The 56,142-nt window shown below is 71.0% G+C and carries 53 protein-coding genes and 1 pseudogene (2 of these 54 running past the window's edge); 18 read left to right on the top strand and 36 right to left on the bottom strand.

The window, feature by feature from the left end:
- Window positions 1-562, bottom strand: partial view of a LuxR C-terminal-related transcriptional regulator gene (locus ACFVXC_RS04565; protein WP_383268565.1) — the 5' portion only. The gene continues 101 nt to the left of window position 1, outside the view; the window shows 562 of its 663 coding nt (coding positions 1-562); the start codon lies at window positions 560-562; its stop codon lies beyond the left edge, outside the window.
- Window positions 563-910: 348 nt separating this feature from the next.
- The gene (locus ACFVXC_RS04560; RefSeq protein ID WP_389901334.1) at window positions 911-1,582 is read right to left on the bottom strand and encodes a DUF3000 domain-containing protein; all 672 of its coding nucleotides are present in this window, start codon (window positions 1,580-1,582) and stop codon (window positions 911-913) included.
- A 120-nt stretch (window positions 1,583-1,702) separates the two neighbouring features.
- Here ACFVXC_RS04560 and hemE point away from each other — a divergent pair, with 120 nt between their 5' ends.
- Entirely contained in the window at window positions 1,703-2,800 is a 1,098-nt protein-coding gene (gene hemE, locus ACFVXC_RS04555; RefSeq protein WP_389901332.1) for a uroporphyrinogen decarboxylase, read from the top strand.
- Window positions 2,801-2,964: 164 nt separating this feature from the next.
- On the opposite strand, the gene ACFVXC_RS04550 is transcribed toward hemE, so the two are convergent.
- Complete coding sequence (locus ACFVXC_RS04550) at window positions 2,965-4,347, bottom strand: FAD-dependent oxidoreductase (RefSeq protein ID WP_389901330.1); 1,383 nt, start codon at window positions 4,345-4,347, stop codon at window positions 2,965-2,967.
- 37 nt (window positions 4,348-4,384) lie between these two features.
- A complete protein-coding gene (locus ACFVXC_RS04545) occupies window positions 4,385-5,320 on the bottom strand; it encodes a DUF4349 domain-containing protein (protein ID WP_389901328.1) in 936 nt (311 codons plus the stop codon).
- A gap of 141 nt (window positions 5,321-5,461) precedes the next feature.
- Here ACFVXC_RS04545 and hemG point away from each other — a divergent pair, with 141 nt between their 5' ends.
- The 3 genes from hemG (at window position 5,462) to ACFVXC_RS04530 (ending at window position 8,229) form a co-directional block, all read left to right on the top strand.
- A complete protein-coding gene (hemG, locus tag ACFVXC_RS04540; RefSeq protein WP_389901326.1) occupies window positions 5,462-6,913 on the top strand; it encodes a protoporphyrinogen oxidase in 1,452 nt (483 codons plus the stop codon).
- A gap of 4 nt (window positions 6,914-6,917) precedes the next feature.
- A complete protein-coding gene (gene hemQ, locus ACFVXC_RS04535) occupies window positions 6,918-7,637 on the top strand; it encodes a hydrogen peroxide-dependent heme synthase (protein WP_351158322.1) in 720 nt (239 codons plus the stop codon).
- Window positions 7,638-7,854: 217 nt separating this feature from the next.
- Window positions 7,855-8,229, top strand: coding sequence for an RNHCP domain-containing protein (locus ACFVXC_RS04530; protein WP_389901324.1), 375 nt, complete (start codon window positions 7,855-7,857; stop codon window positions 8,227-8,229).
- Between the two features lie 3 nt (window positions 8,230-8,232).
- Here the strand turns inward: ACFVXC_RS04530 and ACFVXC_RS04525 are convergent, their stop codons facing one another.
- The 10 genes and pseudogenes from ACFVXC_RS04525 to ACFVXC_RS04480 all read right to left on the bottom strand — a co-directional run bounded on the left by ACFVXC_RS04525 (window position 8,233) and on the right by ACFVXC_RS04480 (window position 18,125).
- On the bottom strand, window positions 8,233-9,852 hold the full coding sequence (locus ACFVXC_RS04525; protein WP_389901323.1) for an alpha/beta hydrolase: 1,620 nt from the start codon (window positions 9,850-9,852) through the stop codon (window positions 8,233-8,235).
- 97 nt (window positions 9,853-9,949) lie between these two features.
- Window positions 9,950-10,711, bottom strand: a complete 762-nt coding sequence (locus ACFVXC_RS04520; protein ID WP_389901322.1) for a TIGR04222 domain-containing membrane protein — start codon at window positions 10,709-10,711, stop codon at window positions 9,950-9,952.
- Between the two features lie 172 nt (window positions 10,712-10,883).
- Window positions 10,884-11,618 (bottom strand): annotated as a pseudogene (locus tag ACFVXC_RS04515) (DUF4142 domain-containing protein); the annotation flags it as partial.
- 134 nt (window positions 11,619-11,752) lie between these two features.
- Window positions 11,753-12,730 carry a TIGR04222 domain-containing membrane protein gene (locus tag ACFVXC_RS04510; protein WP_389901321.1) on the bottom strand — a complete coding sequence of 326 codons (978 nt, stop codon included), beginning with the start codon at window positions 12,728-12,730 and terminating at the stop codon, window positions 11,753-11,755.
- Between the two features lie 9 nt (window positions 12,731-12,739).
- Window positions 12,740-14,041 (bottom strand): DUF692 domain-containing protein, encoded by a 1,302-nt coding sequence (locus ACFVXC_RS04505; protein WP_389901319.1) that lies wholly within the window; start codon window positions 14,039-14,041, stop codon window positions 12,740-12,742.
- A gap of 123 nt (window positions 14,042-14,164) precedes the next feature.
- Window positions 14,165-14,932 carry a DUF4142 domain-containing protein gene (locus tag ACFVXC_RS04500; protein WP_389901318.1) on the bottom strand — a complete coding sequence of 256 codons (768 nt, stop codon included), beginning with the start codon at window positions 14,930-14,932 and terminating at the stop codon, window positions 14,165-14,167.
- An 86-nt stretch (window positions 14,933-15,018) separates the two neighbouring features.
- Complete coding sequence (locus ACFVXC_RS04495) at window positions 15,019-15,663, bottom strand: TIGR03086 family metal-binding protein (protein ID WP_389901316.1); 645 nt, start codon at window positions 15,661-15,663, stop codon at window positions 15,019-15,021.
- A gap of 7 nt (window positions 15,664-15,670) precedes the next feature.
- Entirely contained in the window at window positions 15,671-16,114 is a 444-nt protein-coding gene (locus ACFVXC_RS04490; RefSeq protein ID WP_389901314.1) for a hypothetical protein, read from the bottom strand.
- A 144-nt stretch (window positions 16,115-16,258) separates the two neighbouring features.
- On the bottom strand, window positions 16,259-17,041 hold the full coding sequence (locus tag ACFVXC_RS04485; protein WP_389901313.1) for a TetR/AcrR family transcriptional regulator: 783 nt from the start codon (window positions 17,039-17,041) through the stop codon (window positions 16,259-16,261).
- 109 nt (window positions 17,042-17,150) lie between these two features.
- Window positions 17,151-18,125, bottom strand: coding sequence for a LysR family transcriptional regulator (locus tag ACFVXC_RS04480; protein WP_389901581.1), 975 nt, complete (start codon window positions 18,123-18,125; stop codon window positions 17,151-17,153).
- Window positions 18,126-18,405: 280 nt separating this feature from the next.
- Between ACFVXC_RS04480 and ACFVXC_RS04475 the strand changes: the two genes are divergently transcribed.
- Window positions 18,406-18,771 carry a darcynin family protein gene (locus tag ACFVXC_RS04475; RefSeq protein WP_389901311.1) on the top strand — a complete coding sequence of 122 codons (366 nt, stop codon included), beginning with the start codon at window positions 18,406-18,408 and terminating at the stop codon, window positions 18,769-18,771.
- Window positions 18,772-18,788: 17 nt separating this feature from the next.
- Here ACFVXC_RS04475 and ACFVXC_RS04470 read toward each other — a convergent pair whose 3' ends face one another.
- The 4 genes from ACFVXC_RS04470 to ACFVXC_RS04455 form a co-directional block, all read right to left on the bottom strand.
- On the bottom strand, window positions 18,789-19,538 hold the full coding sequence (locus ACFVXC_RS04470; RefSeq protein ID WP_389901310.1) for an aminoacyl-tRNA hydrolase: 750 nt from the start codon (window positions 19,536-19,538) through the stop codon (window positions 18,789-18,791).
- 344 nt (window positions 19,539-19,882) lie between these two features.
- The gene (locus ACFVXC_RS04465; protein ID WP_389901309.1) at window positions 19,883-20,068 is read right to left on the bottom strand and encodes a hypothetical protein; all 186 of its coding nucleotides are present in this window, start codon (window positions 20,066-20,068) and stop codon (window positions 19,883-19,885) included.
- Between the two features lie 10 nt (window positions 20,069-20,078).
- Window positions 20,079-21,044 carry a polysaccharide deacetylase family protein gene (locus ACFVXC_RS04460; protein WP_389901307.1) on the bottom strand — a complete coding sequence of 322 codons (966 nt, stop codon included), beginning with the start codon at window positions 21,042-21,044 and terminating at the stop codon, window positions 20,079-20,081.
- 199 nt (window positions 21,045-21,243) lie between these two features.
- The gene (locus tag ACFVXC_RS04455) at window positions 21,244-21,681 is read right to left on the bottom strand and encodes a hypothetical protein (RefSeq protein ID WP_389901305.1); all 438 of its coding nucleotides are present in this window, start codon (window positions 21,679-21,681) and stop codon (window positions 21,244-21,246) included.
- Window positions 21,682-21,837: 156 nt separating this feature from the next.
- Between ACFVXC_RS04455 and ACFVXC_RS04450 the strand changes: the two genes are divergently transcribed.
- The 3 genes from ACFVXC_RS04450 to sph all read left to right on the top strand — a co-directional run bounded on the left by ACFVXC_RS04450 (window position 21,838) and on the right by sph (window position 24,860).
- Window positions 21,838-23,028 carry a Cmx/CmrA family chloramphenicol efflux MFS transporter gene (locus ACFVXC_RS04450; RefSeq protein ID WP_389901303.1) on the top strand — a complete coding sequence of 397 codons (1,191 nt, stop codon included), beginning with the start codon at window positions 21,838-21,840 and terminating at the stop codon, window positions 23,026-23,028.
- Window positions 23,029-23,033: 5 nt separating this feature from the next.
- Window positions 23,034-23,648: a TetR/AcrR family transcriptional regulator gene (locus tag ACFVXC_RS04445; RefSeq protein WP_389901301.1), complete on the top strand. Its 615-nt coding sequence runs from the start codon at window positions 23,034-23,036 to the stop codon at window positions 23,646-23,648.
- A 189-nt stretch (window positions 23,649-23,837) separates the two neighbouring features.
- On the top strand, window positions 23,838-24,860 hold the full coding sequence (gene sph, locus ACFVXC_RS04440; protein ID WP_389901299.1) for a sphingomyelin phosphodiesterase: 1,023 nt from the start codon (window positions 23,838-23,840) through the stop codon (window positions 24,858-24,860).
- Window positions 24,861-24,917: 57 nt separating this feature from the next.
- On the opposite strand, the gene ACFVXC_RS04435 is transcribed toward sph, so the two are convergent.
- Window positions 24,918-26,282 (bottom strand): alkaline phosphatase PhoX, encoded by a 1,365-nt coding sequence (locus ACFVXC_RS04435; RefSeq protein WP_389901297.1) that lies wholly within the window; start codon window positions 26,280-26,282, stop codon window positions 24,918-24,920.
- Window positions 26,283-26,376: 94 nt separating this feature from the next.
- On the bottom strand, window positions 26,377-27,468 hold the full coding sequence (gene zapE / locus ACFVXC_RS04430; protein ID WP_389901296.1) for a cell division protein ZapE: 1,092 nt from the start codon (window positions 27,466-27,468) through the stop codon (window positions 26,377-26,379).
- 37 nt (window positions 27,469-27,505) lie between these two features.
- Between zapE and ACFVXC_RS04425 the strand changes: the two genes are divergently transcribed.
- The 4 genes from ACFVXC_RS04425 (at window position 27,506) to msrB (ending at window position 30,898) form a co-directional block, all read left to right on the top strand.
- The gene (locus ACFVXC_RS04425; RefSeq protein ID WP_389901294.1) at window positions 27,506-28,336 is read left to right on the top strand and encodes a pyrimidine reductase family protein; all 831 of its coding nucleotides are present in this window, start codon (window positions 27,506-27,508) and stop codon (window positions 28,334-28,336) included.
- A 145-nt stretch (window positions 28,337-28,481) separates the two neighbouring features.
- Window positions 28,482-28,955, top strand: coding sequence for an indole-3-glycerol phosphate synthase (locus tag ACFVXC_RS04420; RefSeq protein ID WP_389901292.1), 474 nt, complete (start codon window positions 28,482-28,484; stop codon window positions 28,953-28,955).
- 111 nt (window positions 28,956-29,066) lie between these two features.
- Window positions 29,067-30,461 (top strand): UDP-N-acetylmuramate--L-alanine ligase, encoded by a 1,395-nt coding sequence (gene murC, locus ACFVXC_RS04415; RefSeq protein WP_389901290.1) that lies wholly within the window; start codon window positions 29,067-29,069, stop codon window positions 30,459-30,461.
- 29 nt (window positions 30,462-30,490) lie between these two features.
- Window positions 30,491-30,898, top strand: a complete 408-nt coding sequence (gene msrB, locus ACFVXC_RS04410; RefSeq protein ID WP_389901289.1) for a peptide-methionine (R)-S-oxide reductase MsrB — start codon at window positions 30,491-30,493, stop codon at window positions 30,896-30,898.
- 75 nt (window positions 30,899-30,973) lie between these two features.
- Here msrB and ACFVXC_RS04405 read toward each other — a convergent pair whose 3' ends face one another.
- The 3 genes from ACFVXC_RS04405 to ACFVXC_RS04395 all read right to left on the bottom strand — a co-directional run bounded on the left by ACFVXC_RS04405 (window position 30,974) and on the right by ACFVXC_RS04395 (window position 33,799).
- Window positions 30,974-32,302: a M28 family metallopeptidase gene (locus ACFVXC_RS04405; protein WP_389901287.1), complete on the bottom strand. Its 1,329-nt coding sequence runs from the start codon at window positions 32,300-32,302 to the stop codon at window positions 30,974-30,976.
- A gap of 520 nt (window positions 32,303-32,822) precedes the next feature.
- Window positions 32,823-33,287 carry a hypothetical protein gene (locus ACFVXC_RS04400; RefSeq protein WP_389901286.1) on the bottom strand — a complete coding sequence of 155 codons (465 nt, stop codon included), beginning with the start codon at window positions 33,285-33,287 and terminating at the stop codon, window positions 32,823-32,825.
- Between the two features lie 101 nt (window positions 33,288-33,388).
- A complete protein-coding gene (locus ACFVXC_RS04395) occupies window positions 33,389-33,799 on the bottom strand; it encodes an organic hydroperoxide resistance protein (RefSeq protein WP_389901285.1) in 411 nt (136 codons plus the stop codon).
- Window positions 33,800-33,919: 120 nt separating this feature from the next.
- Between ACFVXC_RS04395 and ACFVXC_RS04390 the strand changes: the two genes are divergently transcribed.
- Complete coding sequence (locus ACFVXC_RS04390; RefSeq protein WP_389901283.1) at window positions 33,920-34,417, top strand: MarR family winged helix-turn-helix transcriptional regulator; 498 nt, start codon at window positions 33,920-33,922, stop codon at window positions 34,415-34,417.
- Window positions 34,418-34,435: 18 nt separating this feature from the next.
- Here ACFVXC_RS04390 and ACFVXC_RS04385 read toward each other — a convergent pair whose 3' ends face one another.
- From ACFVXC_RS04385 to ACFVXC_RS04360, 6 genes are all read right to left on the bottom strand, one after another.
- Window positions 34,436-35,431, bottom strand: a complete 996-nt coding sequence (locus tag ACFVXC_RS04385) for an ABC transporter substrate-binding protein (RefSeq protein ID WP_389901281.1) — start codon at window positions 35,429-35,431, stop codon at window positions 34,436-34,438.
- Window positions 35,432-35,459: 28 nt separating this feature from the next.
- The gene (locus ACFVXC_RS04380; RefSeq protein WP_389901279.1) at window positions 35,460-36,239 is read right to left on the bottom strand and encodes an ABC transporter ATP-binding protein; all 780 of its coding nucleotides are present in this window, start codon (window positions 36,237-36,239) and stop codon (window positions 35,460-35,462) included.
- 1 nt (window position 36,240) lies between these two features.
- On the bottom strand, window positions 36,241-37,371 hold the full coding sequence (locus tag ACFVXC_RS04375) for a FecCD family ABC transporter permease (RefSeq protein WP_389901278.1): 1,131 nt from the start codon (window positions 37,369-37,371) through the stop codon (window positions 36,241-36,243).
- A gap of 74 nt (window positions 37,372-37,445) precedes the next feature.
- Window positions 37,446-38,753 (bottom strand): MFS transporter, encoded by a 1,308-nt coding sequence (locus ACFVXC_RS04370; RefSeq protein WP_389901277.1) that lies wholly within the window; start codon window positions 38,751-38,753, stop codon window positions 37,446-37,448.
- Window positions 38,750-39,577 (bottom strand): Rossmann-like domain-containing protein, encoded by an 828-nt coding sequence (locus tag ACFVXC_RS04365; protein ID WP_389901275.1) that lies wholly within the window; start codon window positions 39,575-39,577, stop codon window positions 38,750-38,752. The genes ACFVXC_RS04370 and ACFVXC_RS04365 overlap by 4 nt, the downstream gene beginning before the upstream one ends.
- Window positions 39,578-39,635: 58 nt before the next feature.
- Window positions 39,636-40,625, bottom strand: coding sequence for a pyridoxal-phosphate dependent enzyme (locus tag ACFVXC_RS04360; RefSeq protein ID WP_389901274.1), 990 nt, complete (start codon window positions 40,623-40,625; stop codon window positions 39,636-39,638).
- Window positions 40,626-40,854: 229 nt separating this feature from the next.
- On the opposite strand from ACFVXC_RS04360, the gene ACFVXC_RS04355 reads away from it, so the two are divergent.
- Window positions 40,855-41,727 carry a kinase gene (locus ACFVXC_RS04355; protein WP_389901272.1) on the top strand — a complete coding sequence of 291 codons (873 nt, stop codon included), beginning with the start codon at window positions 40,855-40,857 and terminating at the stop codon, window positions 41,725-41,727.
- A 57-nt stretch (window positions 41,728-41,784) separates the two neighbouring features.
- Here the strand turns inward: ACFVXC_RS04355 and rbsD are convergent, their stop codons facing one another.
- From rbsD to ACFVXC_RS04325, 6 genes are all read right to left on the bottom strand, one after another.
- Window positions 41,785-42,174: a D-ribose pyranase gene (gene rbsD / locus ACFVXC_RS04350; RefSeq protein WP_389901270.1), complete on the bottom strand. Its 390-nt coding sequence runs from the start codon at window positions 42,172-42,174 to the stop codon at window positions 41,785-41,787.
- A complete protein-coding gene (locus ACFVXC_RS04345) occupies window positions 42,171-43,127 on the bottom strand; it encodes a ribokinase (protein ID WP_389901268.1) in 957 nt (318 codons plus the stop codon). Before ACFVXC_RS04345 ends, rbsD begins: the two co-directional genes overlap by 4 nt.
- A gap of 89 nt (window positions 43,128-43,216) precedes the next feature.
- Window positions 43,217-45,166, bottom strand: coding sequence for a substrate-binding domain-containing protein (locus tag ACFVXC_RS04340; protein ID WP_389901267.1), 1,950 nt, complete (start codon window positions 45,164-45,166; stop codon window positions 43,217-43,219).
- Complete coding sequence (locus ACFVXC_RS04335) at window positions 45,156-46,763, bottom strand: sugar ABC transporter ATP-binding protein (protein ID WP_389901580.1); 1,608 nt, start codon at window positions 46,761-46,763, stop codon at window positions 45,156-45,158. The genes ACFVXC_RS04340 and ACFVXC_RS04335 overlap by 11 nt, the downstream gene beginning before the upstream one ends.
- Before the next feature lie 14 nt (window positions 46,764-46,777).
- Window positions 46,778-47,794, bottom strand: coding sequence for a LacI family DNA-binding transcriptional regulator (locus ACFVXC_RS04330; RefSeq protein WP_389901265.1), 1,017 nt, complete (start codon window positions 47,792-47,794; stop codon window positions 46,778-46,780).
- Between the two features lie 328 nt (window positions 47,795-48,122).
- Window positions 48,123-49,340, bottom strand: coding sequence for a hypothetical protein (locus ACFVXC_RS04325; protein ID WP_389901263.1), 1,218 nt, complete (start codon window positions 49,338-49,340; stop codon window positions 48,123-48,125).
- A gap of 367 nt (window positions 49,341-49,707) precedes the next feature.
- Here ACFVXC_RS04325 and phsA point away from each other — a divergent pair, with 367 nt between their 5' ends.
- The 3 genes from phsA (at window position 49,708) to ACFVXC_RS04310 (ending at window position 53,708) form a co-directional block, all read left to right on the top strand.
- The gene (gene phsA, locus ACFVXC_RS04320; protein ID WP_389901579.1) at window positions 49,708-51,555 is read left to right on the top strand and encodes an O-aminophenol oxidase PhsA; all 1,848 of its coding nucleotides are present in this window, start codon (window positions 49,708-49,710) and stop codon (window positions 51,553-51,555) included.
- Between the two features lie 143 nt (window positions 51,556-51,698).
- The gene (locus ACFVXC_RS04315) at window positions 51,699-52,445 is read left to right on the top strand and encodes a PDZ domain-containing protein (protein ID WP_389901261.1); all 747 of its coding nucleotides are present in this window, start codon (window positions 51,699-51,701) and stop codon (window positions 52,443-52,445) included.
- Window positions 52,446-52,574: 129 nt separating this feature from the next.
- On the top strand, window positions 52,575-53,708 hold the full coding sequence (locus ACFVXC_RS04310; protein WP_389901260.1) for a M24 family metallopeptidase: 1,134 nt from the start codon (window positions 52,575-52,577) through the stop codon (window positions 53,706-53,708).
- A gap of 38 nt (window positions 53,709-53,746) precedes the next feature.
- Here the strand turns inward: ACFVXC_RS04310 and treZ are convergent, their stop codons facing one another.
- Complete coding sequence (gene treZ, locus ACFVXC_RS04305) at window positions 53,747-55,492, bottom strand: malto-oligosyltrehalose trehalohydrolase (protein WP_389901258.1); 1,746 nt, start codon at window positions 55,490-55,492, stop codon at window positions 53,747-53,749.
- 158 nt (window positions 55,493-55,650) lie between these two features.
- On the opposite strand from treZ, the gene ACFVXC_RS04300 reads away from it, so the two are divergent.
- Window positions 55,651-56,142 carry the 5' portion of an FHA domain-containing protein gene (locus ACFVXC_RS04300; RefSeq protein ID WP_389901256.1) on the top strand. Its footprint extends 60 nt past the window's final position, so 492 of the gene's 552 nt are visible here — the first part of the coding sequence; it begins with the start codon at window positions 55,651-55,653; its stop codon lies off the right edge, out of view.

Raw genomic sequence — 56,142 nt, 5'->3', positions numbered from 1 at the left:
GCGCGGAGAGCCCCATCGAGACGCCGATGGCCTTGTTCGACTGGCCCTCCGCGACGAGGCGGAGAACCTCCACCTCGCGGCCGGACAGCTCGCGGTAGCCACCGGGGTGGCTCGGGGAGCCCGGCGGGCGGCGGTGCATTCGGGCGGCGGCCGAGCCGATGGGCGCGGCGCCGGGACGGGTGGGGAGACCGACATTGTTGCGGGTGCCGGTGACTACGTAGCCCTTGACGCCGCCCGCGAGGGCGTTGCGTACGGCACCGATGTCATCGGCTGCGGAGAGGGCGAGGCCGTTCGGCCAGCCCGCCGCGCGGGTTTCTGAGAGGAGCGTCAGGCCGGAGCCGTCGGGGAGGTGCACATCTGCGACGCAGATGTCACGGGGGTTGCCGATGCGGGGACGAGCCTCCGCGATCGACGAGGCCTCGATGACGTCGCGAACACCGAGGGCCCACAGGTGGCGGGTGACGGTGGAACGGACGCGCGGGTCGGCCACGACGACCATGGCGGTCGGCTTGTTCGGGCGGTAGGCGACCAGGCTTGCAGGCTGCTCGAGGAGAACGGACACCAGGCCTCCTGGGGTGCGGGACTGAACCGGCTCGGGGATGAAGCCGGGACGAACCGTGCTTTCAAGGTCACCAACCTCTTCGGCATCAAACCCGCTCGCCTTTAGAGAATGATCACGATTTGATGGGTAACAATTCGGACGATTCGGACACGTGATCGATCATCCGAAGATCAACCCGAATCGCAGTCGTTCAGAATCGCTCATCCGCGTGACCGTTCGGCCCGCACCGGCCGCCCGCCCGCACCGGCCGCTCGCACCGGCCGCTCGCACCGGCCGCTCGCACCGGCCGCTCGCACCGGCCGCTCGCACCGGTCGGCCCGCGGCAGTCCCCATGGCCCCCGCCCTCGGTCACTGGCTCTGCGGCCCCCGACGCTGCGGAAGCGACACCACGGACCCGTCACCCTGGCCCTGGCCCTGGTTCGCCGGTGGAAGGCCCGCCACCTGGGAGAGCAGATCGCACCATGCCGCGAGATGCGCCGCCGTGTCCGGCACCCCGTCGATTCCCTCGCGCGGCGTCCACGAAGCCCGGATCTCGATCTGCGACGCGGGCGCCCGCTCGGAGAGCCCGCCGAAGTAGTGGGAGCTCGCGCGCGTGACGGTGCCGCTCGGCTCCCCGCAGGCCAGGCCGCGCCCCTGCAGCGCGCCCGTCAGCCAGGACCAGCAGACCTCCGGGAGCAGCGGATCCGCCGCCATCTCCGCCTCCAACTCCGCCCGGACGAGCGTGACGAGGCGGAAGGTGCCCTTCCAGGCGTCGTGTCCCGCCGGATCGTGCAGCAGGACGAGACGACCGTCCGCGAGATCCTCGTCCTCCTCGACCACCGCCGCCTCCAGGGCGTACGCATGCGGGGCGAGGCGCTGTGGCGGCCGCGTCGGGTCGATCTCGATCTCAGGCCTAAGCCGTGCCCCGCGCAGCGCCTCGACCGCCGCGCGGAAGGGCAACGGAGCCGATTCCGCCACCTTCCCCTCCGTACTTTCCATCTCGCCAGCGCCGTCCGACCGTTGTCCCTGAGCCGCAGCCATGCGGGGAAGGTTAAGGGGAACCGTGGCTTCGTGCAGGGAGAGACACCCCTGAGAGGGTCCCCGGTCAAGGCAGGGTGTCCCTCGGGGCGGGGTCCTGCGCGCCCGTGCGAGACTTTCCGCGTGAGTGCCAAAAACAGCCCCGCGGGCCAGCAGAACGCAGCGACGACGAATGCAGCGACGACGAACGCAGCGACGTACGACTCAGCCTTCATGAAGGCCTGCAGGCGTGAGCCCGTGCCGCACACGCCGGTCTGGTTCATGCGGCAGGCGGGGCGCTCACTTCCCGAGTACCGCAAGGTGCGCGAGGGCACGGCCATGCTGGAGTCCTGCATGATGCCGGAGCTGGTCACGGAGATCACGCTGCAGCCGGTGCGCCGTCACAAGGTCGACGCCGCGATCTACTTCAGCGACATCGTCGTACCCCTCAAGGCCATCGGCATCGACCTCGACATCAAGCCGGGCATCGGCCCGGTCGTCGCCAACCCCATCCGCTCGCGCGCCGACCTCGCCCAGCTGCGGGATCTGACGCCGGACGACGTGGGTTACGTGACGCAGGCGATCGGCATGCTGACGGCCGAGCTGGGGTCGACCCCGCTCATCGGGTTCGCCGGTGCGCCCTTCACCCTCGCGAGTTACCTGGTCGAGGGCGGTCCGAGCCGTAATCACGAGCACACCAAGGCGCTCATGTACGGCGACCCGGAGCTCTGGGCCGACCTGCTCGACCGGCTCGCGGAGATCACCGGCGCCTTCCTCAAGGTGCAGATCGAGGCGGGCGCGAGCGCTGTGCAGCTCTTCGACTCATGGGTGGGCGCGCTGGCTCCCGCCGACTACACGCGCTCCGTACTGCCCGCTTCGAAGAAGGTGTTCGACGCGGTGGCCCCGTACGGCGTCCCGCGCATCCACTTCGGTGTCGGTACGGGTGAACTGCTCGGTCTGATGGGCGACGCGGGTGCCGACGTGGTGGGCGTCGACTGGCGCGTGCCGATGGACGAGGCGGTGCGCAGGGTCGGCCCCGGCAAGGCGCTGCAGGGCAACCTCGACCCGGCGGTCCTCTTCTCCACGCGGGAGGCGATCGAGGCCAAGACGGACGAGGTCCTTGCCGCCGCGTCCGGCCTCGATGGGCACATCTTCAACCTCGGCCACGGCGTCCTGCCGACGACGGACCCGGAGGCGCTGACGCGACTCGTGGAGCACGTCCACACCCGGACCGCGCGCTGACGGAGCCGGTACGGAGACAGGCACGGAGCCAGGTACGGAGACAGGTACGGAGCCGGTTCGTAGTTGGCTGAAAATCTCGCCTGAATATGACAGGTGAGACGGGGGAGGGGACGCGTCCGCGGTGGAAGACGTCCCCTCAGGGGCCCCGAGCCCTCCCGGTGCCCCTAGCGCGCCGACCGCACCGCGGCGACCGCCTTGCGCGCCGCCACCAGGACCGGGTCCCACACTGGTGAGAACGGCGGGGCGTAGCCGAGGTCGAGCGCGGTCATCTGGTCCACCGTCATCCGGGCCGTCAGGGCCACGGCCGCGATGTCGACGCGCTTGCCCGCCCCTTCGCGCCCGACGATCTGGACGCCGAGCAGCCGCCCCGTGAGGCGCTCGGCGAGCATCTTCACGGTCATCACGGCCGCACCCGGGTAGTAGCCCGCGCGGCTCGTCGACTCGATGGTCACCGACACGTACTGCAGACCGGACGCCCTCGCGTCCTTCTCGCGCAGGCCCGTGCGGGCGATCTCCAGATCGCAGACCTTGCTGACGGCCGTGCCGACGACCCCGGGGAAGGTCGCGTAACTCCCGCCCACGTTCGAGCCGATGACCTGGCCGTGCTTGTTGGCGTGGGTGCCGAGCGCGATGTGGCGCTCGCGGCCCGAGACCAGGTCGAGGACCTCCACGCAGTCACCGCCCGCCCAGATGTCGTCGTGACCGCGCACCCGCATCGCGAGATCCGTGAGGAGCCCGCCGTACTCACCGGTGGGCAGGCCCGCCGCCTTCGCCAGTTCCGTCTCCGGGCGCACGCCGATGCCGAGCACCACCACGTCCGCCGGATACTCCGCGTCCTCGGTGGCCACCGCCCTGACGCGGCCGTCGTCCCCGGTGAGGATCTTGGTCACCTCGGCGTCGTTCACCATCTCGATGCCCATGCCGGACATCGCGTCATGGACGAGACGGCCCATGTCCGCGTCGAGCGTCGACATCGGCTCCTTGCCGCGGTTGACGACCGTGACCTCGTAGCGGCGCTGGATCAGGGCCTCGGCCATCTCGACACCGATGTAACCGGCGCCGATGACGACCGCCTTGCGGCCCGGCGTGCGGGCCAGCGTGTCCAGGAGCGCCTGGCCGTCGTCCAGGGTCTGCACGCCGTGCACGCCGGGGGCGTCGATGCCGGGCAGGGACGGACGGACCGGGCGGGCGCCGGTGCCGATCACGAGTTTGTCGTACGCCGTCCAGTTCTCCGCGCCCGATTCCAGATCCCGGGTGTGGACCCGGCGGCCCGCGGGGTCGATTTCCGTGACCTCCGTGCGCATCCGCAGATCCATGCCGCGGGCCCGGTGCTCCTCGGGCGAACGCGCGATCAGCTCGTCCCGCGAAGGGACGTCGCCGCCGACCCAGTAGGGGATGCCACAGGCCGAGTACGAGGTGAAGTGGCCGCGCTCGAACGCGACGATCTCCAGCTCGTCGGGCCCCTTGAGCCTGCGTGCCTGCGACGCGGCGGACATGCCCGCCGCGTCGCCCCCGATGACCACCAGTCGCTCTCTCGCGCTACTCATACGGACACGCTACGACGCGGCGGCAGTTGACGGCCGCCTAGTCGTCATCGCCCTCGCGCGCCGGTGTCGCCACAGCGGGCCGCTCCGGGCGCCGCGGCAGCCGGGGCCGCACCACGCGCCTCCACAGCAGCGACAGGAGCGCCGCCAACGCCACGAACGGCAGGACCGCGCCGATGACGACCGCCACCCACCGCAGCATCGCCACGAAGGCGCTCCAGCCGCCGGACAGGGCGTCCGCGAACGTCGGGTCGTCATCGTCCGCGTCCGCCTTCTTCACGGCGCTCTCGCTGAGCGAGAGCGTGATCGTGGACAGGCTCGTACGGTCCTTGAGCGAGGACTGCTGTGCGAGCAGCGCCTCCAGCTCGGACTGACGGCTGCTCAACTCCCCTTCGAGGCTGACGACATCGCTCAGCTTCGTCGCCTTGTCCATCAGCTCCCGCACGCGGGCCACGCTCGCCCGCTGCGACTTGACGCGGCTCTCGACGTCGACGACCTGATCGGTGACGTCCTGCGCCTTGGCCTTGCGCTCGATCAGCCTGCCGGTTCCTTCGAGCGACGTGAGGACCTCCTCGTACCTGTCCTGCGGGACACGCAGCACGATGCGGGAGCGCTCGTGGCCGCGGCCGTCGCGGTCCGTGGTCTCGTCGCCGACGACACCGCCCGCGTCGGTGGCCGCCGCGCGTGCCTCGTCCAGGGCCTTCGGCACGTCCTTGACGCGGACGGTCAGGGTCGCGGTGCGGATGATGTGCGTGCCGGTGAGCGTGGGCGGCTTCTTCTTGTCGGACTGATCCGCCCGGCCGCTCCCGCCCACCCCCTCGTCCGCCCGGCTGCCGGCCGCCGCCTTGTCGTTGCTGCCGCTGTCGCCGGAGCCGCCGCCCGCGCTGCACCCCGTGAGCGCGAGGGCGGCAGCGAGCAGGACGGCCGAGAGTGCCTGGACGGCGGTGCGGTGCCTGGATGTGCTGGACGCGTGCATTTCGACGTACCCCCCGAGGGACGTGGTGACTGATGCTCCTTTGACGCCTGGAAGGGGCGGAACGGTGGTTGCCGACCGGTCCCGATGGGGTCACGGTCGGGACTCGTCCGACTCGACGTGGCCGACTCGTAGAGTGGAGGCATGCGCGAAACGGACACACGTACGGGTCATGTCGTTGTCATCGGTGGCGGGATCGCCGGACTGGCGGCCGCCCACCGATTGCTCGCCACCGGAGCCCGCGTGACCGTCCTGGAGGCGTCCGACCGGCTCGGCGGCAAGCTGCTCCCCGGCGAGATCGAGGGCGTTCGCGTAGACCTCGGCGCCGAGTCGATGCTGGCCCGCCGCCCGGAGGCCGTCGCCCTCGCCCGCGAGGTGGGCCTGGCCGACCGGCTGCGGCCGCCCGCCACCGCGACCGCGGCGATCTGGACCCGCGGGGCCCTGCGGCCGATGCCCAAGGGCCACGTCATGGGCGTGCCCGGCGACGCGTCGGCCCTCTCCGGAGTGCTCTCCGACGAAGGCCTGCACCGCATCGAGCGGGACCGTGAACTGCCGCCCACCGAGGTCGGGGACGACGTCGCGGTGGGGGAGTACGTGGCCGCGCGCCTGGGCCGCGAGGTCGTCGACCGCCTCGTGGAGCCGCTCCTGGGCGGGGTGTACGCGGGCGACGCCTACCGCATCTCGATGCGCTCGGCCGTCCCGCAGCTCTTCGAGGCCGCCCGCACCCACACCTCGCTCACCGAGGGCGTCCGCGACATCCAGGCCCGCGCCGCGAAGAACCAGCAGACAGGACCCGTCTTCATGGGCATCGAGGGCGGCGTCGGCCAACTGCCGCTCGCCGTCGCGGAGTCGGTGCGCGCGCGGGGCGGGGAGATCCGCACCGGGACGCCGGTCACCGAGCTGCGGCGCACCCCGGACGGCTGGCAGGTCACCGTCGGTGAGCAGACCATCGACGCCGAAGCCGTGGTCGTCGCCGTGCCCGCCTACGCCGCCGCCGCGCTGCTCGGTGTCGAGGCGCCCGCCGCCGCGGCCGAGCTCGCGGGCATCGAGTACGCCTCCATGGCCCTGATGACCCTCGCCTACCGCCGCGGCGAGGCCGACCTCCCCGAAGGCAGCGGTTTTCTCGTGCCGCCCGTCGACGGACACACCATCAAGGCCTCCACCTTCGCGTCGCGCAAGTGGGGCTGGATCGCCGATGAGGACCCCGACCTGCTGGTTCTGCGTACTTCGGTGGGACGGTACGGCGAAAGCGCGATCCTGGGGCACGACGACGCCGACCTCATCGCGTTCTCCCGGCGCGACCTGCGCGCGGCCACCGGCCTCGACGCGGAGCCCGTCGCCACCCGCGTCACCCGCTGGCACGACGGCCTGCCGCAGTACCCCGTCGGCCACCACGCGCGCGTGGCCCGCGTCCGTGAGCACGTGGGCAAGCTGCCGGGCCTCGCCGTGTGCGGAGCGGCGTACGACGGAGTGGGCATCCCCGCGTGTATCGCGAGCGCGTACGCGGCCGTCGACGAGCTGGGCGGTGACCTGGCCGGTGTGGAGGAGCTCACCGGCAACCCGGTGCGGAGCCCGCACGGCGGCGGAGGAGAATAGGGCCATGAGTGACGACGCCCCCGCCAAGAGCCCGAACGCGGGCAAGAAGGCCAAGGACCTCAACGAGGTCATCCGCTACACGCTGTGGTCCGTCTTCAAGCTTCGGGACCTGCTTCCCGAGGACCGCGCGGGCTATGCCGACGAGGTCCAGGAGCTGTTCGACCAGCTCGCCGCCAAGGACATCACCGTCCGCGGCACGTACGACGTGTCGGGGCTCCGCGCCGACGCGGACGTCATGATCTGGTGGCACGCCGAGACCGCCGACGAGCTGCAGGAGGCCTACAACCTCTTCCGCCGCACCAAGCTGGGCCGCGCCCTGGAGCCGGTCTGGTCGAACATGGCGCTGCACCGCCCCGCCGAGTTCAACAAGTCGCACATCCCGGCCTTCCTGGCCGACGAGACGCCGCGCAACTACATCAGCGTCTACCCCTTCGTGCGCTCCTACGACTGGTACCTGCTGCCCGACGAGGACCGCCGCCGCATGCTCAAGGACCACGGCATGATGGCCCGCGGCTACCCCGACGTGCGCGCCAACACGGTCGCCTCGTTCTCCCTGGGCGACTACGAGTGGCTCCTGGCGTTCGAGGCTGACGAGCTGTACCGCATCGTCGACCTCATGCGGCACCTGCGCGCCTCCGAGGCCCGCATGCACGTACGCGAAGAGGTCCCGTTCTACACCGGCCGCCGCAAGTCCGTGGCCGACCTGGTGGCGGGCCTCGCGTAAGCGCCCCCCACTCCCACCCGCACCGTTCACCGGGCGGGCGTGGCACCGGTAATTCGGTTGCCGTGCCCGCCCGGTGCGCGTTTCATCGAGAGGTCGAACCCAAGAAGTCGGCCCGACAGGTCGAAGCCGAGACGGAAAGATGGTGCTTGTATGCCCAGGGCCCCGCGGAACAGCTCGAAGTCAGCCCATTCCGCGACGCACTGGAGTCACTCCCACCATGTCCCGCAACACCTCTCGGCGGGCCCGCACTGAAGCGCGCGCCCAGTCCTTCCGCTGCCTGCACTGCGGCCTCGACGTCTCGATGACCGCACCCGGCACCGACCACCGCAATCACTGTCCGAACTGCCTCTGGAGCCGTCACCTCGACGACACCCCGGGCGACCGGGACGCTGACTGCGGCGCCAGGATGGAACCCCTCGCCATCTCCGTACGAGGAGACGGCGAGTGGATCCTCGTCCACCGCTGCACCCACTGCGGCGTCCTGCACGCCAACCGCACGGCGGGCGACGACAACGTCCTGCCGCTCACCCGGCTCGCGGTGCGCCCGCTGGCCCAGCCGCCGTTCCCGCTGGAACGGCTCGGAGCCCTCTAGCGGTCAGTGCCCCTTGGGAAGAGCCGCCGCCCGCGCGCCGGACAGCGGCTGGGGCTCCTTGTGCGGTGCGCACGCCGCGCGCCGCACGGGGAGCCTGCCCTCCAGGAGGTAGGACTCCATGTGGCCGTTGACGCACTTGTTGGGCCCCCCGCCGATGCCGTGGGTACCCGCGTCCCGCTCGGTCACGAGCACGGAACCTCCCAGCCTGCGGTTCAGCTCCTTGGCGCCCTCGTACGGGGTCGCGGCGTCCCGCTCGGCGGCCAGGATCAGCGTCGGGGGAAGCTCGCCCTCCTGGGTGCGGACGTCGACCGGCTGCTGCCGGGGCGCGGGCCAGTAGGCGCACGGCAGGTTCATCCAGGCGTTGTCCCACGTCTCGAAGGGGGCGCTGCGCGCGAGCGCCGAGTTGTCGCGGTTCCAGGTCTCGAAGTCCGTCGGCCAGGGCGCGTCATTGCACTCGACGGCGGTGTAGACCGCGTTGCCGTTCTCCTGCTCCTTGGCCGCCTTCCGCTCGGGCGCGGCCTGCTCGATCAGCGGCTTCGGGTTGCCCTTCAGGTACGCCGAGAGCGCCGACGCGCGCGTCGGCCAGTAGTCGTCGTAGTACCCGGCCTGGAGGTACGCCGCCTGCAGCTGGCCGGGGCCGACCTTGCCGCCCGCGGGCTTGGCCGCCAGCCTGTCGCGCACCTTCTCGTAGCTGCGCAGGACCGCCTGGGGCGTCTTGCCCAGGTGATACGCCTTGTCGTGCTTGGCCACCCACGTGCGGAAGTCGCCCCAGCGGTGCTCGAAGGCCGCTGACTGGTCGAGGTTGTTGCCGTACCAGATCTGCGCCGGGTCGGGGTTGACCGCCGAGTCGAACACCATGCGCCGCACGTGCGAGGGGAAGAGCGAGGCGTACACGGCGCCGAAGTACGTGCCGTACGAAGCGCCCATGAAGGTCAGCTTCTTCTCGCCGAGGGCGGCCCGCAGCACATCCAGGTCACGGGCGTTGTTCAGGCTCGTGTAGTACTGCACGGCCTGCCCGGAGCGCTTGACGCAGCCCTCCGCGTACGCCTTCGCCTGCTTGACGCGCTTGAGCTTGTACGCGTCGTCGGGGTGGGTCGGCGCCTGGCTCGGTGCCTTGCCGAACTCCTTCGGGTCCTGGCAGGAGATCGGGGCCGAGCGGCCGACACCGCGCGGGGCGTAGCCCACGAGGTCGTACGCCGCCGCGATGCGCTTCCACTCCGGGAGCATGCCGACCATCGGGAAGTACATGCCGGACCCGCCGGGACCGCCGGGGTTGAAGACGAGGGCGCCCTGCCGCTTGACGGCTTTGCCCCGCCGCGGTTCCGCCTTCCGCGTGGCCTTGGTGTGGCTGACGGTCAGCTTGATCTGCTTGCCGTCCGGGTTGGCGTAGTCGAGTGGCACCGATACGGTGCCGCACTTGACCGAGGAGGGCAGGCCCTCCGCCGCGGGACAGGCGCCGAAGCGGACACCGGCCGCCTGGGCACGCTGGGCCGCGACCAGGGTGCCGTGTGCTTCCGGGTAGGGGGAGGGATCGGCCGCGGACGCGTTTCCCGTGGGGGCGACGACGAGTGCGGTCAGGACCAGGGATCCGGCGGTTCCGTAGAGGGCGGCTGCTGCTCTCATCGCTCTTCATTCCTTCATTCGGCCGTGCGTTGCTCGAATAAAAGGGATGATTCGTTCGGTAAATGGCGAAGTAAAGCACCGCCCCGCCGATGTCGGCTCAATGACCCCGATGCGCCGCATCCCGGTGTGCGAACGCCGCACGCATTTTCGGGTCGGCGAGGGCGCGCGTGCCTCGTACGGCGATGGCGGTGAGGTCGGAGCCGCCGCGCGCGGGCAGCGCGCTCAGGAGGAGCTGGCCCGCGGGTGAGGCCCAGCGTGGGTAGGGGTGGATCTCGAAGCGGGCCACGGCGAGGCAGCTCGCGTTCAGGACCAGGGGCAGGGCGAACCAGAGCGCCACGGGCACCTGCCCCTCCGGCTCCTGGGCGGGCATCAGGAGCGCGACGGCCCCAAGGGCGACCACCGCGACGGTGGCCGCCCGCACCTGTCTGACCGCTCCCGCGACCCCCGACCAGATGCCGTCCGGCAGGGCGAGGCCCGCCGCGACGAGTCGGTCCGCGAGGGTGCGCATCGCGTCGGTGCCTGCCGCGGCCCGGCGCACCGGCGCTATCGGCGACTGCCCCGCGGGTCCTATCGCGCCGAGCACGGAACGCTCCATGTCGTCCCCGCCCACCGGGTCGACGACCGTCGCCCAGCCGGTGTGCGCGAGCAGCAGACGCCGGGTGCGCGCCATCGACACCAGGGTGAGGTCGGCGACGCGTGCGGGGCCGCCGGAGAGGAACGCGGCTTCGTAGAGCGTCAGTTCGTGCCGGTGCCCCGGGGCCGCCCCGTGCGGGGCGGCGCGGAACGCGGTGAGGCAGAGCCGGGCGCAGGTCAGGCCCGACACGGCCCAGGCCACGAGAAGGAGGGGAAGCCAGAACATGCCGGTGTTGTATGCGAGGGAGCGGGGGCGGCGCCACGGATTATTCAGCATGCGGACGCGGGGTCGCGGGTACGTAACGCGATTCCGCTCTGGTGCGGGTTCTGCCGCTGTCCTTGCTCTTGCTCTTGCTCTTCTCCTGGCTCTTGTCCTTATGGCGTTCCTTCTCCTTCGTCGGCTTGGGGCGGGACGCCGGTGGAGGGAGCGGGAACGTCGGGGAGGGGGAGATGGGAGTCGCCGGAGCGGGCGAATCGGCCGGGCCCGGTGGGGCAGGGGAGCGGGTCACCGGGGCGGGGCTCGCCGATGCCGCGTCGCGGGCCAGCTTGTCGAAGTCGACGAGGCCCGTGCCTTCGAGGACCTTGATGTGGTCGAGGACGGTCGTGTTCGCGTCGTCGGCGAGCGTGCGCACCAGCGAGTTGCGGGTGCTCGCGCGGACCTGGGCGACCACCGAGAAGACCTTGCCGTGGGCGGTGCGCAGGATGTTGGCGAACTTCTCGTCGTACGCCTCGCCGTGTGCGGCGCTCAGCGTGTCGAGCCAGCTCCGCTGCTGCGGGTTCGGCTGGTTGGGCAGTTCGAGGCTGAGCCGCGTCGCCACCTCGCGTACCCGCGCGTCCAGGAACGTATGGCCCTCGACGAGATGCTCGCCGGCGGTCTGGACGGCCTTGGTCGTGCCGCGCACCTCCGCCTGCTCTCCGGCGGGGAGCTCCCAGAGTCCCGCGAGCCGGACCTTGGTGATGAACTCACGGTCGAGCGCGGAGAGCGGGCCGAACCGGGTCGACACGGTCTCCGCGTTGAGTTGGTCCAGGCCGGTGCCCGACCTGTCCTCGTACGACCAGAGGGGGAAGAGCAGCGCGGCCAGGGTCGCGACGAGCCCCGCGACGATGAGGCCGGTGCCGTTGATGGATCGCATGACGCCTCCTGTTGCGGCACCGCACGTTAGTGCGCCGCGAGGAGGCGCCTGCGGGATACCTCCCGGAGTACGTCAACCGCCGTACGGGTAAGGGGCATCGGCTGCGGGCGTGCGCTGTTCCCCGGGCGGGAGCGCTAGGAACTGCTCCCTCCGCCCCCGCAGCCGCCCCCTCCGCCTCCACCGCACGAGGAGCCGCCGCCTCCGCCGCAGCCGCCGGAACTCCCGCAGCCCGAGCCGCCGCACGCCGAACCCTCGCCGCCGCCCCCGTCCCCGCCCGCGCCGCCTGCGCACCACGCGACGGTGCTCCCGGAGCTCGCGTACGACGAGGACGTCCCCGTCGTACGCCCCGGCCGGAAGCCGTGCGCGGCACGCAACCGCGCGTGCAGATCAGGGTCGAGCACGCCGACCAGGCCGTCCACCGCCACGCGGTGTGCCGCGCCGTGCGCGTCCGCTCCGGCGGCGCGGTACTCCGCGAGCGCGGTCCGGCCCGAGGCGGTCACCCGGGTACGGGCGGCGCCGCGGCAGAGCCAGCCGATCAGAGCGCCGAGCACCCAGGCAACGATCAGGACGATGGTCGGCACGCTCACGGGGTCCCACGAGGGCCCGTCGTCGTCCTCGACGGCGATGACGGCGACGACGACGAAGAACCCGACGAAGCTCAGGACGTCGTGCCGGATCCTCCGACGCCGCAGACGGTTCAGGGCCTCGGGCCGCACCATCAGGCCGCGCCGGGCGAGCGCGTCGCCGAGTGCCTGTACGGCGGGGCCGCGCATCGCGCCGATACGCAGCCAGTGCAGGGCGCCGCTCGGTGCGTCGGCGTGGGCCTGGAGCACCGCGCCCTCCACAGGGTTGCGGGCCTCGGCCGACCGGATCTCGACGATGCCTGGCCAGGCGACGACAAGGCGCCCGTCCTCGTGCAGGGCGGCGATGGCGGCGTCGGCGACCCGGCCGGGGCCGCCCGCGAGGAAGGCGGCCTCCAGGGGGTCGAACACGGCTCCGTGCTGTGCGTCGGGCTGCTGGGGCGCGGCCTGCCGGATGCGCGAGACGCCGACGACGAGACCGAACGACGAGGCCGCGAGAAGGAGGGCGAAGCAGCCGGACAGGATCTGCACGTCCGCCCCCTAACCCCGCCGCAGGGCGAACCGGGCCGCCCGCAGCCACCGCGTGACCGGCCGCGCGTCCAGCGGCGCGGGCCCCGAACGCTCCAGCCACCACTGGGTCAACCGGCCGCGCGCCTCGGAGTCCTCGGGCTGCCCGGCGAGCAGCAGCCGCTCGGCGAAGTCCAGAGCGTCGCGGCGGTATCCGCCGGACATCGGCCGCGTCTGGGCGTACGAGAGGAACCGCGCGCGGTAGGCCTCGCCGAGAATCTCCGGCAGCTCGGGCGCCACCTTCGCCACGACGTCGGCCCGCTTTCCGGCCAGTGCCCGGCTCTGCACGGTCAGCCGGGTCCGGTCGAACCCCTCGGGTGCGGGCGTCCCCGCGACGAGCGCGGACAGGAGCGAGGTCTGCGCGAGGGCGAGCCGCTGCCGGGTGGGGGCGGGGACCGGGGCAGGAGATGTGGCCGGTGTTGTGACGGTGGTGGGCTCAGCGGAGGTCGGCGCGGTCGCCCGTACCGTCTCCCGTATCGCGTCCAGCTCCCGCTCCAGTTCCTGCGGCGCCGGGAAGTTCTCGTCCCGTTCGAGCAGGACGCCCGGCGGCGTCACCCGTGACGCCAGGTCCGCCAGGATGTCCAGGACCGGCTCGGGGACAGGGTGGGCGTGGCTGTCGTGCCAGACGCCGTCCCGCTCGAAGCCGCCCGCGACGTGGACGTACGCGATGGCCTCGACCGGCAGCTCGTCCAGGGCCTTCGCCGGGTCCTCGCCGCGGTTGACGTGGTTCGTGTGGAGGTTGGCCACGTCGATGAGAAGGCGTACGCCCGTGCGCTCGACGAGCTCGTACAGGAACTGCCCTTCTGTCATCTCCTCGCAGGGCCAGGAGATCAGCGCCGCGATGTTCTCCACCGCGAGCGGCACCGGCAGCGCGTCCTGCGCGATGCGTACGTTCTCGCACAGGACGTCGAGGGCGTCACGGGTGCGCGGCACCGGGAGCAGGTGGCCCGCCTCCAGCGGCTGCGAAGCCGTCAGCGGGCCCCCGGCGCGTACGAACGCGATGTGCTCGGTGACCAGCGGCGAGCCGAGAGCCCGCGCACGCTCGGCGAGCGCGGCGAGGCGGGTCTCGTCGGGGCGCCCGGCGTCGCCGAGGCCGAGCGAGACGCCGTGCGGCACCACCGTGACGCCGCGCTCGCGCAGCCGCAGGAGGGAATCGGGGAGGTGCCCCGGGCACAGGTTCTCCGCGACGGCCTCGACCCAGTCGATGCCGGGCATCCGCTCCACGGCGTCCGCGATCTCCGGACGCCACCCGATACCGGTCCCCAAATGCCTCATGTTCCCCCTCCTTCGCCAACACCCCGCCGCCAACACCCCGCGTCGTGCCCGTGTCTTGTGAACGTGTGCAGAGGTGATGGCCCCGGCAGCCGCGGCCGAACCCATGAGAGGGGACGTTCAGAGCTACATTTGAGGTTCCGGCCTGTTCGTGTCGACTTCTCCGGGCGCGGCGGGCGAAGGCCGCGACGTCGTGGACACGTCGCCGGTCGGACCGGCGGGAGGAGGCTCCGGGGGAGCGGCGCCGGAGGGCGGCGGAGGCCCGGTGGGGCTGGCCGTGGCGGTGGCGGCGCCGCCGTTCGCGATGTCGTCGAAGTCGACGCGTCCGGTCGCCTCCAGCATCGTGATGTGGTCGAGGACGGTCTGGTTGGAGTCGGTGGCCAGCTGCCGGATCAGCGAATTGCGCGTGCTGTCCCGCACCTGCGCGATCGCGGCGAACACCTTGCCGTGCGAGGCGCGCAGGAGATTCGCGAACTTCTGCTCGTACGTCTCGCCGCCGGCCTCCGTCAACTCCTGGAGCCAGCCCTGCTGTTGGGCGGTCGGCTGGTTGGGCAGCTCCACGCCGAGCCGCGCCGCGACCGAGCGGGCCCGCTTGTCGAGGTCCGTGTGGCCGACGATCAGATGGTCACCGGCCTCCTTGATCGCCTTCGTCGGTGCCCGCTCGACCGCCTGCTGGCCCGCGGGTATCTCCCACAGACCGGCGAGCCGCACCTTCACCAGCAGGTCGCGGTCGGCCGTCGAGAGCGGGCCCCACTGTGTGGCCACGGACCCGGCGGCCAGATTGGCGGGCCCCGTGCCCGAACGGTCGGCGTAGGACCACATGGGGAACGCGAGCGCGCCCACTGTGGCCACGAGTGCCGCGATGATCAGAGCCGTGCCGTTGATACGCCGCAATGTGCCGTGCCTTCCTGACCGTCAACCTGCCCTGGAGGCAAGCTACTTCCTGGTACCAGGAGATACGGAAGAGGCGGGCGTGATGTTCAACGCCCCGGGTCCACGTCCGGGCGTCCGAGGAGAGCGAGCATCTCCTCCAGCGGTGACGCGTGCTCCGGTGTGGGCAGGACCGGCGCGAACGTGGCACCTGGGACCCGGCGTCCGGGGTCCTTCGGCACCCTGCGGGCGATTTCGAGCGCGGCCTCGACGACCGGCAGGGGGAGATCGATGTCGATGCCGATGGTCTTCGCCACGTCCCAGGAGTGCACCACGTAATCCAGGAAGTGGAAGCCGACGGCGATCCGTCCCGTGAACGTCCGGCCGATCTCGGGAAGCGTGAACCCCCGCTCCAGGACGCCTGGTTCGTCCCCTTCGGCGAACGCGGCCAGTACGTGGCGTACCGACTCCTCGTAGATCTTGAGCGGGTCGCGGCCGAGATCCGGCGCGATCCAGTACGTACGGTCGGCGCCCGATCCCCGTGCCGCCGCCGCGAATCCATGGTGCTGTGCGGTCATGTGCGCCACCAGGTCGCGCAGCGTCCAGCCCGCGCAGGGGGATGGGCGTGCCCAGTCTGCGCCGCGGGCGGCGCGCAGGACGCGGAGCGATTCCTGGACGGCGGTGCGGTCGAGTGCGATGAGGCCGGGTGTGGTGCGGTCGGGCGGGGCGAGGTCGGGTGTGGTGAGGTCGGTCATGGGGTCCTCAGGATCCTTCCGTGGTGTGAACGGCTGTTTCCGGCCAGGGACTTGGGCCGGTGAGCAGCGTGTGCGCGGCGGCCCACGCGGCATCCGGGTCGAGCCGGTCCGCCGTCCACGCGGTGGCGCGCATCACGCCCCGGTCCCGGTGGGCGCGGACGATCCGTACGTGGTCGGGGCGCCCGACGAACGCGTACAGCGACCGCTCGTCGGCCCAGACCGAGAGAGACCCCGAGCGCCCCCGCCACGGGTCGACCCAGAGCCACATGCCGATGGCGCCGGGAGTCCTGGGCCAGCTCCGGCGCAGCCGCAGCCCGGCCAGGGCGATCGGAACGGTCTGGGTGCGCCGGTGGGCGGTGAACTCGGTGAGGCTCACCAGGGACGGGCCCGGGTCCGGCGTGTGTGCCTCGGGTCCTGGTTGCCAGGGTGTCCGCATGATCGATCGCGTCATCGATGGGAGCATGCGGCAAGCGTAAATCTAAACGAACGGTCGTGCTACTTGTTTCCCGGAGTTGATCCCGGAGTTGATCCCGGAGTTGATCCCGGACTCGGGAGTCGGTCCTGAAGTCGGTCCCGGATCCGATCGGCCGGACGCTCAGGGGAGTCGCGGCACCTGCGACGGATCCGTCGCCGCCCCACGCAGCCGAGCCGTGATGGCGACGCCCGCCCTGCGGTAGGCGTCCGGCTCGTCGTGCAGCACCGAGTGTGCGTTCGCCGTCTCCATGAGTGCGATGAACTCGAAGGCGAGCTGGGGGATGTCGGTGTCCGGGCGCAGTTCACCGGTGTCGAGGGCCTCGGCGATGCAGTCCTTCACCCGGCCGTTCCAGCCGCGGTCGGCGTGGACGAGGGCGTCGTGCACCGCGCCCTCGCGGGCGTCGAACTCCGCGATCACCCCGTAGAAGAAGCAGCCGCCGGGGAAGACCCGCTGCTCCGAGTAGTCGAGCCAGCGCGCGCACAGCTGCCACACGCGGCCGATGCCGGGCGGGGTCTGCCGGGCCGGTTCCACCACGTTGTCCAGGAAGATGCGGCCCGCCGCGCGGATGGTCGCGAGCTGCAGCTCCTCCTTGGAGCCGAAGAGCGCGAAGACCCCGCTCTTGCTGAGCTTCAGCTCGGTGGCGATGCGGCCGACCGAGAGTGCGTCCAGACCCTCGACCGAGGCGATGTCGACGGTGCGGCGCAGGACGAGACGCCGGGTCTGGTTGCCGCGCTCCACGCGGCCGTCGAGCTTGGCGCGGCTGCTGTCGAGTCTGGCGCGGCCGTCGGATTTGGTTCGGCCGTCGGATTTGGTTCGGCCGGGTTCGGCGCCCGCCGTGCCCGCTCCCGCCTGCGCGTCGTCGCTCACGCCGAGCTCCCTCGCCGTGCCGGTCTCGCTCGCCATGCCGGTCTCCTCGGCGCCGTTCCGTCGTGCGTTGGTCGAGGTACATCCTCTCCTGTCGCACCCGGCCTGTGGGCGCACACGTCAGGCAGCCGGCCTGTGGGCGCACACGTCAGGCAGCCGGTCTCCGGGGTGCGAGGAGCGTCCGGCGGACGGTGTCGCGCAGCCAGCGGTGGCCTCCGTCGGCTGCCTGGCGGGGGTGCCATGCCATGCCGACGGACACGGGTGGCAGGGGCAGGGGGATGTCGAGGAGGTGCAGGCCGAGGGTGGTAGCCGGGTCGGTGAGGGGGGAGGGGGCGGCGCCGGGGAGTGCGGTGGGGACGAGGCAGACGACGTCGCTGGCGGCGCTGAGGGTCATCGCGGCCAGGTGGCTGGGGAGGACGACGGCGACCCGCCGCCGGAGATACAGCTCGGCCAGGGCGGTGTCCACGGGCCCCTTGAACCGGCCGCGGCGGCTCACCACGACGTGCTCGGCGGCAGCGAGCCGATCCGGGGTCAACGTCCCTTCGGTGAGGGGGTGTCCGGGGCGGACGGCTGCCGCCATCCGGAGCGTGACGAGTTCCTCGACCCGGGTCTCGGGATCGACGTGGTCGATGGATCCGACCTCCAGATCGATCCGGCCGTCGCGGAGAGCCGGTCCGGCCTCCAGATCCTCGGCCCGGAACCGCAACGACACCCCCGGCGCCTCCTGGTGGGTAAGGCGCAGCAGCCCGGGGGCCAGGGCGGCGCCGACCAGGTCTGCTGCCTGGAGGGTGAAGGTGCCGCGCAATGAGGCGGGGTCGACCCCGGCGCCGGGAGTGAGCAGCGCTCCGAGCCGGTGCACCACCGTGGCGGCCTCGTCGCGCAGGGCCTGGGCGCGGGGGGTGGGGACCATCGTCTGGCCGGCCCGGACCAGGAGGGGGTCCTGGAGGATGCGCCGGAGGCGGGCGAGCGTGCGGCTCATGGCGGCGGGGGACGTGTGCAGACGCGCGGCGGCGCGGGTGACGCTCTGTTCGGCCAGCAGAGCGTCAAGCGCGACGGCGAGATTGGCGTCGATGACGGGTTCTGAGGCCTCTGGGGGTGCTGGACTGCTGCTCACAGGCGTAATTCCATTTCAGGCAATGATCCCTTGCTGATGTTCCCATTGTGGCAACACCGTGGTCCTCCGCAGGATGAGGGACGTACCGATCCGGCGCGACCCCATGAGGTTTCCATGATCCGCGGTCCTCTCCTGAGGACCCGCGAACGCGTCACACCGGACACCCGCCCCGAACGGCCCGCCCCGAATGGCCCGCCCCGACCGATCCAACCAACCAACGAAGCAATCAGCCGCCCAAGCAATCAGTCACCCAAGCAATCAACCGCCCAACGCCCAGGAGGCACCTGCCATGTCCGCCGAGAACACGACACCCCCGGTCACCGCTTTCATGCTCATCAAGACCACACCTGAGTGGCTCGCCATGACCGTTCAGGAGCGGGTGGACGCCTTCTCCACCCAGGTCATTCCCGCGATCAAGGCCAAGACGACCGGCGTCCGGTCACGCTTCTACGACACGGAGTTCTACTCCACCCGCGTCACCGACGTGTGGGTCTGGGAGGCCGACGACCACGAGGCCTACCAGCTCCTCATCGACGCACTGCGCGAAACCCCGTTCTGGGACCGCTACTTCGAGATCATCGATCTTCTCGTCGGCACCGAGAACGGCTACGCCCGTACCTACGGCCTCGCCCCCGTGGCCACCGTCACCACCTGAGAGCAGGGCGAGGCGGATCAACGCAGGGCGGGGTGGTCGGCGACCACGGTGCAGGAACCGGGCGCGATCTCCGTGAAGCCCGCGTCCCGCACCACCGGCAGGCCGCTCGCCACGAGTTCGCGCCAGAGCGCGGCGTCCGGGGTGCGGACGGAGAGCGGGAAGCCGGCGTCCCGCCAGGCCGCGCGCTCCTCGTCCGACAGCTCCCACCAGGCCAGTTGGGCGCCGTGCCCCGCCTGCGCCATCGCCTTGCCCGCCGACATGTCGACGTCGGGGTTCATCCACAGGACCGGCGAGGCCGCGTCCGGCGGCGGCACGGCTTCCGGATCGTCCAGGTCCGTACCCGAGACCTGGAGCCGCGCCAGATCCTTGGGCCAGCCGTCCAGCGGCACCGGCGGGAAGACGCGGACTTCCGCAGACTTGCCCGTGACCGTGATGCCCGGCAGCGCCTCGGCCCGCCGCCACTCGGCCCCGCGCGCCCGCCGCACCACCTTGCGGATCCGGGCGTCCTGCCAGTCCCGCATGGCCTGCGCCCACTCGCCGTCACCGAGGGACCGCTCGTCGCCGAGCATGACGAGCACCGCGCGGGCCGCCGTCTCCAGGGCGTCCGTACGGTGCGGAGGCTCGGCGCGCTCGATGCGCGCCACCAGGGGCAGCACGAACTGCGGTGCCTCGTCGCGCGTCGTCTGCTCCACGCGGAAGGGGCTGTCCTGGGGGTCTGGGGTGTCCTGCGGCCGGGTGTTCCCGGCGGAGGCCTGGTCGCTGCTCACGGCCCCAGTCTGCCAGGCCGCCAGGCGGAAGACCGGGCCGGTCAGGGGCTTTGCTTCCTGCTCTCGCCTCTTGTCCCGCCGCCCCACCCTTGCGCGAGGATGCCCGCTTGGACAGGGATCCTGCGAGGGCCGCGCCGCGGTTCGACAGGGCGGGGCGGCGCCATGCGATCGGCGGGCCGTGGATCCTGCGCGCCGTCGGGATCGGCCTGCGCGCGGGCACGCTGGTGCGGATCGAGGGGGGGTGCCCCTATGACTTTGGCCAAGGGGCGAACGGCACCGGCACATCGACGCTGCTGCGGCAGATGGCCGGGATCGACGCCCCGAAGCGCGGGACCCCGGGTGGCTCAGCCCGAGCAGGCCGTGCGCTGTGCCTCGTGCCACTCGCATACGGGGCACAGCGTCACGCCCTTGTGCGTCTCCGGGTACTCGGTGGGCTCGCGGCACAGCACGCACTCGGCGAACGGGCCCTCGGCGGTGTCTGCGGTCTCTGGGGTCTCTGCGGTCTCTGCGGTCTCTGCGGTGTCGACCATGCGGGCCAGGCTATCCGTGCTGTCCGCGCTGTCCGTGCGGTCCGTGCTGTCCGTGTGGTCCGTGTGGTCCGTGTGCGCCCGCCGCCCGGATCTGCTCCGACACCCGGACGAACCGGAAGCCCCGCTCGCGCAGCTTCGGGACGATCTTCCGCAGGGCGCGCTCCGTCGTGGGAGCCGCGCTGCGCGTGCAGTGCATGACGACGACCGAGCCGGGACGCACCCCGTCGAGCACCTGCCGGGCCACCGCGTCGGCGTCCGTCGCGAACGCGTCGCCGCTCACCACGTCCCACTGCACGGCCGTGACCCCGCCGGGAGCCAGCGCGCGCAGCGCCCGCTTGTCGTAACAGCCCCCGGGGAAACGGAAGTACGGCACCTGGTGCTCGACGCCCGCCTTGCGGAAGGCGGCGAAGGCGCGCTCCATGTCGGCGCGCATGCCGGAGGCGGGGACGGTCGGCAGCCCGTAGCAGCGCTTGGTGAAGGCGTAATGGCTGTACGAGTGGTTGGCGACCTCGAAGAGCGGGTCCCGTCCGATGTCCTTGGCCTGCGCCGGGTACTCCTCGGCCCACCGTCCCGTCATGAAGAACGTCGCCGGTACCTTCAGCCGGCGCAATGCCGCCACCAGCGCCGGATGGTCGAAGCGCTCACCGGACGCGGCGCGGGGGCCCTGATCGGCGGTCATGTCGGCGTCGAAGGTGAGGGCGACGGTGGGGGCGGCGGATGCCGGGGTGCGGGGGGCGTTCTTGAAGACCGGGGTGAGGCCCGCGGGGCCGGGGGCGAGCGTCGCGGGGCGGGGCGGAGCGCTCGCCGCGGCACGCACGGCTGCCGGGTCGCGGCTGCCCGGAGCCGGGTCCGAGCCACAGGCTGTGAGTGTGGTGAGGGTCAGGGCGGTCAGGGCGCAGGTGGCGGCCAGTCTCTGTGCGGTCAGTCTCCGTGCGGCCAGTCTCTGTGCGGTCAGTCTTCGTGCCAGGGTGATCATGTGGCGAACGTATCGGCACAAAAAGGATTAAATGGTGAAGGCTGAGCCGCACTGCCCCGGACGGCCGAACCGTCGAACCGCCCGGTGGGTCTCCCGGGGCGTGGGTGGGCGCGGGTGGGCGTGGACGCGGGCGTGGGAGTGGGTGCGGACGCGGGCTACGCCTGCCGGTCAGCCGCTTCGAGCGGTAATGCCGGAGTGTTCAACGCGCCGAAATCACCCCCGTCGGCGACGCCGCCTCGGTGAACCGCTGTCGCAGCAGCTCGTACTCCTCCTGGCGGCGCGGCAGTCGGCCCGGTGGGCGCACCACGGAGCGCGGCACCGTGACCCGCTGGCCGAGCAGGAACTGCTCCCGTGTCAGGTCCAGTTCGACCCCGCTCGCGAGGCGGTTCCACCAGTGGAAGCCCTGCTGCTCGCCGTCGACCGACCACACCTCGCCGACCAGCAACTCGCCGCCGAACATGTCGTGCACGAGGATCGTCGTGATGTCGCAGTGCCCCCATGACGGGTTCTCGGTGGTCCACGGGGAGCGGTCGGCGTCGTCGGGCGAGCAGGTGTCGGCGGACCACGCGGCGCGCAACGCCGCTTCGATGCCGGTCGGAGTCAGCGGATTCGCACCGGTCAGGTGCAGCGGATTCATGACGATCAGAATGGCACCCACCACTGACAACGGCGCATGGGCGCGACCCCGCGACGGCCATTTTGAAGCGATCGATTCATAATGTGCTAGCGTCCTGATCGTCAATTTTGGAGCGAGTGCTTCAAAAGTCGGTCGCGATCGGAAGGGTGTACGTCAATGCCGCCTGCGGTGTACATAGTTGGGCTCGGCATCTTCACTCAAGGGACCTCGGAGTTCATGCTGTCCGGCCTGCTGCCCGGCATGGCCGCCGACCTGGGGGTGTCGATCCCGGACGCGGGGCTGCTGATCTCGGCCTTCGCGATCGGCATGGTCGTCGGCGCGCCGCTGCTCGCGGTGGCCACCCTGAGCTGGCCCCGGCGGACCGCCCTCGTCTCGCTCCAGGCGGCCTTCGTCGTCGCCCATGTGATCGGCGCACTCGCGCCCGGCTACGGAGTCCTCTTCGTCAGCCGCGTGGTCAGCGCCCTCGCGTACGCCGGGTACTGGGGCGTGGCCGTGGCCGCCGCGGTCGCTCTCGTGCCGTCGGCGGCCAAGGGCAGGGCGGTCGCCGTAGTGGCGGGCGGTCTGACCCTCGCCACGGTCGTCGGCGTGCCGGCCGGCACCGTCCTGAGCCAGTACTCCAGCTGGCGCGCCGCGTTCTGGGCGGTGGCCGCGGCCACCGTGGTGAGCCTGGTGTGCACGCTGCTCGTAGTCCCGGGCGGCCGGGGTGACACCGGGCGCACGTCGGCCAGGGCCGAGCTGCGCGGCATGGCACGACCTCAGCTCTGGCTCTCGTACGCCGTCACGGCCTTCGCCTTCGGCGCGGTCATCGTCACCTTCAGTTATCTCGCGCCCCTGCTGACCGAGGTGAGCGGAGTGTCCGAGGGGTGGGTGCCCGCGGTCCTCGCCCTGTTCGGCGTCGGCGGGATGGTGGGCCTTGTCATCGGCGGGCGCACGGCCGAGGCGCGCCCCCTGCGGACCCTGGGCCTCGGGCTCGGCGCCCTCGCCCTCTTCTCCGCGCTGCTCGCGCTGACGGCCGGTTCCACCGTCGTCGTGATCGCGCTGGTCTTCCTGCTCGGCCTCGTCGGATACGTGACCAACCCGGCGCTCCAGTCACGGGTGTTCACCCTCGCCCCGGCGGCCCCGACGCTGGTCGGCGCCACCAATACGGCCGCGTTCAACGTCGGCAACACCCTGGCCCCGCTCCTCGGCGGCCTGACCATCGACGCCGGACTCGGCTACGCCTCCGTGGCCTGGGTCGGCGCCGCGCTCGCCAGCGCCGGAGCGGTGGCCGTGCTCTGGGCGGCACGGCTTCAGCGGGTGGAGCGGGACCACGCTTTTTGTACGCGTATTCCAAAACCCGTACTGTGAGGACCATGGCCAGGCCACGAGAGTTCGACGAGGACCGTGTCGTCACCGCGGCCATGGAGACGTTCTGGCGGCACGGCTACGAGGGCACATCGACGCGCGCGCTGTGCGAAAGCACCGGACTCGGTCCCTCCAGCCTCTACAACACCTTCGGCGGCAAGCGTCAGCTCTACCTGCGCGCCCTGCGGCGTTACTACGACACCATCACCGCCGAGCAGATCGAGATCCTGCGCGGCGAAGGACCGGCGAAACAGCGGCTGCGGGACATGATGGTCCACGCCGTGGACGCCGATCTCGACGAGGCGGACGGACGCGGCTGCTTCGCGATCAACGCGGCCGTCGAGATCGCCGGGCTCGACCCGGAGGTCAAGGACGCGGTGCGGCGCAACTTCGCCCGGGTGGAGGAGGAGTTGCGCGCGGTCGTGACGGCAGGCAGGCGCACGGGCGAGCTCCGCTCCCCGGCCGACGCGGGAGCCGACGCGGGAGCCGACGTGGAGGCCGACTCCGTGGCCGTCGCGCGCCGGGTGCAGAGCACGTACTACGGCCTGCGCGTCCTGGCCCGCGTCCAGGACGACCGACAGGCACTCCTCGACACGGTCGACAGCACACTCGCCGGTCTCTGACGGCTCGCACGGAACGGCTCGCACGGACCGGCTCGCACGGACCGGCTCGCACGGACCGGCTCGCACGGAACAGCCCACACAAAAACGTCATGCGCATGCCGCAGGATCTTTGTTCACGCGACGTATCCCCAGAAGTAATCGCGGCTGATTGGATATGCGACGCCATACCCCCCACTCTCAGGAGACCAAGTGCCGCACCCAGCGCCGCGCAGGACTCACGCCGCCGTGATCACCACGGTGCTCGCCGCGGCCACGCTCGTCGCCGTCGCTCCGTCCGCGACCGCCGCCGACGGGCCTGCCGCCTCTGTCGACACTCCCGCGACTTCAGCGACTTCAGCGACTCCCGCACTCAAGGTGCTCTCGTACAACGCGTTTCTCATGAGCAAGAACCTTTACCCGAACTGGGGTCAGGACCACCGCGCCAAGGCGATACCGGCCGCGGACTTCTTCCAGGGCAAGGACGTGATCGTCCTCCAGGAGGCCTTCGACAACTCCTCGTCCGACGCGCTGAAGGCCGACGCGGCGGACCGCTACCCGCACCAGACCCCCGTCATGGGCCGGAGCAAGGACGGCTGGGACGCCACCGGCGGCGCCTACTCCTCGGTGACTCCGGAGGACGGCGGAGTGACCGTCCTGAGCAAGTGGCCCATTCAGCGCAAGGAGCAGTACGTCTACAAGGAGGCCTGCGGCTCCGACTCGTACTCCAACAAGGGCTTCGTCTACGCCCAGTTGAACGTCAACGGCAAGAAGGTGCACATCGTCGGCACCCACACCCAGTCCACCGACCCCGGCTGCGGCTCCGGCGAGGCGGCCGCGACCCGCTCCTCGCAGCTCAAGGAGATGGACGCCTTCCTGGACGCCAAGAACATCCCGGCGGACGAACAGGTCCTCGTGGCGGGCGACTTCAACGTCGACTCCCACAGCGGTGAGTACGCCTCGATGCTCGCCGACGGCGGCTTCGCTCCCGCCGACGGCCGTACGGGTCACCCGTACTCCTTCGACACCCGGGACAACTCCATCGCCTCCGAGCGCTACCCGGACGACCCCCGCGAGGACCTGGACTACGTCCTGCACCGCAAGGGCAACGCCCGCCCCGCCACCTGGCACAACGAGGTGGTCAAGGAGCAGAGCGCGCCCTGGACGGTCTCCAGTTGGGGCAAGAAGTACACCTACACCAACCTGTCCGACCACTACCCGCTGATCGGTTCCTAGCGACCGCGGGCGAGACCCGCGGGGTGCGTGGCCGGTCGCCGCGCACCCCGCGCCCCGTCAGGTCCTGTGCCAGGGCCCCGTCACCGCGAACGTCGTGCCGGGGGTGTAGCAGTTGACGTACATCGTGTCGTGGTCCGGCGAGAAGCAGACGCCCGCGAACTCGCCCCACTCGGGCTCCTGGGGGGTGCCGATGTTCTGCTGCCCGCGGGCCATCGCGTAGACCTCGCCGCGGCGCGTCAGACCGTACACGTGCTGTGCGCCACCGCCGTCCTCGGCCACCATCAGGCCGCCGCTGGGGGCGAGGCAGATGTTGTCGGGGGACTCGCCGGGCAGTTGGATGTCGGTGCTCGGACCGAAGACGATCACCAGGGTGAGACGGCGCTCGGACGGGTCGTAGCGCCAGATCTGGCCGAAGTGGTCGGCCGCGGACCCCTCCGCGCTGTGGGCGAACGACGAGACGAAGTAGACGGACTGCCCGCCCCAGTAGCAGCCCTCCAGCTTCTGCGCGTGCGTGATGCCCTTGGGGCCGAAGTCCTGGTCCCTGATGGGCGTCCGGGCGGCCAGCGGGTCCGGTACATCGACCCATTCGATGCCTTTGAAGCTGGCGCCCGTCTCCTGGATCGCGGACAGGTCGGGCACTCCCGGCACCCGCATGGCCTGCAGCGTGCCGCCCGCGCGGAGCGAGCCCCGGCCGCCCTCGGGTTTCTTGGGCAGGAAGCGGTAGAAGAGGCCGAAGGGCTTGAGGAAGGCGTCCTCGGTCTCGTAGACGACACCGCGCCTGGGGTCTACGGCGATCGCCTCGTGCTGGAAGCGGCCCATCGCGGTGAGCGGCACGGCTCCGGTGCGGTGCGGGTCGACGGGGTCGACCTCGAAGATGAAGCCGTGGTCCTTGGTGTAGCCGTTCGTGCCGGCCTTGTCCTCGGTCTCCTCGCAGGTCAGCCAGGTTCCCCAAGGGGTAGGGCCGCCCGCGCAGTTGACCGCGGTCCCGGCGATCGCGACGCGCTCGCTCAGGACGTTGTCGTGGCGGTCGAGCTCCAGCGCCGTACAGCCGCCCTTGCCCATCGGGTCGTAGGTGATGCCCTCGACCGTGGGCACGGGGACTCTGCCGGTGACGCGGTTCTCGTGGTTGCGTACGAGGTTGGTTCCGCCGCGCTTGCCGCGGAAGGTGGCCATGCCGTCGAAGTTGCTCGGCACCTTGCCCTCACCGGAGGGAAGATCGTCGCCCTCCCGCGAGAGGACCTTGTAGCGGAAACCTTTCGGCAGATCGAGCAGTCCGGCGGGGTCGGGCACCAGCGGCCCGTACCCGGCCTTGCCCTGAGCTGCCGCGCTCCCCGCGAAGAGTTCCGAGAGCGCGCCGGTGAAGGCGATTCCCGCACCCACCGCACCGGTACGGGCTAGCACCTGACGTCGTGTCGTGGACATAAAAGGTCGACCTCCTGCTGGCGGACAGGAACATGACCGGATGTGTGTACCACGCGCCTAGGCGTGCGGGAACCACGCGCGTAGCGGTGAGTCGCTACGCCTTGACGAGGCCCTGCGCGTCCCGCGCGAGCGCCGTGAGACGCGATATCGCCCGGAAGTACTTCTTCCGGTATCCGCCGTTCAGCATCTCCTCGCTGAACAGCTGGTCGAAGGGGACACCCGAAGCGAGCACGGGGACCTCGCGGTCGTACAGGCGGTCGGCGAGCACGACGAGGCGCAGTGCGGTCGACTGGTCGGGGACGGGCGTCACATCGGTGAGGCAGACGGCTTCGAGCCCGTCGGTGAGTGCTCCGTACCGGCTGGGGTGGACGCGCGCGAGGTGGTCGAGCAGATGCGGGAAGTCGTCGAGGCTCGCCCCGGCGGTCGCGTACGCGGCCTTGGTGACCTGCTCGTCCGAGTACGGAGCGGGCGCCTGCGGAAGACCCCGGTGGCGGTAGTCCTCGCCGTCGATGCGCAGCGACTTGAAGTGGGTGGCAAGGCCCTGGATCTCGCGCAGGAAGTCGGCGGAGGCGAACCGGCCCTCACCGAGCTTGCCCGGCAGTGTGTTCGAGGTCGCGGCGAGCGCGACGCCCTCGTCGACGAGGCGCGCGAGCAGCGAGGACACGAGCACGGTGTCACCCGGGTCGTCGAGCTCGAACTCGTCGATGCAGAGCAGCCGGTGCCCGCTGAGGGTGCGTACGGTCTGCTGGAAGCCCAGGGCCCCGACCAGGTTCGTCAGCTCGACGAAGGTGCCGAACGCCTTCTGCTCGGGCGCCGCGGGAGTGGCGTGCCAGAGGGAGGCGAGGAGATGGGTCTTGCCCACTCCGTAGCCGCCGTCGAGGTAGACGCCGCGGGGTCCGGTGGGCGCCGCCGCCTTCTTCTGGAACCAGCGGCGCTTGCCCGCACCGGACGAGTGCGCCCCGCCGAGCCCGGCCGCGAAGCCGCTCAGGACCCGCACGGCCTCGGTCTGGCTCGGCTGATTGGGGTCCGGGATGTACGTATCGAAGCGGACGGAGTCGAAGCGCGGCGGCGGTACCATCTCGGCGACCAGACGGTCGGCGGGTACGTGGGGCTCGCGGGCGCACAGCGACTGGGGACCCGCTTCGGCTATGGAGCTCTGGCCGGGGGCGGTGGTGGAGGACGACACGGTTCCTAACTCTAAGCGCCGTGCAAGACTGCTGGACATGCGACGCCTGTTCCCTGTGACCGACCAGACAGACGAAACAGCAGTACGAGAAGCAGTGGTACGAGAAACAGCGGTACGAGAATGGGGACTGGGGGAGCTGGCCGACGCGTACGCCTATCCCTCGGGCGACGCGGCTCCCTGCGGCGGCACCGCTCCCGCGGGCGGCACCGCCTGGCTGCGCGCCAACATGGTGTCCACGCTAGACGGCGCGGCCCAGCACGACGGCCGGTCACAGCCGATCTCCAACAACGCGGACATGCGGATCTTCGGCACCCTGCGGGGAATCGCCGACGCCGTGATCGTCGGCGCCGAAACGGTCCGCCAAGAGGGGTACCGACCGGCACGCGCGCGTGAAGCCTTCGCCGCGCGCAGGGAGGCGGCCGGGCAGACGGTGGCGCCCGCGATCGCCGTCGTCAGCGCGAGCCTCGACCTGGATTTCACCCTTCCGCTTTTCACCGAGCCGCTGGCGCCCACGCTCGTGGTGACCGGTGCCGCCGCGCCCGCCGACCGCATCGCCGCGGCCGAGAAGGCGGGCGCCGTGGTGGTGATCGCGGGGGAGGGGGCGGTCGTCGAGCCGGAGCGGGTCGCGCCCGCCCTGGCCGAGCGCGGCCTGACCAGGCTGCTGACGGAGGGCGGACCCTGCCTTCTCGGCCAGTTCGTGGCGGCGGGGGCCCTGAACGAGCTCTGTCTGACGGTGTCCCCGATGCTCACCGCGGGGGACGCGCAGCGGATCTCCTGGGGCTCCGCGGTCCAGGTGCCGGAACGGTTCGCACTGGTTTCCGTGCTGGAGGAGGCCGGGTTCCTCTTCACCCGATACCGTCAAACCTGACAATCAGCGGAATCATCCGTTCCGTTTCGCTTCCGCTGGGCACACTAAAAGTCGCAGACCCCGTGTGGCCACGGGGCAGGATGGTTTCCGCAGGGGCCTGTCGAGACAGACTCTCGGCGGCCCACGGATGAGAAGGGCGCCTGTCGTGTTCACAAGCGTATTGATGATCGAGAAGGCCCTGACCTCCGCCGACGTGGAGTTCGTCACCACCTTGCACGGCGAGGAGCCGGTCACCTTCCGGGTGCTGCTCCAGCCCCGCGGCGACCAGGCGGACCGCCTGCTGCGGGCCATCGACGACGTGGCTCTGGGGGAGATCGACGACGCGGCGAGGGAAGGGGACGTACCCGAAGGCGAGGATGCGACGGGCCCCGCTCGGAAGGCGCTGGGGGTCTCGCTGACGGCGCTGCGCGCGGCGGGCTGCGAGGCGTCGGGGCAGCTGATCGAGGACCACCCCCTCGACGCGCTCAAGCAGCTGGTCGACGAGGCGAACGCGGACGAGGTCATCGTCCTCACCGACCCGCACTACGTAGAGGAGTTCTTCCACCGGGACTGGGCGTCACGTGCCCGGCACAAGGTGGGCGTTCCGGTCCTGAAGCTGTTCTCGCACACCGAGGACTGAGCGCCTCCCCGCGCCCCTCACGGGGCGCAGGTGTGCTCGCCGCCTGCCCGAGGCAATAGTCTGAGCTCTGCTCATCTGCCGTAACTCTTGGACTCTTGGGGAGACACACGTATGGCACCCGGCCTGCCCACCGCCATGGACCGACCGCACTTCATCGGCATCGGCGGCGCCGGAATGTCGGGTATCGCCAAGATCCTGGCCCAGCGCGGCGCCAAGGTCGCGGGCAGTGACGCGCGGGAGTCCGCCACGGCCGAGGCCCTGCGGACCCTGGGCGCCACGGTCCACATCGGCCACGACGCCGCGCACCTGGCGTCGGACGCGACCAGCGTGGTCGTCTCCTCGGCCATCCGCGCCGACAACCCGGAGCTGGCCCGTGCCACCGAGCTCGGCATCCCGGTCGTGCACCGTTCGGACGCCCTGGCCTCCCTCATGGAGGGCCTGCGCCCGATCGCGGTGGCAGGCACGCACGGCAAGACCACGACGACGTCGATGCTCGCGGTCACCCTCTCCACCCTGGGCCTCGACCCCTCGTACGCGATCGGCGGCGACCTGGACGCCCCGGGATCGAACGCGCTGCACGGCGAAGGCGACATCTTCGTGGCCGAGGCGGACGAGAGCGACCGCAGCTTCCACAAGTACGCGCCCGAGGTCGCCATCGTCCTGAACGTGGAGCTCGACCACCACGCCAACTACGCGTCGATGGACGAGATCTACGAGTCCTTCGAGACCTTCGCGGGCAAGATCGTCCCCGGCGGCACGCTGGTGATCGAGGCGGACCAGCCGGGAGCGGTCGAGCTGACGAAGCGCGTCCGCGACCTCGGCGAGCTGAAGGTGGTGACCTACGGCGAGTCCGAGGGCGCCGACCTGCGCATCCACAAGATCACCGCACGCGGCCTGACCAGCGAGGTCACGGTCGTCCTGAACGGCAAGTTCCTGACCTTCACGGTCTCGGTCCCCGGCCGCCACTACGCCCACAACGCGGTGGCCGCCCTGGCCGCGGGCATCGCGCTCGGCATCCCCGCGCACAACCTCGCCTCCGCCCTCGGCTCCTACACCGGCGTCAAGCGCCGCCTCCAGCTCAAGGGCGAGGCGGCAGGCGTCCAGGTCATCGACTCGTACGCGCACCACCCGACCGAGATGACGGCCGACCTGGAGGCGATGCGCTCCTCCGCGGGCGACTCCCGCCTCCTGGTCCTCTTCCAGCCGCACCTCTTCTCCCGCACGCAGGAGCTCGGCAAGGAGATGGGCCAGTCCCTGGCCCTCGCGGACGCCTCCGTGGTCCTGGACATCTACCCGGCCCGCGAGGACCCGATCCCCGGCATCACCAGTGCCCTGATCATCGACGCGGCCGTGGCGGCGGGCGCGGACGTACGGGCCGCGCACGACAAGGCCGAGGCGGTTTCGGCCATCGCGGGAATGACGCGACCCGGTGATCTCGTTCTCACCATGGGAGCGGGCGACGTCACGGACCTCGGCCCGCAGATCCTGACCGAGCTGTCGAAGTAGCAAGCCGAAGTAGTAAGGGGTTCAGTCTCATGTCGTACGACGTCGAGAAGCCGGACGAGCAGTGGCGCGCGGAGCTGAGCCCCTCGGAGTACGCGGTCCTTCGCCAGGCGGGCACGGAGCCCGCGTTCGTGGGTGAGTACACGGACACCAGCACCAAGGGCGTCTACTCCTGCCGCGCCTGCGGCGCGGAGCTGTTCACCTCGAAGGAGAAGTTCGAGTCGCACTGCGGCTGGCCGAGCTTCTTCGACCCCAAGGACACGGACGCGGTCGAGCTGCTCCAGGACACCTCGCACGGGATGGCCCGCACGGAGGTCCGGTGTGCACGATGCGGCTCGCACCTCGGGCACGTATTCGAGGGCGAGGGCTATGCGACGCCGACGGACCAGCGGTACTGCATCAACTCGATCTCGCTGACGCTGGCGCCCGAAGAGGGCTGAGCCACCGGTCACGATCCCGGCGCCCGGCAGCGGACCCACGCTGCCGGGCGCCGGGCGTGTGCGCTCCGGACGGTGTCAGAACGTCAGCTTCCAGCTGTTGATGTAGCCGGTGTCCTGCGCCGCCACATCCTGCACGCGGAGCTTCCACGCTCCGTTCGCCGCCTCGCTCGACGCGTTGACCGTGTACGTCGCGATGACGTTGTCCGCCGAGTCGTTGCTGCTGGAGTTCTTCAGGCGGTACGCCGTGCCGCCGGGGGCGAGCAGGTCGACGACCACGTCACCGCGCCAGGTGTGCCGGATGTCGACGTCCACCTTGAGGGCGGCCGGGGCGTTGCCCGTGCGGCCGGTCACGTTCACCGTCGAGGTCACGGCCGCGCCGTTGTCCGGGATGGTGACGTCAGCGGTGTTCTCGTACGAGTCACCGGGCGGGACGGTGGTGCCCGTGCCGAGGGTCCAGACGGCGTAGGCGATGGCGTCGCTGTTGCGGTCCAGGGCGGTGTCGTTGATGTTCGCCGAGGTGTCGCAGGACGAGTGGTAGCACCGGTCGAAGGCCTGGCCCGCCGTGCCGCCCCACTTCTGGGCCTGCGCGGACGTCTTGGTGTAGTCGGCGCCCGAGAAGAGGCCGCCCACCGGGATGCCCACGTTCTTGAAGCTGGCGTGGTCGGAGCGGCCGTCGCCCTCGGTCTCGATCTCCGTGGGGAGGTTCAGGCCCGCGTAGTAGTCCTTGAAGGTCTTCTCGATCGTGGGGTCGTCGTCATAGACGAAGTAGCCCGGGTTCGGGGAGCCGATCATGTCGAAGTTCAGATACCCGGAGACCTTCGAACGCTCCGCGGCGGGGAGGTTGTTGACGTAGTACTTCGAGCCGATCATGCCCAGCTCTTCCGCGCCCCACCAGGCGAACCGCAGATGTTTCGTCGGCTGCAGCTGTGCGCGCGAGACGGCGAGCGCGGTCTCCAGGATGCCTGCCGAGCCCGAGCCGTTGTCGTTGATGCCGGGTCCCGCGGTGACGCTGTCGAGGTGGGCGCCCGACATCAGGACCTTGTTCGGGTCGCCGCCCGGCCAGTCGGCTATGAGGTTGTAGCCGGTGGCGCCGCTTGAGGTGAACTGCTGCACGGTGGTGGTGAAACCGGCCGCGTCCAGCTTGGCCTTCGTGTAGTCGATCGACGCCTTGTAGCCGGCACGTCCGTGGGCGCGGTTGCCGCCGTTGGCCGTGGCGATGGACTGGAACTGCGAGAGGTGCGCCTTGACGTTGGCGAGCGGGATGTCGGGGGCCGCGAGCGTCGGCGACGGGGCCGCGAGGGCCGCGGGCGCGGTGGCCGCGATCAGCCCGGCGGCGGCGAGTGCGGCGACGCCCGCGGTGGCCCGTCTCAGGGTGCGGGGCAGGGCAGGTCTGGAGATTCGCATGTGGGGCTCCGTATTCCGAACAGCGAGGGGGACGGAACGTACTGACGCCCTGCGACGCGGATGCCGCAGGGCGCTGGAGCTGCGCTGAGCTTGAGTCAGGTGGGTGGCGCGAAGTGCGTTGCCTGATATTGGGGGTGCGCCGACTCGCCGTCAAGAGAGGAATCCGGTCAGAAACCGGGAAGCGGGGTTCGCATATCGGACGCATGCCGGGCGCGTGCCGGACTTCCGTCGGGCGCATGTCGGACTTATGTCGGACTTATGTCGGACGTGGCGCTGGGTGCCGCGTGCGGGATCCGGCCGAGCGGCGCGGCTCGGCGGAAACTCAGCCGTGCAGCCCAGCCTCCCGCTTGCGCCTCTCCAGGAGATGGTCGCTGAAGAGGTGCCGGTGCCGGTCGAGCGGTACGTCCACCTCCGGAGCCCCGGCCGCGACCGCCCCCGACTCCTCCGGCTGTAGAGAGGTGATCGTAGGGCGGGGAGGTCGGGGAGGTGGTGCGGGGCGCGCGATATACGGGCCGGAGGCCTACTGCTCCTCGTCCGACGCCTCGGGACGCAGCAGCGGGTGCTTCACGCCCGGGAACACCCGGGCCTTGACGACCGGCTCGGCGGACGCGCCCTGGATCACCGTCTCGGCGATGCCCCACGGGCGGCCCGGCAGGTCGACGAGGATCGTGTACGAGTTCGCGCAGCCCATGCACTCGTAGCAGTCCACCCAGGTCTCCACCTCGGTGCGGCTGCCGGGGTAGCGGGCCACGTGGCGGTGGCGGGCGTGGCAGTGGTCGCACTTCTCGCCGGGCTCGCAGGTGCCGCCGCAGGGGCACGGCACGTCCAGGGTCTCGGCGGGCTGCCAGCGCTGCGTGACGACGGCCTCGCGGGTGGCGCCCATGTCCTTCATCGCCTTGAGGTTGCGGGCGGCGACGTTGTACGACTCGCCGGTCGACGTCATCCGGTTCCGGATCACGTCCTTGCGTCCGCGGTTCGTCGTCATGCTGGGCCTCCTGGGGTTCACGCAGCCCACCAGGAGGCCCATGAGATCGGTACCTCTACGGTACCCGCCGTCGGGGCCTTGTCCCGAATCCCGATCCGCCGCTACTCGATGACGAGCTCGACCTCGATGTTGCCGCGCGTGGCCTTGGAGTACGGGCAGTACGCGTGCGTCGCCTCGACCAGCTTCCGTCCGGTCTCGCCCGCCAGGGAGTCCGGCAGCTCCACGCGCATCACGACCGAGAGCCCGAAGCCCGTGTCGTCCTTGCCGATGGAGACCTCCGCGGTCACCGAGACGTCCTTGACGTCGACCTTCATCTCACGGGAGACCGCCCCCATCGCGCTGGCGAAGCAGGCCGCGTACCCGGCGGCGAAGAGCTGCTCGGGGTTGGTGCCCTGTCCGTCGCCGCCGAGCGCCGGGGGCATGGCGAGCGTGAGGTCGATCTGGCCGTCGGAGCTGACGGCGCGGCCCTCACGGCCGTTGGCGGTGGCGACGGCGGTGTACAGCGCGTTCATGGGATGTCCTCTTCCCTCGGTCGAAGAACGTGAGGAACGGGTTTCGTTCGCTCACGAGCAATGGTTGCACACGACTTAGTTGTGCACAACTTAATGACGCGTGCCAGGTACCCTGGACCCATGACGTCATCGCCGACAGCCGTACCCCCCGGCACCGACCGACCGGACAAGGCCGACCTGCCCGACGCCGACCTCCTGCGCCTCGACCACCAGGTCTGCTTCTCGCTGCACGCCGCCTCGCGCGCCTTCGGCGGCGTCTACCGCGACGCCCTCAAGGACCTGGGGCTCACCTATCCCCAGTACCTGGTCATGCTGGTGCTCTGGGAAGACGGCCCGCAGCCCGTCAAGGCGATAGGCGAGCGGCTGCGCCTGGACTCCGGCACGCTCTCGCCGCTCCTCAAGCGCCTGGAGACAGCGGGACTCGTGGGGCGTGAGCGCAGCGCCGCCGATGAGCGCTCCGTCACCGTTCGGCTGACGGACGCCGGAGCCGAGCTGCGCGAGCGGGCGCTGCCCGTGCCGCGCCGGATCCTCGCCGCGACCGGTATGACGGTCGAGGAGATTCTCGCCCTGCAAGGGCTCCTCGGCCGTCTGGCAGGCGCTCTCGACGGGGCTCACTGAGGCACGGTCGAGTCGAGGTCACCGCTTCAGCGAGCGCACGTACTTCCCGAACTTCTCCAGGCCGTCGATGTCGCGCGGCCCGCTGATGCCCTCGTTGTAGTCGAGGACGAAGAAGTTGTTCTTGCGCACCGCGGGCAGTTCCTTGGTGTGCGGGGACTTCTTCAGGAAGTCGATCTTCTTCTTGGCGGGCATGTCGCCGTAGTCGAAGATGATGACGACCTCGGGCTCGGCCTTGGCGACGGCCTCCCAGTTCACCTGGGTCCACCGCTCGTCGAGGCCGTCGAAGATGTTCTTGCCGCCGGCGGACTTGATGATGTCGTCGGGCGGGACCTGGCTGCCCGCAGTGAAGGGCTGGTCGGTGCCGGAGTCGTAGAGGAAGACGGGGACCGGGTCGCCCTTGGGGGCCTTGGACTCGACGGCGGCCACGCGCTTCTTGAGGCCGCCCACGACCTCGTCCGCCTTCTTCTCGACCTGGAAGATCCTGCCCAGGCGTTCGAGGTCCGAGTACAGGGCCTCGAACGGGGTGAGCTTCTGTGGATAGCCGGGGTAGTTGAAGCAGCTCTCCGTGTGCATGAAGCTCTGGATGCCGAGCTTGTCCAGGATCTTCGGGGTGATGCCCCGCTGGTCGCTGAAGCCCGAGTTCCAGCCCGCGACGACGAAGTCGGACTTGGCCTCCACGACGAGCTCCTTGTTGAGCAGGTCGTCGCTGAGCATCTTCACCTTGGCGTACTCCGACGCCCAAGGGGACTCGCTCACCGGCGGGTTGGCCGGGGGCATCACATAGCCGTGGACGTGCTCGGTCAGGCCCAGGCTGAACATCTTGTCCGCGCTGCCGCCTTCGTAGACCACCGCGCGCTGCGGAGTCCTGTACGTGACCGGCTCGCCGCAGCGCTTGACGGTGACCTTCCCGGGCGTGCCCGCGGCCTTGGAGTCCGAGTCGACCTCCGCGCCGCAGCCGCCGAGCAGCAGGGCCGCCGCGAGCGCCGATCCGATGGTGGTACGTGTTCCGGGCATGGCCTGGTGGTGCCTTTCAGAGGGAGGTTCACAGGGGAGCCGAGGGGCTCAGTGCGTAGAGAAGTTGGGGGTCGCCGGTCAGGGGGTGGCTGATCACGCTGGCCTTGACGCCGAAGACCTCGTCGACGAGGCCCGTGGTGAGCACCTCTTCCGGCGTCCCCGCGGCCACCAGCGCGCCCTGGGAAAGCACCCCGATGCGGTCGCACGCCGCCGCCGCGAGGTTGAGGTCGTGCAGGACCACGAGGACGGTGAGGCCCGAACCCCTCAGGAGTGAGAGGAGCTCGATCTGGTGGCGTACGTCGAGGTGGTTGGTCGGCTCGTCGAGGACCAGGATTTCAGGTTCCTGGACCAACGCCCTTGCCAGCAGCACGCGTTGGCGTTCTCCGCCCGACAGGGTGAGTACGCCCCGGTCGGCGAGGCGGGTGAGGTCGAGACGGGCCGTCGTCCGTGCGCACAGGTCCTGTTCGCGCGCGCTGAGCGCCTGGTTCCCGCGCAGATGGGGCGCGCGGCCCAGGGCGATGACCTCCGCCACGGTGAAGTCGAGGTCCACCGCGCCGTCCTGGGCCACCGCGGCGACGATCCGCGCACTGCGGCGCGGCGTCAGCCGCGAGAGGTCATCGTCGCCCACCCGGACCACGCCGGAGCTCGGACGCAGGGCGCGGTAGACGCACTTGAGGGCGGTGGACTTGCCGCTGCCGTTCGGGCCGACCAAGCCCACGATCTGGCCGCTGCCCGCCGTGAGGGACAGGTCCCGGACGAGCAGCTTGCCGTCGATCCGCACGGACAGGCCGTCGAGTGCGAGCTCCATCTCAACGACCCCCGAACATATAGCCCTTGTGCCGCATCAGCGCGATGAACACCGGTACCCCGACCAGCGCCGTGATGACCCCGAGCGGCAGCTCGCGCGGCGCCACGAGCGTCCGCGACAGGAGATCGACCCAGACCATGAACACCGCCCCGGCCGGCGGCGCGACGGCGAGCACCCGCGCATGCGTGGCGCCGACCACCATGCGTACGAGATGGGGCATGACCAGGCCGACGAAGCTGATCGCGCCACTCACGGCGACCATCGTCCCGGTGACAAGGGAGGCGAGCAGGAGCAGGCCCTTGCGGTGCCGGTCGGGGCTTATGCCCAGGCTCGTCGCGGTCTCGTCGCCGAGCGCCAGGACATCGAGCGCCCTGCTGTACCGGTGGAGCACGGCGAGACCGAGCAGTACACAGGCGGCAACGACGGGCAGGGCGCCCCAGCTCGCGGCGCCGAAGCCGCCCATCGTCCAGTACAGGATCATGCTGGTCGCCTCGGTGTCCGGCGCGAAGTAGATGATCACGCTCAGCACGGCCTGGAAGCCGAGCGCCATCGCGACGCCCGTCAGGACGAGCCGCAGCGGCGAGAGCCCGCCACCGCGGCCCGCCGAGGCGACGTACACGAGAAGGGAGGCGACGAGCGCGCCGATGAACGCCCCCGCCGACACCGCGTAGACGCCGAGGGCCGCGAGTCCGCCCGTGACCGTGACGCCGACCGCGCCGACCGACGCCCCGGACGAGACGCCCAGGACGAAGGGGTCGGCGAGCGCGTTGCGCACGAGCGCCTGGATGGCGACGCCGACCGCGCTCAGGCCCGCGCCCACAAGTGCGGCGAGGAGCACCCGCGGTGTGCGGATCTGCCAGATGATCTGATACGTCGTCACCTCGTCGGCGTCGATGCTCCCGCCGCTCAGTGCCGCCCACAGCAACCGTGCGGTGTCGCCCGGCGTGACCACCGCGGAGCCCAGACCGATGGCCACGACGACGGAGACGAGGAGGATGAGGAGGAGCGCGGCACAGGTCGCCGCCAGACCCGCGCGGGAGGCGGCGACTGGGCTCCGTACGCCTTTGGCCGGTGGCTCCGGGGGAGGCGCGTCGGACGCCGCGGCGGCGGTTGCCGTAAGGGGCAGAGGCATGGGCGGTCGGGCCTTTCAAGTCTCTACGGGTCAAGTCGCCTCGACAGCAGGTGTTTTCGTACTCCGGACAGTCGCTATGCGGCGGGCTCCGCATCCTCCGGCCGATCCCCATCGGCCGGATCCCCGTCCACCGGCCCCGCCCGCGACACGAGAACCCCGGCCACGAGCGCCACGACCACCAGCGCCCCGAAGGCCACGGCGATCCCCGGATACCCGGCGAGCCCGAGCCCGAGCCCGCCGAGACCCGCGCCCACGAAGACTCCGAGGCTCATCCCCGCGGCGTTCACGCTCAGGGCCGCGCCGCGCCGGGTCCCGCAGCGACGGACGAGCAGGCTGATCACGCACGCGGCCACGACGGCGTGGCTTGCCGCGTGCAGGGACGTCAGCGCGAGCGCGAGCGGCAGCCAGTGCGTGAAGTAGAAGCCCACGACCGAGACGAGCGCGGCGAGCAGACCGATGGTCAGCAGCCGCTCGGTGCCGATCCGCGGCTCGGCGGCGTTCGTGATCCGTCCCGTGAGGAGGTTGCTCACGAAGAACGACGCGCCGCTGAGCGTCCACACGAACGCGAAGAGTCCGGGGTTCAGCGCGAACCGGTCGTCGTAGTAGGCCGCCAGATAGGAGAGGTAGCCCATGAACACGGCGGTGCGCAGCAGGGCGATGAGCAGCAGCGCAGCGACACCGGGGATCGCCCCGAGCGCCTTGAACGAGGCTATGTAGCCGAGGCGTTGGGCGTCCGCCTTCTCCTGGACCGGCTTGTCCTTGCCGCGCGCGAAGAAGACGGCGGCGAGGAGCAGCGACACCCCGGTCACGGCGAACAGGTCGCCCTGCCAGCCCCAGAACAGCGCGGGCAGCGCGATGACCGGCGCCGCGAGCATCGCCGTCATCGACTGGGTCGCCGTGACGAGCGTGGCCGCGCGCCCGGCGGCCTTTCCGGAGCCGAAGCGGTCGGCGGCGGCCGCGGTGAGCGCCGGGTTGAGCACCGACGTACTGGCGCCGACGAGCAGGCAGAACACGGCGAGCAGGATGAAGTCCCCGCTCGCGCCGAGTGCGGCGGACGCGCCGAGCGCCGCGAGACCGCCCGCCGCGGCCCACTCCTTGCGCACGCGGTCGATCAGCGGGGCGAGCGCGGTGCCCACCAGCAGGGCGGCGAGACCGCCGAGTCCGCGCAGGCCGCCCAGCGTGGCGACGCTGCTCTCGGCGTCCTCGGCCATGGGCACCAGGTACGTGCTGAAGATGGTGAACGGCAGTAGGCCCACCGCGGACGCGACCAGGACGGGCCACAGTGTGCGGGCCATCCGCAGGTCGCCGGGCAACTCCTCGCCGGCGGCGGAGGGCCGGGAGGGTCCGGGATCCACCGTGGCGCCCTTGGAGTGGACGCTCACGCCGCCTCCCGGTAGCGGTAGAGGGGCGTCTCGTCGGCGCTGAACTGCGAGAACGCGAAGGGCTCGGCGGAGAGGCCGGTGACCCCGGCGGACAGGAACGCGCGGGCCACGGCGCTGCCGCTCTGCGCGTACACCACCAGCGGCACCTCGTGCTCGCGGCAGTGCGCGAGGATCAGGTCGAAGGTGCCGTTGCTCAGCGTCATACCGGTGGCGACCACGGCGTCGGCTTCCTCAAGGACCTCGGTCATGTCGTCGGTGATCCGGTCGCCCCACTGGGTCGTACGGAGATTCAGGTCGCACGGCAGACAGACGCCGCCCCGCTCACGTACCGCCGCGACGAGGGGATTGACCACGCCGATCAGCGCCACTTTCGCGCCCGGCCCGATGTCGAGCAGCCCGGCGATGGCGGCGTCGCGGGCCTTCGCCCGTTCTTCCGGGGTGCCGGTGGGCAGCGTGACGCGCTCGGCTTCGGCGGCGTCCCGGTGCGGGCTCACCTGTGCGAGATAGGCGTCGAGTGCGGCGATGCGGACGGGCGTGGACTCGGCTCGCAGCAGCTTGTCGAGGGTGTGGCCCGATGCGTTCTCGCAGAATTCCGGGGCGAGTTCACCGGCCTCGAAGGAACAGGCGCCGAAGGCTGTGCCGACCCTGAGCAGCAAGTAGTGGTTGTGGTAGGTGACTTGGCTGTCGGCGAGCCGGGTGGTGTTGTACAGCCAGAACGCGCTGGTGACGGAGAGGTCCTTGGGTGCGGGGCCGTAGTCGCCCGCCAGGACGGCGTCGATGAGCTCCGCGATGTTGAGGGGCGTGCGCGGCTCGGGGTGTGACATGTGGAGTTCTCTCAGAGTGGTGGAGGAGGCGGTGATGCTGGAGGAGGTGGTGGAGCGGTCAGGGAAGGGCGGGCCAGGAAGCGGTCGACCAGGGATGCCTCAGCTCGTCGAGCGAGGTGATCTCATGCGGCTTCAAGGTGTCGATGTCCGGGGCGTCGGCGTGTTTCGCGTAGGCGCTCTCGACATAGCGGTGACCGGTGTCCGCCGCGATGAACACGTACGTACGGGAATGGTCGCGACGCTGTTCCCAGAGAGTGGTGAGGTAGGCGGCCCCGGTGGAGAGACCGGCGAAGATGCCGCTCGTCCTGAGGAGCGAGACCGCGCCGGACACCGCACAGTCGAAATTCACCCAGTGCACGCGGTCGTACGCCTCGTGCCGGACATTCCTGAATTCGATGGCGCTGCCGATCCCGGCGATGATCATGTCCGGGTCGGCCACGTGCTGCGAGCCGAAGGTGACGCTGCCGAAGGGCTGCACGCCGACGAGTGACACATCCCGGCCCGCGGCACGCAGATAGCGGGCGATGGCGCCGGTCGACGCCCCCGATCCGACCCCGCCCACCAGGGCGAGCGGCCTCTCGGGGAGCTCGGCGTCGATCGTCTCGGCCACGTCGCGGTAGCCGAGGTAATGAATGCTGTCGTGGTACTGACGCATCCAGTGGTACGACGGATTCGCCTCGAGTATCTCGGCGATGCGCCGCACCCGCAGCTCCTGGTCGAGCCGGAGATTCTTCGACGGCCGCACCTGTTCCAGCGTGGCGCCGAGTATGTCGAGCTGGACGCGCAGGGTGTGGTCCACGGTCGTGGAACCCACGATGTGACACCTCATCCCATAGCGGTGACAGGCGAGCGCCAGGGCCTGTGCGTAGATACCGCTGGAACTGTCGATGAGCGTGTCACCGGGTTTCACGGCACCCGAGTCAAGAAGGTGACGGACCGCCCCCAGTGCCGAATAGATCTTCATCGTCTCGAACCGGAGACAGACCAGGTCCGGCTCCAGGGCGATGAGATCGGGTTTCTTCACCGCTTCGGCTATGTGGTCGTGCATGTCTGCTTCTGCCCCCTGCGTCGTCACCTGGATCGGTCGCCGAGCCGAGAGCATCACACTAGATGAAAATGATTGTCAAGACGGTTAGCGCTGTGGCAGCCTGTGGACCCGCAGGCGTCGGGACGTTGAGAGGAGACCTGTGAAGCTGTCCCGGGAGGTCGGGCCGCCCCGCCCGTTGGGTGGTGCGAGATCGGCCGGAACCGGAGTGGGCGCGGGAGTCCGAACCGGAGTGGGTACCGCCTTCGGGACCTTCGGTGAGCTGCTTCAGGGCGTGCTGCCGGAGGAGGACGGGGACTTCCTGGTCACGTTGCCCGTCGCGCGGTGGACGATGGCCACGTTCCGTCAGGAGCTCGGCTGCGACTCCGGGGATGTGGTGGTCCGGCCCGCCGGGAAGACCAAGGCGCTGCGACTGGCCCGTACGATCAGCGAGTTGGCGGAGCTGCGGACCGGCGAGCCGGCCGGGGGAACCCTCCATGTCAACAGCGTCATCCCCGAGGGCAAGGGCCTTGCGAGCTCGTCCGCCGACCTCGTCGCGACCGCGCGTGCGGTCGGGCAGGCGCTGGGGGTCGGCATGCCGCCGTCCCGGATCGAGCGGCTGCTCGCGGACATCGAGCCCACGGACGGGGTGCTCTATCCGGCGATCGTCGCCTTCCACCACCGCGCCGTGCGCCTTCGCGGTGTCCTCGGCTCACTCCCGGTCATGGCCGTGGTGGGGATCGACGAGGGCGGTTCGGTCGACACCGTCGACTTCAACCGCATCCCCAAGCCGTTCACCCTGGCCGACCGCCACGCGTACGCGCGCCTGCTCGACCGCCTCACCCGCGCCGTACGCCGGCGCGACCTCGCGGAGGTCGGCCGGGTCGCGACCCGCAGTGCGCGGATGAATCAACTCCTGCGCCACAAGTGGTCGTTGGAGCCGATGCGGGAGATCTGCCGAGAGGTGGGAGGCCTGGGCGTCGCCGTCGCGCACAGCGGCACGACCCTTGGCATCCTGCTGGACACCGGCGACCCCTCGTACACGCGGCGCGTCAGTGCGGCGGCACGGGCGTGCGAAGAGCTTGCGGGCGGGGTCACGGTGTACCGGACGCTGAGTTTCCCCTGAGGAGCCAGAGTCGCGCGAGCAGTCCGGCTCAGAAGATCCGGCTCAGACAGATCCGGCTCAGAAGAACACCCCGCACCGCAGCAGCACATTCGCGTACGGCGTGGCCTCGCCCGTGCGTACCACCAGGCGGGCCGTCGCCGTGCGGCGCTTGAGCTCCTCGTGCGGGATCAGGGTGAGGGGGGCGACGCGGGACGCCAGGAGTCCGGCCGTCGCCGGGTTCGCCTCCCGGACCTCCGTCGCCGCCGTCCCGCCCTCCGTCACCAGCTCCGCGAGCAGCCCGTCAAGGACCTCGGCGAAGGACGGGACCCCGGCTCTGAAGGCCAGGTCGACGACCCGGGGGCCCTGCGGGACGGGCATGCCCGCGTCGCAGATCAGGACCGTGTCCCCGTGACCCAACTCGGCCAGGGCGCCGGAGAGATGGCGGTTGAGGATGCCGGTCTTCTTCATGCGGAGGCCGCCTCTCCCGGCGCCGGCACCTCACTGGACGTCGGGTACGACTCCTGCGCCCCCTGCCGGGTGACCGACGCCGCCCCGACGCGCGCCGCGTACGCCGCGGCCGTCGGGAGGCCGTCGCCCAGGCCGAGGCGCCAGGCCAGGGCCGCCGTGAACGCGTCGCCCGCGCCGGTGGTGTCCACCGCGTCGACCTTCGGGCTGGGGACGGTGACGGGGGAGCCGCTGCCGTCCGCCGTCAGCGCTCCGTCCGCGCCCAGGGTGATGACCACCGAGCGGGGGCCGAGGGCGAGCAGCGCCCGCGCCCAGTCCGCGGGGGAGTCCGATGCGGCAGAGGAGCCCGCGTCATCGCCGAGGATGTAGCGCGCCTCGTGTTCGTTCACCACCAACGGGTCGCATGCCGCGAGGACTTCGGACGGCAGCGGTGCCGGAGGTGAGGGGTTCAGTACGAAACGGGCGGCGGACGGCAGCGTACGTACGAGTTCGATGACCGTTTCGACGGGGATCTCCAGCTGGGTCGAGATCACCCGGGACGCGGCGAGCAGGCTGCCCGCCGCGCGGATGTCCTCGGGGGCCAGCCGGGCGTTCGCGCCCGGCGAGACCACGATGCTGTTGTCGCCCGACGGGTCGACGGTGATCAGCGCGACGCCCGTGGGCGCCCCACCGACCAGGACGCCGACGGTGTCCGCGCCCGCCGCGCGCTGCGAGTCGAGCAGGAGCCGCCCGTGGGCGTCGTCGCCGACCCGCGCGAGCAGGGCGGTACGGGCGCCCAGACGGGCCGCCGCGACCGACTGGTTGGCGCCCTTGCCACCGGGATGCGTGGCGAGGTCGGAGCCGAGGACCGTCTCGCCGGGGGCGGGGCGGCGCTCGACGCCGATCACCAGGTCGGCGTTGGCCGACCCGACGACCAGGAGGTCGTACGTGGCGTCGTCGTGGTCGTGGTCCTGCATCTGTGGATCCAGCTCCTGTGTTCGTTCATCCGGCGGGTGGTCGTGCGATGGAGTCCGGGGTGCGATGGAGTCCGGGGGCGCGGTGGAGTTCAGGAGAAGTCGGCCACGTTCTTCTTCGTGACCACCTTCACCGGCACCTTCACCATCGTCTCGACGTCCTTGCCCCGCGCCGCGTTCACCGCGTTCCGCACGGCGATCTTGCCCAGTTCCTTCGGCTGCTGCGCCACGGACGAGTACAGCGTGCCCGCCTCGACCGCCTTGAGCCCGTCGGGCGTTCCGTCGAAGCCCACCACCGAGACCGACGTGCCGGCCTTGCCGCCGAGTGCCTTGGCCGCGCCGAGGGCCATCTCGTCGTTCTCGGCGAAGACGCCGTCGATGCCGGGGTTGGACTGCATGAGGTTCGTCATGACGTCCAGGCCCTTGGTGCGGTCGAAGTCCGCGGGCTGGGAGGCGACGACCTTGATGCCGGGGTACTCCTTGATGCCCTCGGCGAAGCCCTTGCCGCGCTCGCGGCTCGCCGACGTGCCAGCGACGCCCTGCAAGGTGACGATCTTGCCCTTGCCGCCCAGCTTCTCCGCGAGGGTCTTCGCGGCCAGCCTGCCGCCCGCGACGTTGTCGGAGGCGACGAGGGCCGCCGCCTTCGCCTTGTTCACACCGCGGTCGGCGGCGATCACCGGGATGTCCGACTTGTTGGCGCCGCGCACCGCCGGGCCCACCGCGTCCGAGTCGACCGGGTTGACGATGATCGACTTCATGCCTTCGCCGGTGAAGTTCTGCAGCTGGTTGGTCTGCTGTGAGGCGTCGTTCTGCGCGTCGGTGACCGTGAGGTCGATGCCGGCCTTCTTGGCCTCCGCCTGTGCGCCCTCCTTCATCTGTACGAAGAAGGGGTTGTTGAGCGTGGAGAGCGACATGCCGACCTTCGTCGTCGTGCCGGAGGAGGAGTCCTTGTTGAAGAAGGAGACGCCGCCGACGACGGCCGCCACCAGCACGGCCGCGATTGCGAGCTTCAGGACCCGCGGTCCCTTCTTCCCGCCACCGGCCGCGGCGCCCGTCGAGGCCCCGGGAGTCGCCCCGGCCTTGCGGCGCAACGTGTCCAGCAGCACGGCGAGCGCGATGACGACGCCGATCACGACCTGCTGCCAGAAGGCGGACACGGAAAGGAGGTTGAGGCCGTTGCGCAGGACCGCCAGGATCAGCGCGCCGATCAGGGTGCCGGACGCCTTGCCGACACCGCCCGCCAGGCTCGCGCCGCCGATGACGACAGCGGCGATCGCGTCAAGCTCGTAACCCTGTGCGGCCTGCGGCTGCGCGGAGACCAGCCGGGAGGCGAGGACGATGCCCGCGACGGCGGCGAAGAGCCCCGCGAGGCCGTAGATGACGAGCTTCTGCCGCTTGACGCGCAGGCCGGAGAGGCGGGCGGCTTCTTCGTTGCCGCCGATCGCGTACATGGAGCGCCCGATGTACGTACGGGCCAGGATGAGGGCCGTGATCAGACCCATCGCGATCATCACGATGACCGGGACCGGCAGCCAGCCGCCGATCGTGTCGCCGAGGTTGGAGACCGAGTCGGGGAACGGGATCGGGCTGCCCTGCGAGATGACCAGGGAGAGGCCGCGGGCCACCGACAGCATCGCGAGCGTCGCGATGAACGGCGGGAGTTTGCCGTACGAGACGAGCAGTCCGTTGACGAGACCGCACGCTATGCCGGTGCCGACGGCGAAGACGACCGCGAGCCAGACCGGCAGGCCCTGCGAAGTCGCCGTCCAGGCGAGGACGGTGGCCGAGAGCGCGGCCACCGAGCCGACCGACAGGTCGATGCCCGCCGAGACGATGACGAAGGTGACACCGAACGCGAGGATCGCCGTGACGGCGGCCTGCACGCCCACATTGAGCAGGTTCTGGGTGGTGAGGAAGTCGCCGGAAAGCAGCGACATCGCCACCAGGAGGACGACCAGGGCGCTCAGGGCGCCGTTGTCGAGCAGCACGCGGCGAAGACCCGTGGCGCCGCCCGCGTTGCTCTTCAGCGTTTCAGTGGCCACGGGAGGCCTCCCCTTCGGTTGTTCCGTTCTGACCTGCTGCTGAGGGTGTGTCCGCCGCCGCTGTGCTGACGGCGAGTGCCATCACCGCGTCCTGCGTCGCGTCGTCGGCCGTGAGTTCGCCCGCGATGCGGCCCTGCGCCATGACGAGCACGCGGTCGCTCATGCCCAGGACCTCGGGCAGATCGCTGGAGATCATCAGGACCGCGTGGCCGGAGGCCGTCAGTTCGTTGATGAGCTGGTAGATCTCGACCTTCGCGCCCACGTCGATGCCGCGCGTCGGCTCGTCGAGGATCAGAACCTTGGTGTCGGCGAGCAGCCACTTGCCGATGACGACCTTCTGCTGATTGCCGCCGGAGAGCGTGCGCACGTGCTGGCCGAGCCCGGCCATCCGCACGCCGAGCTGCTCGGCGATCCTGGCGGCCGCGACACGCTGCCCCTTGAGGTCCACGAGCCCGGAGCGCGTCGCCGAACGCAGCGTCACCAGACCGAGGTTCTCCTGCACGGAGGCGTCGAGCAGGAGCCCCTGGCCCTTGCGGTCCTCCGGTACGAGGCCGATTCCCGCGCCCATCGCGGCGATCACGTCATGCCGGGGCAGCCGCTCACCCCGTACGTCCACGGAGCCCGCGTCGTACGGATCGGCGCCGAAGACGGCGCGCGCCACCTCGGTCCTGCCCGCCCCGACGAGTCCCGCGAGGCCGACGACCTCACCGGCCCGCACCTCGAAGCTGACGTCGTGGAAGACGCCGTCGCGGGTGAGGCCGTCGACGGTGAGCAACGCGGCCCCGGTGTCCGGGCGTTCGCGCGGATACTGCTGCTCGATGCTCCGGCCCACCATCAGCCGTACGAGCTCGTCCTCGGCGGTCGACGCGGGCACCTGGTCGACGCTGCGGCCGTCGCGCAGGACGGTGACGCGGTCGCCGAGCGCGGCGATCTCCTCCAGGTGGTGGGTGATGAAGACGACGCCGACGCCGTCCGCGCGCAACTGCCGCACGATCGCGAAGAGCTTGTCGACCTCCTCGCTCGTCAGGACGGCTGTCGGCTCGTCCATGATCAGCACGCGGGCCTCAAGGCTCAGCGCCTTGGCGATCTCCACCATCTGGAGCCGTGCGATGCCCAGTTCGCGCACCTTGGCGTGCGGTGACACCTGTACGCCGACCCGCTTCAGGAGCTTCTCGGCGGCCGACTCCATCGCCTTCCGGTCGATCATCCCGAAGCGGCGCGGCTGGCGGCCCAGGAAGATGTTCTCGGCGACGGTGAGGTCGGGTACGAGGTTGAACTCCTGGTAGATCGTGGCGATGCCGAGCCGTTCGGCGTCCTGCGCGCCGTGGATGCGGGCTTCCTTCCCGTCCACGAGGATGCGGCCGCTGTCGGGGCGGTAGGCGCCGGAGAGCATCTTGATGAGCGTGCTCTTGCCCGCGCCGTTCTCACCGAGCAGGACGTGCACCTCGCCGCGGCGCAGGTCGAAGTCGACGGAGTCGAGTGCGACGACGCCGGGGAAGGTCTTGCGTATGCCCTCGATCCGCAGCAGTTCGACCGGCCGCGGCGGTTCGGCCGCGTCGTGGCCGGGTTCCGGGCCGCGGTCGGCGGTGCGCGGCAACTCGTCCGGGTCGCTCACGTGGTGCTCCTCTGGTCGTTGGGGGACTCGCCGCAGGAGCGGCGTACGACGAGACGTGCGGGCAGGGTGACGGACCGGGGGCTTCTGCCCTCGATCCGGTCGACCAGGGCCCGCACGGCGGCTCGCCCCAGATCGCCGGTGGGCTGGGCGATGGCGGTGATCGGCGGATCGGTGTGCACGAACCACGGGATGTCGTCGAAGGCGGCGAGCGCGATGTCGTGCGGGACGCGCAGGCCGTGCGCCCGGATCGCGTCGAGCGCGCCGAGCGCCATGAGGTTGTCGGCGGCGAAGACGGCGTGGGGCGGCTGGGGCAGCGCGAGGAACCGCTCGGTGGCCCGACGCCCGCTGTCCGCCTGGAAGTCGCCCTGTCCGATGTACTCGTCGGGCAGCGGGAGCCCGTACGCGCCGAGCGCCTCACGGAAGGCGTCGACGCGCTCGCTGCCGGTCGTGGTGGCGGCGGGCCCCGCGATGATCGCGAGCCTGCGGTGGCCGATGGCGTGCAGGTGGGCGACCAGGTCACGGACGGCTTCGCGGCCGTCGGCGCGGACGACGGGGACATCGACGCCCGGGATCCAGCGGTCCACGAACACCATCGGCGTGCTGGAGCGCGCGGTGTCGAGCATCAGCGGGGAGCCGCCGTCGGTGGGGGAGACCAGGAGCCCGTCGATCCTGCGGTCCAGGAGCGTTCGCACATGGTGGTCCTGGAGCTCGGGCCGCTCGTCGGCGTTGCCGATGATCACGCTGTAGCCGAGTTCGCGGGCCGCCTCCTCGACGGACCGGGCCAGGGCCGTGAAGTACGGGTTCAGTACGTCGCTGATGACCAGGCCGAGCGTGCGGGTCTGGGCGGTGCGCAGTGAGCGGGCGACGGCGTTCGGCCGGTAGCCGAGGCTCTCTGTCGCGGCGATGACGCGGGCCCGGGCCGCAGGGCTGACCGAGGGGTGACTGTTCAGGACGCGCGAGACCGTGGCGACGGACACGCCTGCCTCGGCCGCGACGTCCTTGATGCTCGCCATCGCCGGTCCACCTCCTTGTGGAATCGATTACACGGAGGATTGGAATCGATTACACGGGTGGGTGGCAAGACCCTGGAGGGGCAGCGAGACCAGATTGTGATGAGAGGTGCTCAGGTGAGCGGAGAGGGCGGAGTGGTCGAGGACTCTCCCCGGGCCGCTACCGGATCACTTGAAAGGCGCTGTCGGTCACGGGCTGTCGGGATCCGAGACCAGCTCGCGGTGGGCCATGGGGGGAAGACATCGTCGTGGTACTCGCCCTGGCGATCGGGCCGCGTACGAGATGGATCTTGAACGGTGTCCGGCGGCGCGTCAGGGGGGGCGGGGCGAGTTACGACTCCGCCGCCGTGTCCATGGCCCTGCGCTCCAGCTCGGCGAGGCGCGCGTCGGCCGCCGCGCGGCCGTGGTCGGTGTCCTGGAGCGACAGATGCAGGCGCTGGGCGCGCACTGCCTGGGTGTAGTCGCCGATCAGCGTCAACTCATCGCGCAGTACCGCCAGTTGGGCCGGGTCCGGGCCCGTGTCGTCCAGCTCGCGGATCAGGTAGGCGCGAGCCGCCTCCACCATTCCCTGATCCCGCGCCAGTTCGAGCCAGGTGGATTCCGGTTCGTCGTCGGGGTCGTCCCCGTAGTTGGAGTCGTCGAACGAGCGCGCCCACGCCTGGACTTGACCGGCCTCCTCCGGGAGCCCGGCGAGACCGCACCAGGTGTCGTACGTCGTCTCGTGCACCTCGCGCAGCAGCGGCAGGTCCTCGGCCAGGCAGTGCAGCCCCACCAGGACGACGGCGAGCCGCAGTTCGTCGGACATGGAGGCGTCCGCCTCGTGCTTGAGGAGGTGGCGCAGGAGGGGGCGATCCGTGTTCCGCCGGTCGTACTGCGCGGCGCGCAGCGCCGCCACTCTGCGCGCCCGGTCCACGGCCACGCCGTCCCAGGCCGTGCGATCGCCCGTCCGCAGCAGGGCCAGGTCGGTGCGGCCCCTGGCGAGCACCTGTTCCCACAGGGGCGGGCGCGGATGCGGATCGAGACGCTTGTACGCCAGGTGTTCGACGGCGTTGAGGAGGAGGTGGTCCGGCTCGGTGCGCAGGAGCGCGGTGTGCAGGCGCGCGACGAGCTGTACGGGGGAGCGCTCCGGGAGCCCGAGCGCGGCGAGCAGTTCGGTGCGGTGCGCGTCGAGGTCGGGTACGCAGTCCTCGCGGAAGTCGCCCTCCGTGTCGGCGATCTCGGCGAGTATCCGTGCCTCGCCGTCGGTCGGCGACAGGCGTACGTAGTCCTGCCAGCCGGGCAGGCCGACGAGCATCTCCAGGGTCTCGTCGACGCTGTCCCCGATGATCCCGGCGGCACCCTCGGAGTCGGCGTACAGAACGGACCCGTCCCCGCACACGAAGTACGTGCCGCCGGAATCGTCCCCCGCGATCGGTTCGAGCGGGCCGCCGGACGCGAGGCGGACCTCTTCGACGTGGTCCGCGCGGGACAGGTCGAATGCGAAAGGGAACGCGGCCAGCTCAGCCAGGCGCGGGTCCTGTCGCAGCAAACGGAGTGCACGTTCGGTCATGCTCCGAAAGTAACAGCGGTCACTGACGGCCGACCCACAACAGGACTAGTCAATTCCATATGCGGTTTCCGATACTTTTCTAGCGGAATGGGGGATTCGTGGAACTTGGGTGACGCGCCGTGAGTCTCTCTTGATGTGAGGGGCGACCACCGACCGGGCCGCTCAACCAGCCGCACGACAGCGGCCGTTGCATTTGCATTGATCAACAGCGTGGAGCGACACGGGGGAGTTCATCTTGACCGACTTGAGCGACATCACTGAGCACATCACGGACCGTCTGCCGGGCACGCGGGCCGACGCGGACGGGACATCGGCACCGGCATCGGCACCGGCACCGGCATCGGCACCGGCCTCGGCTCCGAGGGAGCTGACGCCGTACGTCACACCGCTCCCGGTGCCGCCGGTCCTGCGGCCGGACTCCGTCGACGTGCGGGACGAGACCGACGTACCGGCCGAGACCGAGATCGCGCTGCGCCCGGCCTGGATCCGGCTGCACCCGCAGCTGCCGCCGACCCAGATGTGGGGGTACGACGGGTGTGTACCGGGCCCGACCATCGAGGTGCGGCGCGGGCGGCGCATCCGGATCGCCTGGACCAACCGCATCCCGAAGGGCAGCGAGTATCCCGTCACCTCCGTGGAGGTGCCGCAGGCCGATCCGCGGCCCAGCACTCTGCCGGGCCGCGCGGGCGTCGAGCCGAACAAGGACGTGGCCGCGCTGCCGGCCTGGTCGGTGACGCACCTGCACGGCGCGCAGACCGGCGGAGGCAACGACGGATGGGCGGACAACGCCGTGGGATTCGGCGACGCCCAGCTCTCCGAGTACCCGAACGACCACCAGGCGGTGCAGTGGTGGTACCACGACCACGCCATGAACATCACCCGCTGGAACGTCCAGGCGGGTCTCTACGGCACCTATCTGGTGAGGGACGACGAAGAGGACGCACTCCACCTCCCCTCCGGGGAGCGCGAGATCCCGCTGCTGCTCGCCGACCGGAACCTGGACACGGACGAGGACGGACGTCTGAACGGCCGCCTGCTGCACAAGACCGTGATCGTCCAGGCCGAGAACCCGGAGACGGGCAAACCGGTCTCGGTGCCCTTCACGGGCCCGTACAGCACGGTCAACGGCCGCATCTGGCCGTACGCGGACGTGGACGCCGCCTGGCACCGCTTCCGCCTGGTGAACGCGTCGAACGCCCGTGTCTACGACCTTGTCCTCGTCGACGAGGACAACAATCCGGTGCCCGGCGTCCTGCACCAGATCGGCAGTGACGGCGGCCTGCTGCCGCGTCCCGTCCCGGTCGACTTCGACGAGGCGCTGCCCACGCTCACCGTCGGTCCGGCCGAGCGGATGGACCTGCTGATCGACTTCCGCGCGCTCGCGGGCACGCGGGTGCGGCTCGTGAACAAGGGCAGGGCGCAGCCCCCAGGGGTGCCGGACCCGGCGAACGACGTGCGCCATCCGCAGGTCATGGAGTTCCGCGTGCGGGATGCCGACTGCGAGGACCCGTTCTCGCTCCCGGAGATCCTCTCGGGCTCGTTCCGCCCGCTGAGCCATGACATCGAGCACGGCCACCGCCTGGTCGTCCTGACGCCGCCCGCCACGAAGGGCGGCGGGGGGCACCCGGAGATCTGGGAGATGACCGAGGTCCAGGACGCGGGCGGTATCCAGCTGCCGGCCGAGGGAGTCATCCAGGTCCAGGGCGCGGACGGGAAGAACAAGACCTACCGCAGGACCGCCCGCACCTTCAACGACGGCCTGGGCTTCACCATCGCCGAGGGCAGTTACGAGCAGTGGAGCTTCCTGAACCTCGCGGTGAACCCGCCGGTGACCCACCCCATGCACATCCACCTGGCCGACTTCCAGCTCCTGGGCCGCGACGCGTACGACGTCTCAGGCTTCGACGCCACCGTGGGCGGCACCCTGGCCCCGATCGCGTTCGACCCGAAGAGGGAGATCCCCCTGGCTCCGAACGAGCGGGGCTGGAAGGACGTCTTCCTGGTCCCCGGCGGTCAACTGCTGCGGGTGATGGGCAGGTTCGACGGCGCGTACGGCCGCTTCATGTACCACTGCCATCTCCTGGAACACGAGGACATGGGCATGATGCGCCCCTTCGTGGTCATGCCGAAGGAGGCCCTGAAGTTCGACCACGGGGCGGGGCACGGGGGCCATGACGGGCACGGGAGCGGGCACGAGGGAGGTCACACGGGCTGACAGAGCCCGCGAACGGCCGCCCGGGTCCTCGGCGTCACGCGGTCACGGTCTCCGTGGCCGCGTCGGCCGCACACCTGGACGTCACTCGTTCGTGAATCGTCGCGCCGGGTCACGCCGGGTAGGGCTGTGGCCGGAGGCGAGCCATGGAACAGACTGCGTTGCGGCCCAAGCCGATGCCCGGACAGGAGCACGGCAGGGGAGGGAAGTTCGGCACAGAGGGCAAGTTCGGAATCCGCCACAAGTTCGGCATCGGGCGCAAGCCCGGTGCGGGGCGGACGCCCGGCACGGGCCGCAGGCCCGGTCCCGGCCACCGCCCGCATGCCGTGCGGCGGCGCGGACGGCGTGTGGCCACCCTGCTCTTCGGAGTGCTCTTCTCGATCGTCCTCGTGCTGTCGGGGGTGGGGCTCGGCACGGTGAGCGCCACCGTGATCGGCATGAGCAAGCTCGCCGACATGCAGAAGGAGGCGCAGGCGCAGGCTCAGGCGGGTGCGGGTGCGGGTGCGGGTGCGGGTGCGGGTGCGGGTGCGGGCGCTCAGGCGCAGGCGGGCGCGGCGGCCAAGCCCTCCGCCCCGCCGAAGCCTCCACCGAACCCGCCCCAGAAGGCCGGTGGGAGGGCCGGCGCGCGCCCCGCCCTCGGCGTGGAGGCGGTCGACGCCCCCAGGACTTCCGGCGCCCTGCTCGTCGGCGTGCACAGCCCCGGCGCCGGGCACAGCGCCGGTCTCGTGCGCGGCGACGTACTGCTCGCCCTCGGCAAGACCCGTATCGACTCGGCGAAGGCCCTGGCGGCCGCGGTCGCCGCCGCGGACCCGGGAAGGAATCTCACCGTGACCGTCCGGCACGTGAGCGGGCAGCGGCAGTCCCTGCGGGTGACGCCGGGCTTCGTGACGTGAGGTGGCCAGGCCCGACGCGATGCGGCGGGGGCCGCCGTAACCCGGTCGCGTGCGCGCGGTGATGCGGGCAGGATCGGCTTCATCGGCAGCACGCCGTACGCGCAGCAGCGAGCAGCCCTGGAGGCCCCCATGACCGGCACCCCCGCGGGCACCCCCGCGCCCTTCACCGCCGACGACTACAAGGCCCGCATGGACCGCGCCGCGGCATCCGCCGCGGACGCTGGGCTCGCCGGACTGCTCGTCGCGCCGGGCCCCGATCTGGTCTGGCTCACCGGCTACCAGCCGGTCGCCACCGAGCGCCTCACCGTCCTCGTGCTCGCCGCGGGCCAGGAACCGGTGCTCGTGGTGCCCACTCTGGAGGCCCCGGACGCGGAACGCGCGGCGGGCGCGAGCGCGCTCTCCCTGCGCGACTGGACCGACGGCAAGGACCCCTACGCCACGACCGCGCCGCTCCTTGACGTCGACGGCCGCTTCGGGATCAGCGACAACTCCTGGGCCATGCACCTTCTCGGCTTCCAGAACGAGCTGCCGAACACCTCCTACGTGTCCCTCACCGAAGCGCTCCCCATGCTGCGCGCCGTCAAGGACGCCGCGGAACTCGAGCGCCTCACGGCGGCCGGTGCCGCCGCGGACTCGACGTACGAGGAGATCAAGAAGGTCCCCTTCGCGGGCCGCAGGGAGACCGACGTCGCCGCCGATCTCGCCGAGCTGCTCCGGCGGTTCGGACACTCCCAGGTCGACTTCACCATCGTCGGCTCCGGCCCGAACGGAGCCAACCCGCACCATGAGGTGGGCGACCGCGTCATCGGAGACGGCGACATGGTCGTCCTCGACTTCGGTGGCCTGATGCACGGCTACGGCTCGGACACCTCGCGCACGGTGCACGTGGGCGAGCCGGACGCCGAGGAGCGCGAGGTCCACGACATCGTGCGCGAGGCGCAGGAGGCGGGCTGCCGCGCGGTGCGACCCGGCAGTACGTGCCAGGACGTCGACAGGGCGGCGCGGGCGGTGATCGCCGATGCCGGGTACGGCGAGTACTTCATCCACCGCACCGGGCACGGCATAGGCGTCACCACCCACGAGCCGCCCTACATGATCGAGGGCGAGGAACTCCCGCTCGTGCCCGGGATGTGCTTCTCCGTGGAGCCCGGCATCTATCTGCCGGGCCGCTTCGGAGTGCGCATCGAGGACATCGTGACGGTCACCGACGACGGCGTACGGCGCCTCAACTCGACGCGGCGCGATCTCGCGATCGTCAACTGACGTCCACCGTCGCCCTCACGGTGCTGCCGGTATCGCCCTCATGGTGTCGCGAGCACCGCGCACGACTCGGCGGGCAGCCGCAGCAGCCCGTCCGTGCCGGGCGCGGTGACCGGCGTCCACGCCGCGACCACCCGCGCGCCCCGGCCGCCCAGCGGGATGTCGACCGCCTCCTTGCCGACGTTCACCGCGATCCGCAGATCGCCGCGCCGCACCGCGAACCAGCGCTGTTCCTCGTCGTAGGCGACCCTGAGCGCCGCCAGATCCGGGTCGAGGAGGTCGCCGCGGGCGCGGCGCAGGGCGATCAGTTCGCGGTACCAGGCCAGCACGCGCGCGTGGGGGTCGGTCAGGGGCTCGGCCCAGTCGAGGCAGGACCGGTTCCTGGTCGCCGGGTCCTGCGGATCCGGGATGTCGTCCTCGGCCCAGCCGTGCGCCGCGAACTCCCGGCGCCTGCCCCGGCGCACGGCATCCGCCAGCTCGGGATCGGTGTGGTCCGTGAAGAACTGCCAGGGCGTGGCCGCGCCCCACTCCTCGCCCATGAACAGCATCGGTGTGAACGGTCCGGTGAGGGTGAGCGCGGCCGCGCAGGCGAGCAGGCCCGGGGAGAGGGTGGCGGAGAGCCGGTCCCCTTGCGCGCGGTTGCCGATCTGGTCATGGGTCTGCGTGTAGCCGAGGAAGCGGTAGGCGGGCGTCCGGGCGGGGTCGACGGGGCGCCCGTGGCGGCGCCCGCGGAAGGTCGAGTACGTACCGTCGTGGAAGAGGCCGCCCGTCAGCGTCTTGGCGAGCGCGGCGAAGGGGGCGCGGGCGAAGTCTTCGTAGTAGCCGTGTGATTCGCCGGTGAGCGCGCAGTGCAGCGCGTGGTGGAAGTCGTCGTTCCACTGCGCGTGCAGGCCGAGCCCGCCCTGTCGGCGCGGGGTGATGACACGCGGATCGCCCTGGTCGGACTCGGCGATGAGCGAGAGCGGCCTGCCGAGCCCGACGGCGAGATCGTCCACCGCCGCCGACAGTTCCTCGAGGAAGTGGCACGCGCGCGTGTCGCGCAGCGCGTGCACGGCGTCCAGACGCAGGCCGTCGAGGCGGTAGTCGCGCAGCCAGGCGAGCGCGCTGCCGATCAGATAGGCGCGCACCTCGTCCGAGCCGGGCGCGTCGAGGTTGACCGCGGCGCCCCACGGAGTGTGGTGGGTGTCGGTGAAGTAGGGCCCGAACGCGGGCAGATGGTTGCCGGAGGGGCCGAGGTGGTTGTGGACCACGTCGAGCACGACGCCCATGCCGTGCGCGTGCGCGGCGTCGACGAAGCGCTTCAGCGCGTCGGGCCCGCCGTACGGCTCGTGCACGGCCCACAGGGACACGCCCTCGTACCCCCAGCCGTGCCGCCCCGGGAACGGGCAGAGCGGCATCAGCTCCACATGGGTGATGCCGAGCTCGGCGAGGTGCCCGAGGCGCCCCGCGGCCGAGTCGAGCGTGCCGTCCGGTGTGTACGTCCCCACGTGCAGCTCGTACAGGACCGCGTCCCGCACGCCGCGCCCCGACCAGGGCGCGCGCCACGCGTACCTGTCGTGGTCGACGACGGCGCTGAGCCCGTCGGGGCCGTCCGGCTGGCGGCGCGAGCGGGGATCGGGCAGCACGGGCCCTCCGTCGAGCGAGAAGCCGTAGCGCGCCCCCTCGGTGGCGTCCGCACGCGCCGTCCACCACCCGGCCCGGCCGTCGGCGCGCTCCATCGCGCGCGTGGTGCCCTCGCACAGCAACGCGACGTGCTCCGCCCCGGGTGCCCACACCTCGAACTCCACCGACAGTTCCCCCCTCGTCTGTGATCCGCTGACGGCCATCTGTCTTCGTCCGTACGTCATCCGTGGTCACGCCCGTCCATCGTGCTGCAGAAGTGATCGGCCCGCGGTCGTTCCGCGTTATCTGGACACTCCGGCCGGGCTGACAGACAATCACGAGGGTGACGTCGTCCTTTGAGATCCAAATGCACCCCGCGCGGCTGACCGATGCCGAGCGGGACAGGGCGCTGAAGGTGCTCAGGGAGGGCGCTGCCCTGGGCAAGCTCTCGCACGACACGTTCGTGCGGCGCATGGAACTGGCGCTCGCCGCCCGTCAGCCCGACGAACTCGCCGCGCTCACCGCCGACCTGCGGACCGAGGGACGTCTCTCGCGTGTGGTGTTCGGCGCTGTCGGCGCGGTCTCCGGGTTCACGGTCCGGCTGCGCAGGGCCTGGCAGGCCGAGAAGCTGCCGAAGCTGCTCCTGCCGGTGCCCGGGAACCCGTACCCGCTGCGGATCGGCCGCGACCCCGCGAACGGACTCAGGCTCAGCCACGAGACGGTCTCCCGGGTGCACGCCGAGCTGAGCAGGCAGGGCGGCATGTGGGTGCTGCGTGACCTCGGGTCGACCAACGGCACGTCCGTGAACGGCCGCAGGGTGATCGGCGTGGCCGTC

Source organism: Streptomyces sp. NPDC058257, from assembly GCF_042881845.1.
GTDB lineage: Bacteria > Actinomycetota > Actinomycetes > Streptomycetales > Streptomycetaceae > Streptomyces.
This window is presented reverse-complemented; position numbering and strand designations above follow the sequence as displayed.

Coding starts and splice junctions, on each gene's coding strand:
- ACFVXC_RS04560 (WP_389901334.1), bottom strand. CDS start 1,582: ATGGCTGCGGCTCAGGGACAACGGTCGGACGGCGCTGGCGAGATGGAA.
- ACFVXC_RS04550 (WP_389901330.1), bottom strand. CDS start 4,347: ATGAGTAGCGCGAGAGAGCGACTGGTGGTCATCGGGGGCGACGCGGCG.
- ACFVXC_RS04545 (WP_389901328.1), bottom strand. CDS start 5,320: ATGCACGCGTCCAGCACATCCAGGCACCGCACCGCCGTCCAGGCACTC.
- hemG (WP_389901326.1), top strand. CDS start 5,462: ATGCGCGAAACGGACACACGTACGGGTCATGTCGTTGTCATCGGTGGC.
- hemQ (WP_351158322.1), top strand. CDS start 6,918: ATGAGTGACGACGCCCCCGCCAAGAGCCCGAACGCGGGCAAGAAGGCC.
- ACFVXC_RS04530 (WP_389901324.1), top strand. CDS start 7,855: ATGTCCCGCAACACCTCTCGGCGGGCCCGCACTGAAGCGCGCGCCCAG.
- ACFVXC_RS04525 (WP_389901323.1), bottom strand. CDS start 9,852: ATGAGAGCAGCAGCCGCCCTCTACGGAACCGCCGGATCCCTGGTCCTG.
- ACFVXC_RS04520 (WP_389901322.1), bottom strand. CDS start 10,711: ATGTTCTGGCTTCCCCTCCTTCTCGTGGCCTGGGCCGTGTCGGGCCTG.
- ACFVXC_RS04505 (WP_389901319.1), bottom strand. CDS start 14,041: ATGAGGCATTTGGGGACCGGTATCGGGTGGCGTCCGGAGATCGCGGAC.
- ACFVXC_RS04495 (WP_389901316.1), bottom strand. CDS start 15,663: ATGACCGACCTCACCACACCCGACCTCGCCCCGCCCGACCGCACCACA.
- ACFVXC_RS04490 (WP_389901314.1), bottom strand. CDS start 16,114: ATGACGCGATCGATCATGCGGACACCCTGGCAACCAGGACCCGAGGCA.
- ACFVXC_RS04485 (WP_389901313.1), bottom strand. CDS start 17,041: ATGGCGAGCGAGACCGGCACGGCGAGGGAGCTCGGCGTGAGCGACGAC.
- ACFVXC_RS04475 (WP_389901311.1), top strand. CDS start 18,406: ATGTCCGCCGAGAACACGACACCCCCGGTCACCGCTTTCATGCTCATC.
- ACFVXC_RS04465 (WP_389901309.1), bottom strand. CDS start 20,068: ATGGTCGACACCGCAGAGACCGCAGAGACCGCAGAGACCCCAGAGACC.
- ACFVXC_RS04460 (WP_389901307.1), bottom strand. CDS start 21,044: ATGATCACCCTGGCACGAAGACTGACCGCACAGAGACTGGCCGCACGG.
- ACFVXC_RS04455 (WP_389901305.1), bottom strand. CDS start 21,681: ATGAATCCGCTGCACCTGACCGGTGCGAATCCGCTGACTCCGACCGGC.
- ACFVXC_RS04450 (WP_389901303.1), top strand. CDS start 21,838: ATGCCGCCTGCGGTGTACATAGTTGGGCTCGGCATCTTCACTCAAGGG.
- ACFVXC_RS04445 (WP_389901301.1), top strand. CDS start 23,034: ATGGCCAGGCCACGAGAGTTCGACGAGGACCGTGTCGTCACCGCGGCC.
- ACFVXC_RS04435 (WP_389901297.1), bottom strand. CDS start 26,282: ATGTCCACGACACGACGTCAGGTGCTAGCCCGTACCGGTGCGGTGGGT.
- ACFVXC_RS04425 (WP_389901294.1), top strand. CDS start 27,506: ATGCGACGCCTGTTCCCTGTGACCGACCAGACAGACGAAACAGCAGTA.
- murC (WP_389901290.1), top strand. CDS start 29,067: ATGGCACCCGGCCTGCCCACCGCCATGGACCGACCGCACTTCATCGGC.
- msrB (WP_389901289.1), top strand. CDS start 30,491: ATGTCGTACGACGTCGAGAAGCCGGACGAGCAGTGGCGCGCGGAGCTG.
- ACFVXC_RS04405 (WP_389901287.1), bottom strand. CDS start 32,302: ATGCGAATCTCCAGACCTGCCCTGCCCCGCACCCTGAGACGGGCCACC.
- ACFVXC_RS04400 (WP_389901286.1), bottom strand. CDS start 33,287: ATGACGACGAACCGCGGACGCAAGGACGTGATCCGGAACCGGATGACG.
- ACFVXC_RS04395 (WP_389901285.1), bottom strand. CDS start 33,799: ATGAACGCGCTGTACACCGCCGTCGCCACCGCCAACGGCCGTGAGGGC.
- ACFVXC_RS04390 (WP_389901283.1), top strand. CDS start 33,920: ATGACGTCATCGCCGACAGCCGTACCCCCCGGCACCGACCGACCGGAC.
- ACFVXC_RS04385 (WP_389901281.1), bottom strand. CDS start 35,431: ATGCCCGGAACACGTACCACCATCGGATCGGCGCTCGCGGCGGCCCTG.
- ACFVXC_RS04380 (WP_389901279.1), bottom strand. CDS start 36,239: ATGGAGCTCGCACTCGACGGCCTGTCCGTGCGGATCGACGGCAAGCTG.
- ACFVXC_RS04375 (WP_389901278.1), bottom strand. CDS start 37,371: ATGCCTCTGCCCCTTACGGCAACCGCCGCCGCGGCGTCCGACGCGCCT.
- ACFVXC_RS04365 (WP_389901275.1), bottom strand. CDS start 39,577: ATGTCACACCCCGAGCCGCGCACGCCCCTCAACATCGCGGAGCTCATC.
- ACFVXC_RS04360 (WP_389901274.1), bottom strand. CDS start 40,625: ATGCACGACCACATAGCCGAAGCGGTGAAGAAACCCGATCTCATCGCC.
- rbsD (WP_389901270.1), bottom strand. CDS start 42,174: ATGAAGAAGACCGGCATCCTCAACCGCCATCTCTCCGGCGCCCTGGCC.
- ACFVXC_RS04345 (WP_389901268.1), bottom strand. CDS start 43,127: ATGCAGGACCACGACCACGACGACGCCACGTACGACCTCCTGGTCGTC.
- ACFVXC_RS04330 (WP_389901265.1), bottom strand. CDS start 47,794: ATGGCGAGCATCAAGGACGTCGCGGCCGAGGCAGGCGTGTCCGTCGCC.
- ACFVXC_RS04325 (WP_389901263.1), bottom strand. CDS start 49,340: ATGACCGAACGTGCACTCCGTTTGCTGCGACAGGACCCGCGCCTGGCT.
- ACFVXC_RS04315 (WP_389901261.1), top strand. CDS start 51,699: ATGGAACAGACTGCGTTGCGGCCCAAGCCGATGCCCGGACAGGAGCAC.
- ACFVXC_RS04310 (WP_389901260.1), top strand. CDS start 52,575: ATGACCGGCACCCCCGCGGGCACCCCCGCGCCCTTCACCGCCGACGAC.